The sequence below is a fragment of the Amycolatopsis ponsaeliensis genome, assembly GCF_030182635.1.
GTDB lineage: Bacteria > Actinomycetota > Actinomycetes > Mycobacteriales > Pseudonocardiaceae > Amycolatopsis > Amycolatopsis ponsaeliensis.
This window is the reverse complement of record NZ_JAPZLD010000034.1, coordinates 1-56,328: the sequence shown is the minus strand read 5'-3', so window position 1 is coordinate 56,328 and position 56,328 is coordinate 1. Positions and strand designations below refer to the sequence as shown.

General features: G+C 71.3%; 56 protein-coding genes and 2 pseudogenes (1 of these 58 only partly in view). 34 read left to right on the top strand and 24 right to left on the bottom strand.

The features are described from left to right. The 5 genes from QQ657_RS38190 to mptB all read right to left on the bottom strand — a co-directional run. Positions 1–353, bottom strand: partial view of a COX15/CtaA family protein gene (locus QQ657_RS38190; RefSeq protein WP_284747208.1) — the start only. The gene continues 607 nt to the left of window position 1, outside the view; the window shows 353 of its 960 coding nt (coding positions 1–353); the start codon lies at positions 351–353; its stop codon lies beyond the left edge, outside the window. 83 nt (positions 354–436) lie between these two features. Then, positions 437–631 (bottom strand): hypothetical protein, encoded by a 195-nt coding sequence (locus tag QQ657_RS38185; RefSeq protein WP_284747207.1) that lies wholly within the window; start codon positions 629–631, stop codon positions 437–439. Between the two features lie 95 nt (positions 632–726). Beyond that, the gene (locus QQ657_RS38180; protein ID WP_284747206.1) at positions 727–1,509 is read right to left on the bottom strand and encodes an ABC transporter permease; all 783 of its coding nucleotides are present in this window, start codon (positions 1,507–1,509) and stop codon (positions 727–729) included. Continuing rightward, entirely contained in the window at positions 1,506–2,432 is a 927-nt protein-coding gene (locus QQ657_RS38175) for an ABC transporter ATP-binding protein (protein WP_284747205.1), read from the bottom strand. The genes QQ657_RS38180 and QQ657_RS38175 overlap by 4 nt, the downstream gene beginning before the upstream one ends. 6 nt (positions 2,433–2,438) lie before the next feature. Beyond that, entirely contained in the window at positions 2,439–4,064 is a 1,626-nt protein-coding gene (gene mptB / locus QQ657_RS38170; RefSeq protein ID WP_434056823.1) for a polyprenol phosphomannose-dependent alpha 1,6 mannosyltransferase MptB, read from the bottom strand. A gap of 127 nt (positions 4,065–4,191) precedes the next feature. On the opposite strand from mptB, the gene QQ657_RS38165 reads away from it, so the two are divergent. From QQ657_RS38165 to QQ657_RS38135, 7 genes are read left to right on the top strand one after another with little or no spacing between them, the layout of a single operon-like run. Continuing rightward, the gene (locus tag QQ657_RS38165; protein WP_434056822.1) at positions 4,192–5,028 is read left to right on the top strand and encodes a helix-turn-helix transcriptional regulator; all 837 of its coding nucleotides are present in this window, start codon (positions 4,192–4,194) and stop codon (positions 5,026–5,028) included. Continuing rightward, positions 5,025–6,473 (top strand): Fe-S cluster assembly protein SufB, encoded by a 1,449-nt coding sequence (gene sufB, locus QQ657_RS38160; RefSeq protein WP_284747204.1) that lies wholly within the window; start codon positions 5,025–5,027, stop codon positions 6,471–6,473. Before QQ657_RS38165 ends, sufB begins: the two co-directional genes overlap by 4 nt. 2 nt (positions 6,474–6,475) lie before the next feature. Then, positions 6,476–7,648, top strand: a complete 1,173-nt coding sequence (gene sufD, locus QQ657_RS38155; RefSeq protein WP_284747203.1) for a Fe-S cluster assembly protein SufD — start codon at positions 6,476–6,478, stop codon at positions 7,646–7,648. Between the two features lie 33 nt (positions 7,649–7,681). Further along, on the top strand, positions 7,682–8,452 hold the full coding sequence (gene sufC / locus QQ657_RS38150) for a Fe-S cluster assembly ATPase SufC (RefSeq protein ID WP_284747202.1): 771 nt from the start codon (positions 7,682–7,684) through the stop codon (positions 8,450–8,452). A gap of 48 nt (positions 8,453–8,500) precedes the next feature. Next, a complete protein-coding gene (locus QQ657_RS38145; protein WP_284747201.1) occupies positions 8,501–9,790 on the top strand; it encodes a cysteine desulfurase in 1,290 nt (429 codons plus the stop codon). After that, positions 9,787–10,236 (top strand): Fe-S cluster assembly sulfur transfer protein SufU, encoded by a 450-nt coding sequence (gene sufU / locus QQ657_RS38140; protein ID WP_284747200.1) that lies wholly within the window; start codon positions 9,787–9,789, stop codon positions 10,234–10,236. The genes QQ657_RS38145 and sufU overlap by 4 nt, the downstream gene beginning before the upstream one ends. After that, complete coding sequence (locus tag QQ657_RS38135) at positions 10,233–10,634, top strand: metal-sulfur cluster assembly factor (RefSeq protein ID WP_284747199.1); 402 nt, start codon at positions 10,233–10,235, stop codon at positions 10,632–10,634. Before sufU ends, QQ657_RS38135 begins: the two co-directional genes overlap by 4 nt. 57 nt (positions 10,635–10,691) lie before the next feature. Here QQ657_RS38135 and QQ657_RS38130 read toward each other — a convergent pair whose 3' ends face one another. Continuing rightward, the gene (locus QQ657_RS38130) at positions 10,692–11,441 is read right to left on the bottom strand and encodes a DUF4184 family protein (protein ID WP_284747198.1); all 750 of its coding nucleotides are present in this window, start codon (positions 11,439–11,441) and stop codon (positions 10,692–10,694) included. Positions 11,442–11,458: 17 nt separating this feature from the next. Between QQ657_RS38130 and QQ657_RS38125 the strand changes: the two genes are divergently transcribed. Beyond that, positions 11,459–11,791, top strand: a complete 333-nt coding sequence (locus QQ657_RS38125; RefSeq protein WP_284747197.1) for a YnfA family protein — start codon at positions 11,459–11,461, stop codon at positions 11,789–11,791. A 38-nt stretch (positions 11,792–11,829) separates the two neighbouring features. Continuing rightward, positions 11,830–12,585: a signal peptidase I gene (lepB, locus tag QQ657_RS38120; RefSeq protein ID WP_284747196.1), complete on the top strand. Its 756-nt coding sequence runs from the start codon at positions 11,830–11,832 to the stop codon at positions 12,583–12,585. Here the strand turns inward: lepB and QQ657_RS38115 are convergent. Next, positions 12,509–14,443 (bottom strand): ABC1 kinase family protein, encoded by a 1,935-nt coding sequence (locus tag QQ657_RS38115; RefSeq protein ID WP_284747195.1) that lies wholly within the window; start codon positions 14,441–14,443, stop codon positions 12,509–12,511. The genes lepB and QQ657_RS38115 overlap by 77 nt on opposite strands. 173 nt (positions 14,444–14,616) lie before the next feature. Between QQ657_RS38115 and QQ657_RS38110 the strand changes: the two genes are divergently transcribed. Further along, complete coding sequence (locus tag QQ657_RS38110; RefSeq protein WP_284747194.1) at positions 14,617–15,153, top strand: snapalysin family zinc-dependent metalloprotease; 537 nt, start codon at positions 14,617–14,619, stop codon at positions 15,151–15,153. A 69-nt stretch (positions 15,154–15,222) separates the two neighbouring features. On the opposite strand, the gene QQ657_RS38105 is transcribed toward QQ657_RS38110, so the two are convergent. Next, on the bottom strand, positions 15,223–15,774 hold the full coding sequence (locus tag QQ657_RS38105; protein WP_284747193.1) for a TetR/AcrR family transcriptional regulator: 552 nt from the start codon (positions 15,772–15,774) through the stop codon (positions 15,223–15,225). A gap of 106 nt (positions 15,775–15,880) precedes the next feature. Here QQ657_RS38105 and QQ657_RS38100 point away from each other — a divergent pair, with 106 nt between their 5' ends. The 4 genes and pseudogenes from QQ657_RS38100 to QQ657_RS38085 all read left to right on the top strand — a co-directional run bounded on the left by QQ657_RS38100 (position 15,881) and on the right by QQ657_RS38085 (position 19,153). Continuing rightward, positions 15,881–16,813: an NADP-dependent oxidoreductase gene (locus tag QQ657_RS38100; RefSeq protein ID WP_284747192.1), complete on the top strand. Its 933-nt coding sequence runs from the start codon at positions 15,881–15,883 to the stop codon at positions 16,811–16,813. Positions 16,814–16,879: 66 nt separating this feature from the next. Beyond that, positions 16,880–18,106 (top strand): sensor histidine kinase, encoded by a 1,227-nt coding sequence (locus QQ657_RS38095; protein WP_284747191.1) that lies wholly within the window; start codon positions 16,880–16,882, stop codon positions 18,104–18,106. Next, positions 18,103–18,750 carry a response regulator gene (locus QQ657_RS38090; RefSeq protein ID WP_284747190.1) on the top strand — a complete coding sequence of 216 codons (648 nt, stop codon included), beginning with the start codon at positions 18,103–18,105 and terminating at the stop codon, positions 18,748–18,750. Before QQ657_RS38095 ends, QQ657_RS38090 begins: the two co-directional genes overlap by 4 nt. Before the next feature lie 10 nt (positions 18,751–18,760). Beyond that, positions 18,761–19,153 (top strand): annotated as a pseudogene (locus QQ657_RS38085) (methyltransferase domain-containing protein). A gap of 6 nt (positions 19,154–19,159) precedes the next feature. Here QQ657_RS38085 and QQ657_RS38080 read toward each other — a convergent pair. The 3 genes from QQ657_RS38080 to cysD all read right to left on the bottom strand — a co-directional run bounded on the left by QQ657_RS38080 (position 19,160) and on the right by cysD (position 22,504). Then, positions 19,160–19,666: a hypothetical protein gene (locus QQ657_RS38080; RefSeq protein WP_284747189.1), complete on the bottom strand. Its 507-nt coding sequence runs from the start codon at positions 19,664–19,666 to the stop codon at positions 19,160–19,162. An 85-nt stretch (positions 19,667–19,751) separates the two neighbouring features. After that, a complete protein-coding gene (gene cysC / locus QQ657_RS38075) occupies positions 19,752–21,572 on the bottom strand; it encodes an adenylyl-sulfate kinase (RefSeq protein ID WP_284747188.1) in 1,821 nt (606 codons plus the stop codon). Beyond that, the gene (gene cysD / locus QQ657_RS38070; RefSeq protein ID WP_284747274.1) at positions 21,572–22,504 is read right to left on the bottom strand and encodes a sulfate adenylyltransferase subunit CysD; all 933 of its coding nucleotides are present in this window, start codon (positions 22,502–22,504) and stop codon (positions 21,572–21,574) included. Before cysD ends, cysC begins: the two co-directional genes overlap by 1 nt. 39 nt (positions 22,505–22,543) lie before the next feature. On the opposite strand from cysD, the gene QQ657_RS38065 reads away from it, so the two are divergent. Genes QQ657_RS38065 through QQ657_RS38050 form a run of 4 tightly spaced genes read left to right on the top strand, consistent with a single transcriptional unit; the run spans position 22,544 to position 26,161 of the window. Beyond that, positions 22,544–23,023 (top strand): nuclear transport factor 2 family protein, encoded by a 480-nt coding sequence (locus tag QQ657_RS38065; RefSeq protein ID WP_284747187.1) that lies wholly within the window; start codon positions 22,544–22,546, stop codon positions 23,021–23,023. Continuing rightward, positions 23,020–24,210: a hypothetical protein gene (locus tag QQ657_RS38060; RefSeq protein WP_284747186.1), complete on the top strand. Its 1,191-nt coding sequence runs from the start codon at positions 23,020–23,022 to the stop codon at positions 24,208–24,210. The genes QQ657_RS38065 and QQ657_RS38060 overlap by 4 nt, the downstream gene beginning before the upstream one ends. Continuing rightward, positions 24,207–24,995 carry an SDR family oxidoreductase gene (locus QQ657_RS38055; RefSeq protein WP_284747185.1) on the top strand — a complete coding sequence of 263 codons (789 nt, stop codon included), beginning with the start codon at positions 24,207–24,209 and terminating at the stop codon, positions 24,993–24,995. The genes QQ657_RS38060 and QQ657_RS38055 overlap by 4 nt, the downstream gene beginning before the upstream one ends. An 8-nt stretch (positions 24,996–25,003) precedes the next feature. Then, on the top strand, positions 25,004–26,161 hold the full coding sequence (locus tag QQ657_RS38050) for a sulfotransferase family protein (protein WP_284747184.1): 1,158 nt from the start codon (positions 25,004–25,006) through the stop codon (positions 26,159–26,161). On the opposite strand, the gene QQ657_RS38045 is transcribed toward QQ657_RS38050, so the two are convergent. Beyond that, the gene (locus tag QQ657_RS38045) at positions 26,155–26,541 is read right to left on the bottom strand and encodes a nuclear transport factor 2 family protein (RefSeq protein ID WP_284747183.1); all 387 of its coding nucleotides are present in this window, start codon (positions 26,539–26,541) and stop codon (positions 26,155–26,157) included. The genes QQ657_RS38050 and QQ657_RS38045 overlap by 7 nt on opposite strands. A 9-nt stretch (positions 26,542–26,550) precedes the next feature. Further along, positions 26,551–27,753 carry a glycosyltransferase gene (locus QQ657_RS38040; RefSeq protein ID WP_284747182.1) on the bottom strand — a complete coding sequence of 401 codons (1,203 nt, stop codon included), beginning with the start codon at positions 27,751–27,753 and terminating at the stop codon, positions 26,551–26,553. A 41-nt stretch (positions 27,754–27,794) separates the two neighbouring features. On the opposite strand from QQ657_RS38040, the gene QQ657_RS38035 reads away from it, so the two are divergent. Continuing rightward, positions 27,795–28,421, top strand: coding sequence for a TetR/AcrR family transcriptional regulator (locus tag QQ657_RS38035; RefSeq protein WP_284747181.1), 627 nt, complete (start codon positions 27,795–27,797; stop codon positions 28,419–28,421). Between the two features lie 13 nt (positions 28,422–28,434). Here QQ657_RS38035 and QQ657_RS38030 read toward each other — a convergent pair whose 3' ends face one another. Next, positions 28,435–28,866, bottom strand: a complete 432-nt coding sequence (locus QQ657_RS38030; RefSeq protein ID WP_284747180.1) for a GNAT family N-acetyltransferase — start codon at positions 28,864–28,866, stop codon at positions 28,435–28,437. 9 nt (positions 28,867–28,875) lie between these two features. Next, positions 28,876–30,540, bottom strand: coding sequence for a GGDEF domain-containing protein (locus QQ657_RS38025; protein WP_284747179.1), 1,665 nt, complete (start codon positions 30,538–30,540; stop codon positions 28,876–28,878). Positions 30,541–30,686: 146 nt separating this feature from the next. On the opposite strand from QQ657_RS38025, the gene QQ657_RS38020 reads away from it, so the two are divergent. Continuing rightward, entirely contained in the window at positions 30,687–31,037 is a 351-nt protein-coding gene (locus tag QQ657_RS38020) for an ArsR/SmtB family transcription factor (RefSeq protein ID WP_284747178.1), read from the top strand. Beyond that, positions 31,034–31,669 (top strand): SRPBCC family protein, encoded by a 636-nt coding sequence (locus tag QQ657_RS38015; protein WP_284747177.1) that lies wholly within the window; start codon positions 31,034–31,036, stop codon positions 31,667–31,669. Before QQ657_RS38020 ends, QQ657_RS38015 begins: the two co-directional genes overlap by 4 nt. A 151-nt stretch (positions 31,670–31,820) precedes the next feature. Here QQ657_RS38015 and QQ657_RS38010 read toward each other — a convergent pair whose 3' ends face one another. Continuing rightward, positions 31,821–32,201 carry a PASTA domain-containing protein gene (locus QQ657_RS38010; protein ID WP_284747176.1) on the bottom strand — a complete coding sequence of 127 codons (381 nt, stop codon included), beginning with the start codon at positions 32,199–32,201 and terminating at the stop codon, positions 31,821–31,823. 101 nt (positions 32,202–32,302) lie between these two features. Between QQ657_RS38010 and QQ657_RS38005 the strand changes: the two genes are divergently transcribed. The 5 genes from QQ657_RS38005 (at position 32,303) to QQ657_RS37985 (ending at position 39,965) form a co-directional block, all read left to right on the top strand. Continuing rightward, positions 32,303–33,874, top strand: a complete 1,572-nt coding sequence (locus QQ657_RS38005) for a deoxyguanosinetriphosphate triphosphohydrolase family protein (RefSeq protein ID WP_284747175.1) — start codon at positions 32,303–32,305, stop codon at positions 33,872–33,874. A gap of 308 nt (positions 33,875–34,182) precedes the next feature. After that, a complete protein-coding gene (locus tag QQ657_RS38000) occupies positions 34,183–37,059 on the top strand; it encodes a S8 family serine peptidase (RefSeq protein ID WP_284747174.1) in 2,877 nt (958 codons plus the stop codon). 72 nt (positions 37,060–37,131) lie between these two features. Next, on the top strand, positions 37,132–37,803 hold the full coding sequence (locus QQ657_RS37995; RefSeq protein WP_284747173.1) for an acVLRF1 family peptidyl-tRNA hydrolase: 672 nt from the start codon (positions 37,132–37,134) through the stop codon (positions 37,801–37,803). Between the two features lie 145 nt (positions 37,804–37,948). Next, on the top strand, positions 37,949–39,577 hold the full coding sequence (locus tag QQ657_RS37990; protein WP_284747172.1) for an ABC-F family ATP-binding cassette domain-containing protein: 1,629 nt from the start codon (positions 37,949–37,951) through the stop codon (positions 39,575–39,577). Positions 39,578–39,755: 178 nt separating this feature from the next. Next, a complete protein-coding gene (locus QQ657_RS37985) occupies positions 39,756–39,965 on the top strand; it encodes a helix-turn-helix domain-containing protein (protein ID WP_003071237.1) in 210 nt (69 codons plus the stop codon). Here the strand turns inward: QQ657_RS37985 and QQ657_RS37980 are convergent, their stop codons facing one another. Further along, on the bottom strand, positions 39,966–41,201 hold the full coding sequence (locus QQ657_RS37980; protein WP_284747273.1) for a glycosyltransferase 87 family protein: 1,236 nt from the start codon (positions 41,199–41,201) through the stop codon (positions 39,966–39,968). Positions 41,202–41,479: 278 nt separating this feature from the next. Beyond that, positions 41,480–42,331: an LLM class flavin-dependent oxidoreductase gene (locus QQ657_RS37975; RefSeq protein WP_284747171.1), complete on the bottom strand. Its 852-nt coding sequence runs from the start codon at positions 42,329–42,331 to the stop codon at positions 41,480–41,482. Positions 42,332–42,403: 72 nt separating this feature from the next. Between QQ657_RS37975 and QQ657_RS37970 the strand changes: the two genes are divergently transcribed. Continuing rightward, entirely contained in the window at positions 42,404–42,832 is a 429-nt protein-coding gene (locus QQ657_RS37970; protein ID WP_284747170.1) for a MarR family winged helix-turn-helix transcriptional regulator, read from the top strand. A gap of 97 nt (positions 42,833–42,929) precedes the next feature. Continuing rightward, positions 42,930–44,807, top strand: coding sequence for an ABC transporter ATP-binding protein (locus tag QQ657_RS37965; RefSeq protein ID WP_284747169.1), 1,878 nt, complete (start codon positions 42,930–42,932; stop codon positions 44,805–44,807). A 236-nt stretch (positions 44,808–45,043) separates the two neighbouring features. Here QQ657_RS37965 and QQ657_RS37960 read toward each other — a convergent pair whose 3' ends face one another. Next, a complete protein-coding gene (locus QQ657_RS37960; protein ID WP_284747168.1) occupies positions 45,044–46,204 on the bottom strand; it encodes a serine hydrolase domain-containing protein in 1,161 nt (386 codons plus the stop codon). Positions 46,205–46,332: 128 nt separating this feature from the next. Further along, entirely contained in the window at positions 46,333–47,061 is a 729-nt protein-coding gene (locus QQ657_RS37955; RefSeq protein WP_284747167.1) for an SIS domain-containing protein, read from the bottom strand. 118 nt (positions 47,062–47,179) lie between these two features. Between QQ657_RS37955 and QQ657_RS37950 the strand changes: the two genes are divergently transcribed. From QQ657_RS37950 to QQ657_RS37925, 6 genes are all read left to right on the top strand, one after another. Continuing rightward, complete coding sequence (locus QQ657_RS37950) at positions 47,180–47,872, top strand: alpha/beta hydrolase (protein WP_284747166.1); 693 nt, start codon at positions 47,180–47,182, stop codon at positions 47,870–47,872. A 94-nt stretch (positions 47,873–47,966) separates the two neighbouring features. Beyond that, the gene (locus tag QQ657_RS37945) at positions 47,967–49,214 is read left to right on the top strand and encodes an SAM-dependent methyltransferase (RefSeq protein ID WP_284747165.1); all 1,248 of its coding nucleotides are present in this window, start codon (positions 47,967–47,969) and stop codon (positions 49,212–49,214) included. Between the two features lie 97 nt (positions 49,215–49,311). After that, positions 49,312–50,517: an LCP family protein gene (locus QQ657_RS37940; protein ID WP_284747164.1), complete on the top strand. Its 1,206-nt coding sequence runs from the start codon at positions 49,312–49,314 to the stop codon at positions 50,515–50,517. Positions 50,518–50,559: 42 nt separating this feature from the next. Then, complete coding sequence (locus QQ657_RS37935) at positions 50,560–51,093, top strand: GNAT family N-acetyltransferase (RefSeq protein ID WP_284747163.1); 534 nt, start codon at positions 50,560–50,562, stop codon at positions 51,091–51,093. Beyond that, positions 51,090–51,611 (top strand): GNAT family N-acetyltransferase, encoded by a 522-nt coding sequence (locus QQ657_RS37930; protein ID WP_284747162.1) that lies wholly within the window; start codon positions 51,090–51,092, stop codon positions 51,609–51,611. The genes QQ657_RS37935 and QQ657_RS37930 overlap by 4 nt, the downstream gene beginning before the upstream one ends. After that, complete coding sequence (locus tag QQ657_RS37925; protein WP_284747161.1) at positions 51,611–51,838, top strand: hypothetical protein; 228 nt, start codon at positions 51,611–51,613, stop codon at positions 51,836–51,838. Before QQ657_RS37930 ends, QQ657_RS37925 begins: the two co-directional genes overlap by 1 nt. A gap of 20 nt (positions 51,839–51,858) precedes the next feature. On the opposite strand, the gene QQ657_RS37920 is transcribed toward QQ657_RS37925, so the two are convergent. The 4 genes and pseudogenes from QQ657_RS37920 to QQ657_RS37905 all read right to left on the bottom strand — a co-directional run. Then, positions 51,859–52,320 (bottom strand): peroxiredoxin, encoded by a 462-nt coding sequence (locus tag QQ657_RS37920; protein WP_284747160.1) that lies wholly within the window; start codon positions 52,318–52,320, stop codon positions 51,859–51,861. A gap of 89 nt (positions 52,321–52,409) precedes the next feature. Further along, positions 52,410–54,227, bottom strand: coding sequence for a putative bifunctional diguanylate cyclase/phosphodiesterase (locus QQ657_RS37915; RefSeq protein WP_284747272.1), 1,818 nt, complete (start codon positions 54,225–54,227; stop codon positions 52,410–52,412). Between the two features lie 248 nt (positions 54,228–54,475). Continuing rightward, entirely contained in the window at positions 54,476–55,936 is a 1,461-nt protein-coding gene (locus QQ657_RS37910; protein ID WP_284747159.1) for a cytochrome P450, read from the bottom strand. An 88-nt stretch (positions 55,937–56,024) separates the two neighbouring features. Continuing rightward, a pseudogene (locus QQ657_RS37905) lies at positions 56,025–56,213 on the bottom strand (helix-turn-helix domain-containing protein); the annotation flags it as partial. Positions 56,214–56,328: the final 115 nt, after the last annotated feature.

Sequence of the window (56,328 nt, the reverse complement as noted above, 5' to 3'; positions counted from 1 at the left end):
CCGGGCATCGTCCAGGCCAGCTTGACCAGGCGGGTGCGGCCCGGGTGGTCGATCTGCACGCGCCACGCCGTGAGGACGGCGATCGCGGCGACGGCGATGACGACGCCGGTGAGCATCCGGTTGCTGAACTCGATCCACTGGTTGAGCGCGTGGATGCCCGGGTGGTTCACCGGCACCAGGCTGCCGGCGACGCACTGCGGCCAGGTCGGGCAGCCGAGGCCCGAGCCGGTGACGCGCACGATGGAGCCGGTGACGCCGATCAGCGCCTGCGCGAGGACCGCGGCGATCCCGACGGCCCGCTGCACGGTGGCGGAGGGATACGGCAGGCGGGCGACGAGGCTGGTGAACGGCACCCATCGATGGTAGAGCGCCGGGAAACGCGGCTTTCGGCAGGTCCCGGCGCCCAGAACGACGTGCCGGGCGCAAGGGACCTAGGTCACTCGGTTTTCTTGCCCTTCTTCTGGAAGAGGCCGGACGACTGGGCGAAGACGGCACCGAATCCCACCACGGCGATAGGGACGGTCCTGATCCAGAAGGCCCCCGCGTCGAGCGACACGAGCAGGGCCACCAGTCCGATCGCGACGACGAGCAGGAGCAGCATGATCAGGGCGACGCGCGTCTTCGAAACCATGGAACTACCCCTCGGGAGATCGAGCCCGGACCGGGAGACCATCTCAGGGGCGGCGCGGTTCGGTGAGGTGAGTTCTACCCCGTCCCGCAGGGCATTCAGGTGAGCTTCGTCGTGCGGGAAGCGAGAGCGCCCGCGAGGACCGCCCACACCGCCAGCACCGCTAGCGGCCCGGGAGCGAACGCGCCGTCGACCAGAGCGGACCGCATTCCCTCGGCCAGCGCTCCCGACGGCAGCAGTTCCACCACGCGGGCCAGCCCCGACGGCAACGACGACGGCGCCAGCAGGATGCCGCCCGCCAGGAGCAGCACGAACCAGACGATGTTCGCCAGCGCCAGCACGGCTTCCGCGCGCAGCGCCCCACCCAGCAGCACGCCCAGCGCGCCGAAGGCCAACGTGCCCAGCACCAGCAGCAACACGGCCGAAGCCAGGCCCGAGAACGAAGGTGACCACCCCAGGAACGCCGCCACCACGCCGATGATCACCGACTGCAGGACGACCACCACCAGCGCCGCGATGAGCCGCCCGGCCACCAGCAGCCACCGCGGCAACGCCGTCGCCGAAAGGCGCTTCAGCACCCCGTAACGCCGGTCGAAGCCCAGCGCGATCGCCTGGCCCGTGAACGCCGACGACATCACCGCCAGCGCCAGGATGCGGGGCGTGATCCAGTCCACTTTGGACGTCGAACCCAGCTGGGACGCGGGCAGGATGTCCAGCAGCGACAACCCGATCAGCAGCGCCAAGGGAATGAGCAGCGTCAGCAGCACCTGCTCGCCGTGGCGCAGGGTCAAGCTCGCCTCGACCCGCGCGTGCGTCCGCAGCATGCGGCCCAGGGATCCGCGCCCCGGGGCCGGGGTGAACGTGCCAGGAGCGAAAGTCATGCCCGCAGCTCCCGTCCGGTCAGCTCCAGGAAGACCTCTTCGAGCGTGCGCTTGCCGACCTGCAGCTCCTCCGGCAGCACGCCCTGCTGCGCGCACCACGCCGTGACCGTCGACACGACCTGCGGGTCGACCGAGCCCACCACGACGTACGTGCCAGGCGCCGCCTCGCGCACCGTGTAACCCTCCGGCAGCGCCGCGGTCAACAGCTCCGTGTCCAGCCGCGTTCGTGCCTTGAACCGTAGGCCCGCGGTGCCGGTCTCGTCGACCGTCAACGACTGCGGTGCTCCGGAGACGACGACCTTGCCGTGGTCCATGATCACCACGGTGTCGGCCAGCGCTTCGGCCTCCTCCATCAGATGCGTGGTCAGCAGCACCGAGACGCCGTCGCGGCGCAGCGCGCCCAGCAGGTCCCACACCAGCCGCCGGGCCTGCGGGTCCATGCCCGCGGTCGGCTCGTCGAGGAACACCAGCTCCGGCCGCCCGATCAGCGCGCACGCCAGCGAAAGCCGTTGCTGCTGCCCGCCGGAAAGGCGCTTGAACGGCGTCCGCCGCACCGACGCCAGCCCGAGGATGTCCAGCAGCCAGGCCGGATCCAGCGGGGAGGCCGCGCAGGACGCCACCAGCCCGAGCATCTCGTCGGCGCGGACGCCGGGGTAGGCACCGCCGCCCTGGGGCATGATCCCGACGCGGGGGCGCAGCGCGGCCGACTCGCGCACGGGGTCGAGGCCGAGCACGCGCACCGTGCCCGCGTCAGGCTTCAGGAAGCCTTCGCAGATCTCGACGGTGGTAGTCTTGCCGGCCCCGTTCGGGCCGAGCAGGGCGAGCAGGCTGCCGCGCTCCATCCGCAGGTCGAGACCGTCGACCGCGCGGGTGGAGCCGTAGCTTTTCACCAGCCCGGTGATCTCGACGGCGGGGGCACTCACATCGGGTCACGATACGGCGTCGGCCCGCGCGGGCACCCGCGGGGACGGCCTGGAGAGCAGGACGGGGGCGAGCCGCCGCACGATCAGCATCCCGCCGCCGCACACGACGATCGCCGCGACGTAGGCGAACGGGAGCACGTACGGGCGGCCGTCGAAGGTGCTGCCGGTGGGCGGCAGGAGGAACGGCAGGGCGGCGGACAGCACCGCCGCGGCCACCCGGAACCGGGACGTCCCGGCCGCGGCGGCCAGCGGGATCACCGCCCACAGCACGTACCAGGGCTGCAGGTTGATCTGCAGGATCATCACCGCGCCGAGGGAGACGCCGAGGCCGATGATCGGCCGGTAGCGCCACTTGAAGCTGTCCCACAGGAACTTGACCGTGATGGCGACGGCGACGAGGTAGCCGAGCGCGCCGAGGATGGGCACCAGGCCGTTGGTGTGGTTGCCGAGCCCGAGCGCGATGCCCAGGACGCCGGAGAGGTTGGCGAGCTCGGCGGTGGGGGAGATCCAGGAGCGGACCAGGCCCGGGGTGTCGAACGTCGCGCCGACCCAGCCGAAGCCGAGGCCGGTGCCGAAGCAGACGGCGACCAGCACCAGCCCGAACCACAGCGCCATCGGGGCCCCGGCGACGAAGAGGTCCTTGAGCCGGCCGTGCCAGCGCCGCGCGACCATCACGGCGAAGAACGGCAAGGCGAACAGGGCGGGCAGCTTCACCGCGACGCCCAAGGTGATGATCGCCACCCCGAGCCCGATGTAGAGCAGCTCGCCGCGCGCCAGTGGTGGTGGCGTGTCGCCCTTCACCCGGATCGGCAGCCGCCGGATGCCGACCTCCAGCCCGGCGAGCATCAGGCCGATGGCGAGCGCGTCGTTGTGGGCGCCGGCGATGAAGTGGAAGATCAGCAGCGGGTTGAGGGCGCCGAGCCACAGCGCGGTCGCGGGCTGGACGCCGAAGCGGCGGGCGAGCCGGGGCAGCGCCCAGACGATGAGGACCACGCCGGCCAGGGCGAGCACGCGCTGCAGGAGCACGCCGACGGCGATGCTGTTGCCGGACAGCGGCGCGAGCCAGCCGCCGAGGCGCAGCACCAGGGGCCCGTACGGCGCCGGCGTCTCGCGCCACATGTTCGACACGCCCATGGTGAACGGGTCGGCGACGCCGAGGGCCTGCGCCGGGCCGAGGACGTAGGGGTCCATGCCGCGGTGCACGATCTCGCTCTGCGCGAGGTAGCTGTAGACGTCGCGGGAGAACAGCGGCGGGATGACCAGCAGCGGCAGCACCCACAGCGCGATCGTGCGCGCGAGCTGGCCCTGCGACGCGAGCCGGGCGCGGTCGGGCCGGGCGAACTTCCCGAGCATCAGCCAGCTGAGCACGAGGATGCCCATCCCGGAGATCGCGATGGCCAGCGACACCGTCGGGATCCGGGTGAACAGCCGCAGCACCGGGATCTCCTGCACCGGGTTGATCACCGGGGCGGCGCCGGCGCCGAGGGAGCCGAGGGCGAGGAAGAGCGACCCGATCGTGCCGAAGCGGCGGACGACGTTCAGCCCGCGTTGCTCGTCGGCTTCGAGGGGGAGGGGCTCGTGGGGCCGGACGGGCGAAAGCGTCACGGGATGGGCGTGCTCGGTCTCGAGCACGGTCCCTTGCTGGTCCTGTTCACCCTCTGCCACGGGTGCAGGGTATCGCCGCCCCCACGGAGTGAGTCGGGTCACTGCCGAAGACCCCGCCTTTGCCGACCGGCGGGAAATAAGACACACTTGTGTTGTGAAAAAGACGGAGGCGGGTGACCAGGCAGGCGGCGACATGTCCCGCGCCGGGGTCAACGCTGTCCCGTCGCAGGTCAGCGCCGAGGGCAAGACCCGCAGCGAGGTCGCCCGGCTGCTCCTGGAACAGGGTCCCATGACCGCCGTCGTGGTCGCCGAGCAGCTCGGGATCAGCCCGGCGGCCGTCCGCCGGCACCTGGACGCGCTTCTCGCGGATGGCGAAGCCGAGACGCGGGACGCGCCGCGCCGCGGACCCCGGGGCCGGGGCCGTCCGGCCAAGCTCTTCCTGCTGACCGAGGCGGGCCGCGCCCGGTTCGGGCACGCCTACGACGACCTGGCCGTCTCCGCCATCCGCTTCCTGGCCGAGCACGCCGGTGAAGACGCCGTGCGCGCGTTCGCCGAGCAGCGCATCGAGAAGCTCGTCGGGCCGCACCGCTCCGCGATCACCGGATCGAGTGATCCGGCGACGCGCGCGGAGGCCCTGGCGACCGCCCTGACCAGGGAGGGCTACGCTGCGTCGACCCGTCAGGTCGGTGCACTGAACTCTCAAAAAGAAGCACCCGGCCTTGGGCAGAACGTCGGCGCTCAGCTCTGCCAGCACCATTGTCCGGTCGCCCACGTGGCCGCGGAGTTCCCGCAGCTGTGCGAGGCCGAGACGGAGGCGTTCGCCGAGCTGCTGGGCACCCACGTCCAGCGGCTGGCGACCATCGCGCGCGGTGACTCCGCGTGCACCACCCACGTACCCGCCACGGCGGGTCCGCCGGCCCATCCCGAGCCGGTCAGAACGGTGCCCTCAGGGCGCACAGCACGGATCCCGAATGGAGGGAAACCCGCATGACTGCCGCTGCCGAGCAGCGCACTCCCACCACCGCGCCACTGAGCCAGGAAGAGACCATCGAGTCCCTTGGCAAGTACGCGTTCGGCTGGGCCGACTCCGACGAAGCGGGCGCCAGCGCCCGTCGCGGGCTGAACGAGGATGTCGTCACCGATATCTCCGGGAAGAAGTCCGAACCGGAGTGGATGCGCGAAGCGCGACTGAAGGCGCTCAAGCTCTTCGAGAAGAAGCCGATGCCCAACTGGGGCGCCGACCTCTCCGGGATCGACTTCGAGAACATCAAGTACTTCGTGCGCTCCAGCGAGAAGCAGGCCACGAGCTGGGAAGAGCTGCCCGAGGACATCAAGAACACGTACGACAGGCTCGGCATCCCCGAGGCGGAGAAGCAGCGCCTCGTCGCCGGTGTCGCGGCCCAGTACGAGTCCGAGGTCGTCTACCACTCGATCCGCGAGGACCTCGAGAAGCAGGGCGTCCTGTTCCTGGACACGGACACCGCGCTCAAGACGCACCCGGAGCTGTTCGAGGAGTACTTCGGCTCGGTCATCCCGGCCGGCGACAACAAGTTCTCCGCGCTGAACACGGCGGTGTGGTCCGGCGGCTCGTTCATCTACGTGCCCAAGGGCGTCAAGGTGGACATCCCGCTGCAGGCCTACTTCCGGATCAACACCGAGAACATGGGCCAGTTCGAGCGCACCCTGATCATCGTCGACGAAGACGCCTACGTGCACTACGTCGAGGGTTGCACGGCGCCGATCTACCAGTCCGACTCGCTGCACTCGGCGGTCGTGGAGATCATCGTCAAGAAGGGCGCCCGCTGCCGCTACACGACCATCCAGAACTGGTCGAACAACGTCTACAACCTGGTCACCAAGCGCGCCAAGTGCGAAGAAGGCGCGACCATGGAATGGATCGACGGCAACATCGGTTCCAAGGTGACCATGAAGTACCCGTCGGTCTTCCTCATGGGCGAGCACGCCAAGGGTGAGGTCCTCTCGGTCGCGTTCGCGGGCGAAGGCCAGCACCAGGACGCGGGCGCCAAGATGGAGCACCTCGCGCCGTACACCTCCTCGACGATCGTGTCGAAGTCGGTGGCGCGCGGCGGCGGCCGCACCTCGTACCGCGGCCTGGTCCGCGTGGCGAAGCGGGCGCACCACTCGCGCTCCAGCGTCGTCTGTGACGCCCTGCTGGTCGACACGATCTCGCGCTCGGACACCTACCCGTACGTGGACATCCGCAACGACGAGGTGTCCATGGGCCACGAGGCCACGGTGTCCAAGGTCAGCGAAGAGCAGCTGTTCTACCTGATGTCGCGCGGTCTCGACGAGGCCGAAGCGATGGCGATGATCGTGCGCGGGTTCGTCGAGCCCATCGCGCGTGAGCTGCCGATGGAGTACGCGCTCGAGCTGAACCGCCTGATCGAGCTCCAGATGGAAGGGTCCGTCGGCTAGTCATGTCGGTTACCGAGAACAACGTTTCCGAAGCTCTTCGCGAGGGGGCCGTCATTCCGGCGGCCTCCCGCGCGGAGCGCTTCACCTCCTACGACGTCGAGGCCTTCGAGGTCCCGGGCGGCCGTGAGGAGAACTGGCGCTTCACGCCGATGAAGCGGCTGCGCGGCCTGCACGACGGCAGCGCGCCCGCCACCGGCGAGATCACGCTGGAAGCCGACGCCGCCCCCGAACTCACCATCGAGACCGTCGGCCGCGACGACTCGCGCCTCGGCCAGGCCGGCGTGCCGAGCGACCGCATCGCCGCGCAGGCCTACTCCTCGTTCACCAAGGCCACCGTCGTGACGGTGCCCAAGGAGACGAAGGCGTCCAAGCCGTCCGTGCTGCGCATCCACGGCCCGGGTGTGGACAAGGTCGCCTACGGGCACCTGCAGGTCCGCGCCGAGGCGTTCGCCGAGGCCGTCGTCGTGCTCGACCACGTCGGCTCCGGCACCTACGCCGACAACGTCGAGTTCGTCATCGGCGACGGCGCCAAGGTCACCGTGGTCAGCGTCCAGGACTGGGCCGACGACGCGGTGCACGTCTCCGAGCAGCACCTGAAGCTGGGCCGCGACGCCGCGCTGCGGCACACCGTGATCACCCTCGGCGGTGACCTGGTCCGCGTCTCGCCGACGGCGACCTTCGCCGACAAGGGCGGCGACGTCGACATGCTCGGCGTCTACTTCGCCGACGGCGGGCAGCACCAGGAGCACCGCCTCTTCGTCGACCACGCGGTGCCCAACTGCAAGTCGCGGGTGGGCTACAAGGGCGCGCTGCAGGGCGAGGGCGCGCACACGGTCTGGATCGGCGACGTGCTGATCCGCGCCGCGGCCGAGGCCACCGACACCTACGAGTTCAACCGCAACCTGGTGCTCACGCCGGGCGCCCGCGCGGACTCCGTGCCGAACCTGGAGATCGAGACCGGCGAGATCGAAGGCGCCGGCCACGCGAGCGCGACGGGAAGGTTCGACGACGAGCAGTTGTTCTACCTCCAGTCGCGCGGGATCGCCGAAGAAGCCGCTCGACGCTTGGTCGTGCGCGGGTTCTTCCACGAGATCCTGGTGAAGATCGACGTCCCCGAGGTGCGGGAGCGCCTCGAAGCCGCGATCGAGGCCGAGCTCGAAGCCGTTGGCGCCTGACGCCGTCCACCGCAGACTCTTAGGAAACGAAGAATGGCTACCCTGGAAATCAAGGACCTGCACGCCTCGGTCAACACCGACGAAGGCGCCAAGGAGATCCTCAAGGGCGTCAACCTGACGATCAAGTCGGGCGAGACGCACGCGATCATGGGCCCCAACGGCTCCGGCAAGTCCACCCTGTCCTACGCGATCGCCGGTCACCCGAAGTACCAGGTGACCTCCGGCGAGGTGCTGCTCGACGGCGAGAACGTGCTCGAGATGAGCGTCGACGAGCGCGCCCGCGCCGGCCTGTTCCTGGCCATGCAGTACCCGGTCGAGGTCCCCGGCGTGTCCATGTCCAACTTCCTCCGCACCGCGGCCACCGCGGTCCGCGGCGAGGCTCCCAAGCTTCGCCTGTGGGTCAAGGAGGTCAAGGAGGAGATGGGCAAGCTCGAGATCTCGCAGGAGTTCGCCGACCGCTCGGTCAACGAGGGCTTCTCCGGCGGCGAGAAGAAGCGCCACGAGATTCTGCAGCTGGCGCTGCTCAAGCCGAAGTTCGCCATCCTCGACGAGACCGACTCCGGTCTCGACGTCGACGCCCTGCGCGTCGTGTCCGAGGGTGTCAACGCCTACAAGGCTTCGAGCGAGGTCGGCGTCATGCTGATCACGCACTACACCCGGATCCTGCGGCACATCACGCCGGACTTCGTGCACGTCTTCGCCGGCGGCAAGATCGTCGAGTCGGGCGGCAAGGAGCTGGCGGACGAGCTGGAGGAGAACGGCTACGTCAAGTACGTCGGCAAGCCCGAGCCGGCCGCGCTCTGACGTTCCCCACCCCAGGACTACACCGAGAGAAAGAGAGGAGCCGGCCCGATGACCACCACCTCGGCTAGCTCTGTTCCCTTGGACGTCGCCGCGCTGCGGGCCGACTTCCCGATCCTGTCGCGCACCGTCCGCGACGGGAAACCCTTGGTGTACCTGGACTCCGGGGCGACGTCGCAACGCCCGACGTCGGTGTTCGACGCCGAACGCGACTACGTCTTCACGTCGAACGCCGCCGTCCACCGCGGTGCGCACCAGCTGTCCGAAGAGGCCACCGACGCCTACGAGTCCGCGCGCGCGAAGATCGCGGAGTTCGTCGGCGCCGACCCCGAGGAGCTGGTGTTCACCAAGAACGCGACCGAGGGCATCAACCTCGTCGCGTACTCGATGAGCAATGCCGCGACGGCCGGTCCGGAAGCCGAGCGCTTCCGGGTCGGCCCGGGCGACGAGATCGTCATCACCGAGATGGAGCACCACGCGAACCTCGTGCCGTGGCAGCAGTTGTGCCAGCGCACTGGGGCCACGCTGAAGTGGTTCAAGGTGACCGCGGACGGCAGGCTCGACCTGTCCGATGTGGACGAACTGATCACGGCTCGCACGAAGGTGGTCGCGTTCGCGCACCAGTCGAACGTGCTGGGCACGGTCAACCCCGTCTCGCTGCTCGTCGAGAAGGCGAAGGCAGTCGGCGCGCTCACCGTGCTCGACGCCTGCCAGTCGGTGCCGCACTTCCCGGTCGACTTCCACGCGCTGGGCGTCGACTTCGCGGTGTTCTCCGGCCACAAGATGCTCGGCCCGTCCGGCATCGGCGTGCTCTACGGGCGCACCGAGCTGCTCTCGGCCATGCCGCCGTTCCTCACCGGCGGGTCGATGATCGAGATGGTCAAGATGGAGGCCACCACCTTCGCGCCGCCGCCGCAGCGGTTCGAGGCCGGCGTGCCGATGACGTCGCAGGCCATCGGCCTCGGCGCGGCCGTCGACTACCTCTCGGCGATCGGCATGGACCGCATCGCGGCGCACGAGCACGAGCTCGCCGCGGCCGCCCTCGAAGGCGTCGGCGCGATCCCGGGTGTCCGGATCATCGGGCCGACGGACCTCAAGGACCGCGGCGCCACGGTGTCGTTCGTGATCGACGGCGTGCACCCGCACGACGCCGGCCAGGTGCTCGACAGCCTCGGCATCGCCGTCCGCGTCGGCCACCACTGCGCGTGGCCGCTGCACCGGGCCTGCGGTGCCCAGGCGACCGTGCGCGCGTCGTTCTACCTCTACAACACGCTGTCCGAAGTGGACGCCCTGGTAGCGGGTGTTCGCGAGGCCCAGAAGTTCTTCGGGGTGGCTCAGTGAACCTGGAAAGCATGTACCAGGAGATCATCCTGGACCACTACAAGAACCCGCACGGGCGCGGCCTGCGCGACCCGTTCGACGCCGAGTCGTTCCAGGTCAACCCGACCTGCGGCGACGAGGTGACGCTGCGGGTCAAGGTCGACAACGGGAAGGTCGCCGACGTCTCCTACGACGGCCAGGGCTGCTCGATCAGCCAGGCTTCGACGTCGGTCTTGACGGATCTCGTCGTCGGCCACACCCTTGAGGAGGCGTTCACCACCATGGACGCCTTCGTGGAACTGATGCAGGGCAAGGGAAAGATCGAGCCGGACGAAGACGTGCTGGAGGACGGGATCGCCTTCGCGGGCGTTGCCAAGTACCCCGCCCGCGTCAAGTGCGCCCTCCTCGGCTGGATGGCTTTCAAGGACGCCGTCGCCCGGACCACCAGTGGAGCTGAGAAAGCATGACCGAAGACACCGCCACCGAGGCTCGCGAGGGCCGGACCGCCGCCGACCTCGACGCCGAGACCACCGCCACGCAGGACCTCGACCTCGCCAAGCTCGAGGACGTCGAGGAAGCCATGCGCGACGTCGTCGACCCGGAGCTCGGCATCAACGTCGTCGACCTGGGCCTGGTCTACGACATCCGCGTCGAGCAGGACAACACCGCGACCATCGACATGACGCTGACCTCGGCGGCCTGCCCGCTGACCGACGTCATCGAGGACCAGACGTCGGCCGCGCTGACGTCGGGCGGCCTCGTCAAGGACTTCCGGATCAACTGGGTCTGGATGCCGCCGTGGGGCCCGGAGAAGATCACCGAGGACGGCCGCGAGCAGCTGCGCGCCCTCGGCTTCACCGTCTAGAACAGGTTTCGTGCCGTTAAGGCCACCTTACGGGCGTCAGACGCCCGTAAGGTGGCCTTAACGGCATCTGTATAACGGCCTATACTGCGCGTGCCAGGCCAGCGCGTACAGGATGAGCGCGGCGAGGAAACCGCTGCCGGCGCCGGTGACCGCGAGGTAGGTCGCGTTGCCGACGACGCCGGCGTGGGTCATCGGGTCGTGGTGGGCGAGGAACGGCAGCACCTGCGCCAGGACGCCTGCCAGCGCGCCGATCAGGAGGAACGCCACCACCGGCTTGCGGTGGCGGGTGGACGGCGGCGCGGGTTCGGTGGGCGCGGTGCGGTACCAGCGCAACAGCCACCAGGCGAGGATCCCGGCCCCGGCGATCGTGCTGACGAGCTGGATCAGCCGTCCGACGTCGACGCCGGTGACGAGCGGGATTCGCAGGAACGCGAACCCGTCGTTCTCGTGCGTGAACGCGTCCCAGCCGACGTGCGTGGCGGCGCCGATGACCAGCGACAGGGCGATCCACCCCGGCCGCCTCCAGCTGAAGTCGCGGGGAAGCCGTTCGGCCAGGGGCTTCGGGGCCAGGGCGAGCAGCGGTCGTTTCAGGAGGAGCTGGAAGAGCGCGAGGATCGCCAGCGCGAGGATCGGGTCGAGCCAGAGGACTGACATCAGTTCGTGGGTCTTGGTCAGGCCGATGCCGGGCAGCCGCGGCACGAACCAGAAGATGTCCGGCGCGACCGATCCGGCGACGAGCGCGGCCGGCACCAGCGGTCCTCTCGCCAGGGGAAGCACGGCGGCGGGATGACTCAGCGTGAACGGCACGGAGCTAGTATCCCGGCGTGGTCCTGCGCTCGATCCTCCTGTTCCTGGCGGCGGCGATCTGCGAGATCGGCGGTGCGTGGCTGGTGTGGCAGGGCGTCCGCGAACACCGTGGCTGGCTGTGGATCGGCGGCGGCCTGCTGGCCCTCGGCGTGTACGGCTTCGTGGCGACACTCCAGCCGGACGCCCACTTCGGCCGCATCCTCGCGGCGTACGGCGGCGTGTTCGTGGCGGGCTCGCTGGCCTGGGGGATGGTGGCGGACGGTTACCGCCCGGACCGCTACGACGTGCTCGGCGCTCTGTTGTGCCTGGCGGGCGTCGCGGTGATCATGTACGTCCCCCGGACGGGGTAACGATGGCGGTCGTGGCCCGATAGATCATCGTGACCGAGATGTCCTTTCCGCCCGCTCCGCCGGGCCCGCCGCCGCGCCGCCGGATGTCGCGTGCTGCCGTGCTGTGGATCGTCGTGATGGTGCTCGGCGTCGGCGCCGGTGCGTACGGCTTCGGCCGGCTGATGCTGGGCTACGAGGCTTATGTGACGCAGAGCGGGAACATGCTCCCGACCCTGGCGCCCGGAGACCGGCTCGTCGTGCGCCAGGCCGACGACGGCGAGGTGCACCGCGGGGACGTCGTCGCCATCGACATGAGTGCGTACGCCGATTCGAGCCGGGACGGAGTCAGTGTCGTCCGCGTGGTCGGGGTCGCCGGGGACACGGTCGCCTGCTGCACCGACGACCACCTCTCGGTCAACGGCAAGCCGCTCACCGAGCCCTACATCACTCCCGGCTACGAAGGTCTCTTCCAGTTCTCCGCCGTGGTGCCCGAGGGCGCGATCTTCGTCGAGGGTGACAACCGGGGCAACTCCGACGACTCGCGGTTCAGCGGCCCGGTGCGGCTGTCCGGTGTCGTCGGGGTCGTGGTCGCCACCGGCACGGTCGTCACCCCGAAGCCGCTGACGCCGGTCACCGCGTTCACCGACGCGGGCCTGCCCGGAACGCCTTACTCCGACGGAACCCTGGGCACGCTGCGGTGGTGGATCCTCGGCGGGTTCGTGCTGTTCGTCGCCGGGTTCATCGGGCTGATCGTGTCCGTCGTCCGGAACGCCGGAAGACGACGAAGAGCAGCCGCAGCCCCACCAACGCACTGATCATCAGCAGGTTGTAGCCGAACACCTGGTGCAGCGTCAGGTCCGTCGCGATGCGCGGCCCGCCGTCGCCGCCGAGCAGGAGCACGGCCATCAGGCCGGTCGCTGCTCCGACGAAGGCCAGCAGGATCTCGTGCACCAGGCTCGTGACGACGTCGCGGTCGCGCTCGTCGGAGAAGAGCCGGACGTTCACCGACAGCCGGCCCTCCTCCAGGGCCGCACCGATGCGGTCGACGCGGCGGGGGATGCGGCGCAGCACCGGCAGCAGCGCCATGACCTCGGTGAGCGCGGTGTGGCGCAGCGAGTCCGGCCGCAGCCGGGCGCCGACCTGCTCGACGGCGAACGCGCGCGACTCGGCCACGACGTCGAACGCGGGATCCAGCGCGGCCAGGGTGCCCTCCACCGTGGCCAGCGCCCGGAACACCGCGGCGACCGGCGGCGGCACGCTCAGCCGGAAGTCCGCGACCACCCGGAACAGCCCGGTGAACAGGTCGAGCCCGGCGGCGCGGCCGGGCCCGAAGTGGCGGGCGACCAGGGCGCCGAGGGCGCGTTCGAGGCGCTGCTCGTCGATGTCGCCGGTGCGGTCGACGATCTCCAGCAGCCCGTCGCGCAGGGCCGCGGGGTCGCCGCGGTCCAGTGCCAGGACGAGGTTCTGCAGGCCGCCACGCAGCCCGGCGTCGAGGCGGCCGACCGAGCCGAAGTCGAGCAGCCCCAGGCGGCCGTCGGGCAGGACCATGAGGTTGCCCGGGTGCGGGTCGGCGTGGAAGACGCCGCCGATCATCACCTGGTCGAGCAGGCACCGCAGGAGTGAGCGGGCGAGCCGTTTGCGGTCGGCCGCGGGCGCCGTCTCGAGCGGCTTGCCCGCCAACCGGGACATGACGAGGACGCGCTCGGTGGACAGTGCTTTGTGGACGGTCGGCAGGACGACGTCCGGGCACGAAGTCGTGGCCACGGCGGTGATGTTGCGGGCCTCGATGGTGAAGTCGAGCTCCTCGGCGAGCGCTTCGGCGAACCCGTCGGCGAGCTCGGCGACCCCGAGCGAACGTGCCCAGTCCGCGCGCTCCTCCAGCGCCGCGGCGACGCGCCGGACGATGTCGATGTCGCGTTCGGCCTGCTCCCGCACGCCCGGGCGCTGGACCTTGACCACGACGTCCTCGCCGCTGCGCAGCTTCGCCCGGTAGACCTGCGCGACCGACGCGGCGGCCAGCGGTTCCGGGTCGAACTCGGCGAAGACGTCGTCGGGCGAGCCGCCCAGCTCCTCGGTCAGCACCGCCCACACGGCGTCGGCCTTCGCGGGTGCGACCTGGTCCTGCAGCTTGCCGAGCTCGTCGACGAACACCGGGGGCAGCAGGTCCGCGCGCGTCGAAAGCAGCTGGCCGAGCTTCACGAACGTGACGCCGCCTTCTTCCAGCGCGCGGCGCAGGGAGCGGGCGAGCTTGGCGTGCCGGCCGGGCGCGAGATCGGGGTCACGGCGGCCGGCGAGGTAGCGTCCGAGGCCGTGCTTGACGGCGATCCGGCTGATCTGCGAGTACCGGCGGGCGCGCGTGATCTTGGCGCCGACGGCGCGCAGCCGGAAGCCGCCCGGCAGGGCCATCTCGGCGACGAGCAGGAAGATCAGCGTCGCGAGGAAAGCGCTGCCCGCCAAGGGGATCAGCAGGCCGATGGCCGCACCGCCGTTGTGCAGCAGGGAAACCGGGAACGCCTGGCCGATGCCGCCCGCGACGAGCCAGCCGAACGCGGCGCCGCACAGCGCGCGGACGGCGCCGATCCGGACCCCGAGTACCCGCCGCGACGCGACCACCAGCGGCCACAGCACGAGTGCGTAGAGGGGGAGGGTCAGCAGGCCCAGCAAGACGTCCATGCCGCAGAGCAGATCACGCGGGCCGGGCCGGACGGCTCCTGCGGCGGCGGGACCGGCCTCCCTCGCGGGAGGGAGGGAGCTACTTTCGGCCGTGGCCCGGATCGCTCGTGGACTTCTAACCTGATCGCGCGAACCACGGTTGGGTGTTCTCTAAACGGACATAAGGAGACACGATGAACGGACGCGTGATCGGCCGGATCGTGGCGCTGGCCACGGCGGTCGCGGCTCCGCTGGGCATGGGGCTCGCGGTCGCCCCCGGCGCTTCGGCGGCCGCCGTCACGACGCTGTACTACAGCTCCTCGGGCGCGCCGGACTACTTGACCCAGATCGACCAGGGCGCGGCCAATTGGAACGCCGCGGTCACCGACGTGAAGCTGGTCAAGCGGGCCTCGGGGGCGACGATCACGTTCCACGAGATCCACAGCGGCGGTTCGTACACGAACACGAACGGCCACGGCCGCGGCGACATCTACCTGGACACGAGCCAGGTGGCGGAGGGCTTCGACCCGACGCGCATCGCGGCGCACGAGCTGGGCCACAACCTCGGGCTGCCGGACCACTACACGGGTCCGTGCACGGAGCTGATGTCCGGCCACGGCCCGGGAACGGCGTGCAAGAACGCGAAGCCTTCGGCGGCCGAGGCGTCGAAGGTGCAGTCGTTGTGGGTGAACGGTTTCGCGGCTTCGGAGCTGCGCAAGGTCGCTTACTAGCGGCTCGGCGCCTGGTTGTCCCCCGAGTGGTGGACAGCCAGGCGCCTGCTGCCGGCGGTGCGAGGCGGCTCAGCCCGGCGGCGGGCGGAGGCCGTCCATCAGGAGGTTCAGCAGGCGGCCGGCCTTGGCTTCGTGCTCGGGCCGGGGGGCCACGGTGAAGATGCCGATGAGGGCGGCGGCGATGTCTTCGGCGGTGACGTCGGAGCGGAGGTCGCCCGCTGCCCGGCCGGCGTCGAGGATCGTGGTGATGGCCGCCAGTAGCTCGGTCCGGGTCTGCGCGTGGGCGATCTCGCCCGACTCGATCATCGCGAGCAGCGTGTCGAGCATGCCGTTCTTGGTCGCGATCCAGTCCCCGAACAGGTCCATCCAGCGCCGCATCGCCACGGCCGGGGGCAGTCGGCCGGTCAGCTCGCGGGCACCGGCCGTCAGGCGCACGACCTGGTCCCGGTAGACCGCGTCGACCAGCGATTCGCGGGACGGGAAGTGCCGGTAGAGCGTGGCGATGCCGACGCCGGCCTCGCGCGCGATCGCCCGCATCGACGGCTCGGCGTCCGCCGACACGAACACGCGGGTCGCCACCGCGAGCAGCTGGTCGCGGTTGCGGGTCGCGTCCGCCCGCATCTCACCTTCGGCCAAAACGGATCACGCTCCGGTTGTGCTACGGTCGTCCAGGTAAACGGAGCATAGTCCGTTTCGTGCTTCCTCGGTCCGAAGGAGACAGGCGTACATGCAGCACCAGAGCAGGGCGGTCCGGCTCGACGCGTTCGGCGGGCCCGAAGTCCTGGACGTCCGTGAGGTTCCCGCTCCGCAGGCCGGCCCGGGACAGCTCCGCGTGCGGGTCACGGCCGCCGGCCTGAACCCGATGGACTGGATCATGACCGCCGACGCGGACACGGCCGCCCGGTTCGGCTTGAGCCTTCCGGCCGGGTTCGGGACCGACTACGCGGGCGTGGTCGACCAGGTCGGCGAGGGGGTGACCGGCTTCGCGCCCGGCGACCGGGTGTTCGGGGGCGCGTTGTCCCGCGCGGTCGCCGACTTCGTGGTGATCGACCCGGCCGGGGCGATCGCGGCGAACGAGGCCCACCACACCCCCGACGGCGTCGACGACCGCACCGCGGCCACCCTCGCGATCGCCGGCCGCACGGCATCCGCCGCCCTCGCCGTGGTCGGTCCCGGCCCGGACGACACCGTGCTGATCGGCGGCGCGGCGGGCGGGGTCGGGGTGTTCGCGGTCCAGCTGGCCCGGATCGCGGGAGCGCGCGTGATCGGGACGGGATCGGCGACCTCGTCGGAGTTCCTGCGCGATCTCGGCGCCGAGCCGGTCGCCTACGGTGACGGCCTGGCCGACCGGGTCCGGGCCCTCGCTCCCGGCGGTGTCACCGCCGCCATCGACCTGCACGGGACGGAGACAGCGCACACCGCAAGGGAACTCGGCGTCCCGGACGGTCGCATCTGCACCATCGCCACGCAAGTCGACGGCGTGCCGGCGGCCAACGGCGCGAACGCCCCTGTCGGCGCACTGGAAGAGATCGCGCGTCTGGTCGCGGCCGGGCGGCTCCGGGTGCCGGTCGCGGCGAGCTTCCCGATCGAGCGGATCCGCCAAGCGGCCGAGCTCCAGGCCGGCCGGCACGTGCACGGAAAGGTCGTCATCGACCTCTAGATCGAGGTCGGGGTGCTCCATCGCGAGAGGGAGGCGCCTGCAGGCGCTGCCTGCGAAGATCGACCCGTGCGCGTACTCCGCCCCCTGACGAGCAAGGCGACCTACCGCCGGTGGGTGTACCTCGTCCTCGGCGGGGCCATCAGCGTCCCCTACCTGCTGTTCTCCGCCGTCGCCGTGCCATCGCTGCTGCCCTTCGTCACCACCCTCGGACGCGCCACCCTCGTCGGCGGCCTGCTCACCCTGGTCGTCCTCGTCGCCACCGCCTTCCTGCCCGCCGTGCACGTCCTCGAGTCCACCGCCGTCCGCGAACTGCTCGACGATCCCGTGCCCGGCGCCCCCGCGAAACCGCGGACCCGGCCGGGCCGGCGGCGGGCCGCGGGGATGTTCGTGCTGCACGTCGTCGCCGGGTTCGTCGCCAGCTTCTTCAGCCTCGCCGCGCCCGTGGCCGTCGGGCTCTCGGTCAGTGCCGTGTTCACCGGGCACTTCCTCCAGACCTCCGGGGGCGACGAGGTCACCGTGCCGACGGGCTGGCCGTCGGCGTGGCTGCCCGTCGTGTTCCTCGCCGCCGTGGTGCTGCTGATCTACGCCGTCGGGGCGATCGGCGCCGGGTTGCGGCGGTCCGCGGTCCGGCTGCTCGGGATGACCGCCGCCGACCGGATCGCGCAGCTGGAACGGCGGACCGGGCAGCTCGCCGAACGCAACCGCCTCGCCCGGGAGCTGCACGACTCGGTCGGGCACGCGCTGAGCGTCGTCACGGTCCAGGCCGGCGCCGCCCGGCGGACGCTGCGCACCGATCCGGAGTTCACCGAACGCGCGCTCGGTGCGATCGAGGAGTCCGCCCGCACGGCGCTCGACGACCTCGACCACGTGCTCGGGCTGCTGCGCGACGAGGCGGCGGGCCGGACGCCGCAGCCGGGGCTGACCGACCTGGAGACCCTGCTGGAAACGACCCGGCTCGCCGGCACCGACGTCACGGCCGAGCTCGGCGGCGACCTGGCCGCGGTGCCCGCGGTGGTGTCGCGCGAGGTGTACCGGATCCTGCAGGAATGCCTGACCAACGCGGTGCGGCACGCCGGTAGGGTCCCGGTGACGGTGGTCGTCGACGTAGCGGCGCACGGCCTGGTCGCGCGGGTCGCCAACCCGCTGGGGGCCGGTTCGGGCCGCACCGGCGGCGGCCGCGGCCTGCGCGGGATGACCGAGCGGGTCGAGGTGCTCGGCGGCGCACTGTCGGCCGGGCGGGTGGACGAGCGGTGGGAGGTCGTGGTGCGGGTGCCGTGGGGGAGCGGGCGATGAGCACGGGGGTGCTGCTGGTCGACGACGAGCCGCTGATCCGCGCCGGGCTGCGCGCGATCATCGACAGCGAGGACGACCTGAACGTGCTCGGCGAGGCCGCCGACGGCGCCGAGGTGCCCGGGCTGGTGGCCCGGCTGCGCCCGGACGTCGTGCTGATGGACGTGCGGATGCCCGCGGTGGACGGGATCCGGGCCACCACGCACCTGATGTCCACGGTGGACAGTCCGCCGAAGGTGATCGTGGTGACCACCTTCGAGAACGACGACTACGTCTACGACGCGCTGGTCGCCGGAGCCAGCGGGTTCCTGCTCAAGCGGGCGCGGCCGGAGGAGATCGTCGCGGCGATCCGGACGGTGGTGACGGGCGAGTCCCTGCTCTTCCCGGCGGCGATCCGCCGTCTCGCGGCCCAGCACGCACCTTCCGGCGACGGCTTGGTGAGCGTCGGCCTGACCGACCGGGAGCGCGAGGTGCTGCGGCTGATGGCGGGCGGACTGTCCAATGTGGAGATCGCGGGGGAGCTGTACCTGGGGATCCAGACGGTGAAGACGCACGTGGGCAACGTGCTGGCGAAACTGGGCGCGCGCGACCGGACCCAGGCGGTGATCCGGGCCTACGACTCGGGGTTCGTGACCCCGGCGGGCTGATTCGGGGCACATGACCCGGGTTCCCGCGTACGACAGCTTCGCCGAGGCGTACACCGCCGAGAACGACGCCAGTCTCATGAACGCCTACTACGAACGGCCCGCGACCCTCGCGCTCGCCGGTGATGTGGCCGGCCGGCGATCCTCGACGCGGGCTGTGGCTCCGGCCCGCTGTTCGCCGAGCTGCGTGACCGGGGCGCGGTGGTGACCGGCATCGACCAGAGCGCGGGGATGCTGGAACCGGCCGCTGCACGCGATGACCGACGCCTTCACCGCCTTCGGCTTCCGGCTCGCCGTGATCAGCGAACCCCACCCCACTCCGGAAGCGAGTGAGCTGTTCCCCGGCGACTTCGAGATCCTCGACACCTTCCCGAGCTTCCTGTTCTTCGTCCTTGAAGCCGGCTAGGAGCCGCTACTGCTGGTACGGCCCGCGCGGCTGCTGGTACCCCGGCGGCGGGGGCTGCCGGTACCCCTGCGGCGGAGGAAATCCCGGCTGTTGCTGGGCGAATCCCTGCTGCTGCTGGAATCCTTGCGGTGCGTATCCCGGCGGCGGAGCGAAGCCGGGCTGCTGCGCGGGCACGGCCTGGACGACCGGGCCGGATCCCTGGCCGGCGCGGCGCCGGATCGCGACGGTCAGCCGCCACCCGCACAAGGCTCCGATTCCCGCGCCGATCCCGAACGTGACCCACCGGCCGCCGTTCTTGAAGGTGTTCGCGGTGTCGATCGAATCCTGGCGCTTCTCTTCGTAGGTCTCGCTGGTCGTCTGGCCGTACTGGGTCCGGTCGCAGGTCTGCCCCGGCCGCATCTCTTCGCTGCCGCACAGCACCTTGGCGCTGGGCTCCCCGGAGCCGAACAGGCCGAGCGCCACCAGCCCCAGCCCGAACAGCAGGCCGATCGACCACCAAACCACGCTTTTCACTGGTCCCCCTCGAGATCACCGTTAGTGCACACGCAAAATAACCCGTGATCGGCGAGGGTGGGATGAATCGGCCGGATTGGCCGCTTCAGGACACGTTCCGGTCGAGGTCGTCGAGGACGGCCTGGATCGCCGCGGCCATCGCCGCCGGGTCGCCGTCGGCCGGGCGCAGCACCAGATCGGGTGACGACGGACGCTCGTACGGCGCGTCGATCCCGGTGAAGCCCTGGATCTCGCCCGCCCGCGCCTTCGCGTACATCCCCTTCGGGTCGCGCGCCTCGCACACTTCCAGGGGCGTGTCCACGAAGACCTCCACGAACGGCAGGTCCCCGGTGATCGCCCGCGCCGACGCGCGATCCGCCTCATACGGGCTGATCAGCGACGCGATCGCCACCACGCCCGCGTCCGCGAACAGGCGGGCCACCTCGGCCACCCGCCGGACGTTTTCCGCGCGGTCGGCCGGGCTGAACCCGAGGCCCTTGTTCAAGCCGTGGCGCAGGTTGTCGCCGTCCAGGAGGTACGCCGGACGGCCCGCCGCCACCAGCCGGCGCTCCAGTTCCACCGCCACCGACGACTTGCCCGACGCCGACAGCCCGGTCAGCCACACCGTCGCGCCGCGGGTCGGCCGGTCTTCGCGCCGGACCGCCGCCGTGTGCCAGACGACCGGGGACGCGACCGCGCCGGTGATCATGCCCGCCGCGACCGTGTCGCCCGTGTGCTCGTCCACCAGCAGGAACCCGCCCGTGGCGCGGTTGCGGCGGTACGGGTCGAACAGCAGCGGCGCGCGCGTGCGCAGCCGGATGCGGCCGATGTCGTTCAAGGACAACGATTCCGCGGAGTCGCGGTGCAGGGTCGTCACGTCGAGGCGGTACTCCAGCCGCTCCACCGACCCGCGTGTCTCGGTGGTCGTGTGCCGGACGACGTACGAAGAACCCGGCGTCAAGGACGCTCGCTCGGAGAACCAGCACACCAGCGCGTCCACCTCGCGGGCGGACTCCGCGCGGTTGCCGGGCCGGCACAGCATCGCCCCGCGGCCGAGATCGAGGTCGTCGGCCAGCTCGACCGCCACCGCCTGTCCGGTGAACGCCTCGGAAAGCCGCGTCCCGCCCGGGCCCCACACCGCGCGCACCTTCGAGGTGAACCCCGACGGCAGCGCCACGACCTCGTCGCCCGGCTTGAACACCCCGCCGGCGATGGTGCCCGCGTAGCCGCGGAAGTCCGACCGGCGGATCACGTACTGCACCGGGAACCGCGCGTCGATCAGGTTGCGGTCGGACGCGACGTGCACCTCCTCCAGCTGGTGCAGCAGCGAAGTCCCTTCGTACCAGGGCATGCTCGCACTGCGGTGGACGACGTTGTCGCCGTGCAGCGCCGAAACCGGCACGAACGTCAGGTCGGCGATGTCCAGCTTCATCGCGAACCGGCGGAAGTCCTCGCGGATCTCGTCGAACCGTTCCCGCGACCACTCGACGAGGTCCATCTTGTTCACGCACACCACGAGGTGGCCGATCCCGAGCAGCGACGCGAGGAACGCGTGCCGCCGCGACTGCTCCAGCACGCCTTTGCGCGCGTCGACCAGCACCAGTGCCAGGTCGGCTGTCGACGCGCCGGTCACCATGTTCCGCGTGTACTGCAGGTGCCCGGGCGTGTCCGCGATGATGAACTTCCGCTTGGGCGTGGCGAAGTAGCGGTGCGCGACGTCGATCGTGATGCCCTGCTCGCGTTCGGCGCGCAGGCCGTCGGTGAGCAGCGCGAGGTCCGGGTAGTCCTCGCCGCGCTCCCGGCTGGCGCGTTCGACGGCGGCGAGCTGGTCGGTGAAGATCGCCTTCGAGTCGAACAGCAGCCGGCCGATCAACGTGGACTTGCCGTCGTCCACGCTGCCCGCCGTGGCGATCCGCAGCAGCTGCATCAGAAGTAGCCTTCCCGCTTGCGGTCTTCCATGCCTGCTTCGGAAATCCGGTCGTCGGCCCGGGTCGCGCCGCGTTCGGTGACGCGCGTCGCGGCCACCTCGGCGACCACTTCGGACGGTGTCGCCGCCGACGACTCGACGCACCCGGTGCACGTGGCGTCGCCGACGGTCCGGAACCGGACGGTCGCCTCGTACGGCGTCTCGCCGTCCACAAGGGACAGGAACCGGGTGGCCGCCAGCAGCATGCCGTCGCGCTGGACCACCGGGCGCCGATGCGCGTAGTACAGCGGCGGCAGGGCGATCCGCTCGTCGCGGATGTACTGCCAGATGTCCAGCTCGGTCCAGTTCGACAGCGGGAAGACGCGGATGTGCTCGCCGCGCCGGTGCCGCCCGTTGTAGAGGTTCCACAGCTCCGGGCGCTGCGCCCGCGGGTCCCACTGGCCGTGCTCGTCGCGGAAGCTGAAGACGCGCTCCTTCGCGCGGGCCTTCTCCTCGTCGCGGCGGGCGCCGCCGAACACGGCGTCGAAGCCGCCTTCGCGGATCGCCCGCAGCAGCGTGACCGTCTGCAGCCGGTTGCGGCTGGCTCCCGGGCCGGTCTCCTCGACGACGCGGCCGGCGTCGAGGTCGTCCTGCACGCTCGCGACGTGCAGCCGCAGGCCCAGGGCCTCGACCGTCTCGTCGCGGAAGCGCAGCACCTCGTCGAAGTTGTGGCCGGTGTCGACGTGCAGCACCGGGAAGGGGAGCGGCGCGGGCCAGAACGCCTTCGCGGCGGCGTGCAGCATCACCACGGAGTCCTTGCCGCCGGAAAACAGCAGCACCGGGCGTTCGAAGGTCGCCGCGACCTCACGGAAGACGTGCACGGCCTCCGCTTCGAGCGCGGCCAGGTGCGAGAGCTCGTACGAGGTCACGGACACCGGAAAAAAGTAGAACATGTTCTTGTCATCGGTCAAGTGGTGCGAGACCCTGGGGGCATGGACCTGGTCGTACTCGAAGAGATCCGCCGGCTGAAGTACCGCTACCTCCGCGCGGTCGACCTGAAGCAGTGGGACGAGGTGGCCGACACCTTCACCGCCGACGCCACGGCCGACTACGGGACGCGGGCCACGGGAAGTGACGGGAAGCATTTCACCGGCCGCGACGCCATCGTCGAATTCCTCACCCAGAGCCTCGGCAACGGCATCATCACCGTCCATCACGCTGGTCAGCCCGAGATTGACGTCGACGGCGACACCGCGACGGGGCGGTGGTCGTTCACCGACAAGGTCATCGTGCCCGAGCACAAGGTGATCATCGAGGGTGCCGCGTTCTACGAGGACACCTATCGCCGCGAGGCCGACGGCGCCTGGCGGATGACGCACATCGGGTACGTCCGCACCTACGAGTCGATGACGTCCTTCGACAGCCTCCCGGGCTTCCGGCTGCTCGCGAACCGTTGGGCCGTGCCGGCATGATCGAGAACGAGTTCTCGTTGACCGGATCGCTCGCCGACGCCATCGCCGAGGCCGAGAAGCTGATCGCCGCGGCCCCGCCGGCGCAGACCGAGCTGGGCCTCCTGGAGGGGTACGACTACCTCGCCGGGAGCATCCGCGCGTCGCTGCAGATGGCCTGGGCCTACCAGCGCGACTTCCCGTACTTCACCGCGTCCACCGGGCCGTACACGAAGATGGGCCTGGACAACCCGGACACCCTCTACTTCAACGCGAACATCCGCGCCGACCGCGAGTACCTCGTCACCGGCGTCCGCGGGACCACCGCCGACCTGAGCTTCCAGATCCTCAACGGCGACTACTCGCCGGTCGTGGTGCCCGACAGTCTCGCCGCGTTCGACGACCGCGCGATCGAAATCGGCGAAGACGGCCGGTTCGAGCTGCGCTTCGGCCCGGCTCGCGAAGACCCGGGGCCGAACTACTTCGTCCTGGGCGAGGGCTCGTCGATGCTCGTCGTCCGGGAGGTCCACAGCGACTGGGCGACCGAGAAGCGCGGCGAGATCCGCATCCAGTGCGTCGACACGGCGGGCCAGGCGCCGCCGGTGCCGGACCGCTCCGCGCTCGCGAAGCGCTACGGCGTCACCGGCAAGATCCTGCTGAGCCGGCTCAAGACGTTCCTGGCCTTCCCGAAGTGGTTCTACGACAACCTGCCGGTGAACACGATGACCGAGCCGCGCTCGACGCCCGGCGGGCTGACCACGCAGTTCTCCTCGGCCGGGCACTACGAGCTCGGCGACGAAGAGGCGATGGTCGTCACGGTGCCTCGCTGTGCCGACGCGCCGTACCAGGGCATCCAGCTCGGCAGCCTCTGGTACGTCTCGCTCGACTACATCAACCACCAGACGAGCCTCACCGCCGACCAGGCGCGCGTCGACCCGGACGGCAAGATCCGGTTCGTCATCAGCGAGCGCGACCCCGGCGTGGCGAACTGGCTGGAGCGCACCGGGCACGACCGCGGGTACGTCCAGATCCGCTGGCAGCGGCTGGCACGCGACCTCGGGCCGGCCGACGGCCCGGTCGTCGAGATCGTCAAGGTGGACGAGCTGCCCGACCGGCTGCCCTATTACGAGGATGCACGCGTGACGCCGGCCGAGTGGACGGCGCGGATCGCGGCCCGGCAGGACGCCGTCGCCGCCCGGATGCTGGGGTGAGCGTGGAGAACCTGTTGCAGGGCAAGGTGGTCGTGGTCTCCGGGATCGGCCCGGGACTCGGCCGGTCGATCGCCGTGCGCAGCGCGCTGGCCGGCGCGGACGTGGTGCTCGCCGCGCGCACCGAGTCGCGGCTGACCGAGGTCGCGAAGGAGGTCACCGACCTCGGGCGGCGCGCCGTCGCGGTCCGGACCGACATCGACGACGAAGACTCGGCCGCTCACTTGGTGAGCGAGGCCGTCGAGGCGTTCGGCCGGGTGGACGCGGTGGTGCACAACGCCTTCGCCGTCCCGCCGCTGACCGATCTGGCCACTGTGGACCTCGACGCCGTCCGCAAGGGCTTCGAGACCGCGGGGATCTCCGTGCTCCGGCTGACGCGGCTGTTCCTGCCCGCGCTCAAGGAGAGCAAGGGTTCGCTGGTGATGATCAACTCGGCGGTGCTGCGGCATTCGCGGCGCACGTTCGGCGCGTACAAGATGGCGAAGTCGGCGCTGCTGTCGCTCTCGCAGAGCCTCGCCAGTGAACTCGGGCCGGACGGCATCCGGGTCAACACCGTCGCGCCCGGGTACATCTGGGCGCCGAACCTCAAGTGGTATTTCAACTACCTGGCCAAGGAACGCGGCATCACGCCCGAAGAAGTCTACGCCGAGACCGCGTCCACAATAGACCTGCGGAAGCTGCCGGAGCCCGACGAGATCGCCGACGCCGTGGTGTTCCTCGCCTCGCCGATGGCGCGCGCGATCACCGGGCAGTGCCTCGACGTCAACGGCGGCGAGTACCACCACTAGGAGGATCCATGCTCCCCGGCCGCGAAGACGTCGGCACCGTCGAGGACCTGCACGCGTCGGCCACCAAGCTCACCGGGCTCGACGACTTCGGCGGCGACGAGTACGTCGAAGGCCTGCGCGTGCTGCTGGAGGCGTACGAGGCCGACGAGGAGCTCACGCCGTTCGGCAACAAGGTGCACCGCGCGATGCTGCGCGGCGCGCTCGTCGCCCGGCTGCTCAGCGAGGCGGGCTGGAAGCAGCACCCGGCGTCGGCTTCTGCGGCGATCGACCGGCCGATCTTCGTCACCGGCCTGCCGCGCACCGGCACGACGGCGCTGCACCGGCTGCTCGCCGAGGACCCGGGGCACCAGGGCCTCGAAGTCTGGCTCGCCGAGGTGCCGCAGCCGCGGCCGCCGCGGGAGACCTGGGCGGACAACCCGGTGTACCAGGGGATCCAGGCCGGCTACGAACGTCACCACGTCGAGCACCCGGAGTTCATGGGTGTCCACCACATGTCCGCGGACCAGGTGGAGGAGTGCTGGCAGCTGCTGCGTCAGTCGATGCGCTCGCTGTCGTTCGAATGCCTCGCGCATGTCCCGCGTTACTCGCGCTGGCTCGCGAAGCAGGACTGGACGGACGCCTACGCCCGGCACCGGCGCAACCTGCAGCTGATCGGGCTGCCGGACGCGGGCAAGCGGTGGGTGCTCAAGAACCCGAGCCACCTCTTCGCCCTGGACGCGCTGATGGCGGCGTACCCGGACGCGCTCGTCATCCAGACGCACCGGGCGCCGCGGACGATCATGGGTTCGATGTGCAGTCTCGCGGAGAAGGCTGCCGACGGCTGGTCGACCAAGTTCCGCGGCGAGGTGATCGGCCACTCGCAGCTCGACCTGTGGGCCCGCGGCGCCGACGAGTTCCACGCGGCTCGCGCCCGGTACGACGCGGCCCAGTTCTGCGATGTGCGGTACGAGGACTTCGTCGCCGACCCGATCAGCACGGTGTCCACTGTGTACGACCACTTCGGACTGACGTTGACCGACGACGCGCGGGCGGCCATGACCGCGCTGCACACCGAAAGCCGTTCGGGGGAGCGAAAACCAGTGCACCGCTACAGCCTGGAGGACTTCGGCCTGACGTCCGAGGAGGTCGACGAGCGTTTCGCGGGCTACCTGCGCGCGTACTACTGATCGGCCGGGATCGGCTCCGCCAGCGTCGCTCGTGAGGGAGCAGCCGGGAACGGATCGGCGAAGTACTGCGTTTCGTGCGTGACGAGATCGCCGGAGAACTCCATGATGCTCACCGTGCGGGTCGGCGCGCCGTCGTAGGTGATCACGCACTCGCTGATCCAGAGGTCACCACTGCCCTGGATGCGGCGGATCTCGAAGTGGCGCTCGGCCGGGTGGCCGCCGCGTTGCGCCTGGATCTTCGCACGGCCACGGAAGCGCTCGCCGGACTGCGGGTAGTCCAGGATCGCTTCGTCGGCGTAGATCGCGTGCTCGCGTTCCACGTCGCCTTGTTCCGAAGCGGTCCAGTGCTCGACGATCGCTGCGTGGATCTCGGCGTCCATGCCGGAACCCTACGCCGTGATCAGGTCGACCACCTCGGCCATCGACGGCCCGGCGGCCATCTCGGCGGCCAGTTCCTTCGCCCGGTCGCGGTAGCGCGGCTCGTCCAGGACGGCGCGGACGTCCCGCCTGATCATCCGCGGCGAGGCCGAAGCGCGGGCGCGGCCGATCCCGGCGCCGGACCAGGTGACCCGGGCGGCGACGTCGCGCTTGTCCTCGCTGGCCCCGACGACGACCAGCGGCACCCCGTAGCGGAGGGCGTGGTTGACGCCGCCGTACCCGCCGTTGCCGACCATCGCGGCGCAGCGGGGGAGCAGCTCGTCGTAGGGCAGGAAGTCGGCGACGCGGACGTTGGCCGGCAGCGGGCCCGGGCTCAGCCGCCCGCCGCACGTCGTCGCGACGACGAGCACGTCCTCCTCGGCGAGGGCGGCGATCGTGGGTTCGACGAGCCGGCCGAGGTCGTCGTTCGCCACCGTCCCCTGGGTCACGTGCACCACCGGGCGGGAGCCGTCGAGGTCGCCCCACCACGGTGGCAGCGGGTGCTCGCTCGCCGCGCTGACCGTGGTCGGCCCGATGAAGTGCAACGGGGCTCGCGCACGCGGGTATTCGAAGCCGGGGCAGGTCATCTGCAGGACGCCGTCGCTGTGCAGCGGCCAGTCCGCGAACAGCATGCCGGGGTCTTCGCCCAGCGATTCCCGGGCTTGCCGCTGCGCCGGCCCGAGCACCCACGGTGCGAGCGCTTTGAGGACCGCGGCGCCCAGGCGGTCGGCGGGTGACGCCGGCGGCGGGCCGCTCGGCACCGGGGGCATGAACGGGAGGAAGCCCAGCACCAGCACGCGTGGCCGGTGCTCGCGGCGCACCAAGGCCAGGCCCGCCATGAAGAGCGGGTCGCAGAGCACGACGTCGACGTCGAGGTCCAGCACGCTCAGCTGGGCGGGCATCGCGCGGACGAAGGTGGCCAGCTCGAACCGGGCGAGCCGCAGTCCTTTCCGGCCGGCGCGGCCGGGGATCGAGCCTTCGAGGTCGGTTTCGTCGAAGTCGGCCTCCGGCGGCAGGACTCGCACGGTGGCGCCGAGCTTCTCGAAGGCCGCTCGGTAGCGCGCTCCGGTGACGACACTGACCTCGTGCCCGGCGGCGAGCAGGGCTTCGACGATCGGCTTGGTCGGGCCGACGTGGCCGCGAGCGGGCTGGACGCAGACGAGTACGCGGGTCATGGCTCCCCCTTGATTGGCCGATACGCTGTACTATCCAATTGATGACGATACCGGAATCCGGCGGCGAGCGGCGCCGCTACGAGTCACCGGTGCGCGAGGCCCGCGCCCGGCGCACCCGCGAGCACGTGGTGGCGACGGCGGGGCGGCTGTTCGCCGAGCGGGGTTACGCGGGCACGAGCGTGCGGCAGATCGCCGCGGCGGCCGAGGTGAGCCTCGAGACCGTGACGCAGGCCGGGCGCAAGGCGGACCTGCTGCTCGCCGCGTTCCAGGACGTGTTCGCGGGAGACCCGGACGCGGTGAACCTGGACGCGCTGGTGGGGCCGGCCGGACCGGCGGACCTGCCGGCGGTGGTGGCGCTGCTGGCCGAGGGGCTGCGCCGGTCGTTGCCGATCTGGAGCGCGTTCACCACCGCGGCGGCGGCCGACCCGGCGGTGGCGGCGGTCCGCGCGGAGCTGGCGGTGGCCCGCCGCGCGGAGATCGTGGCCCGCCTGGAGGCGGCGGGGCTGGCTCCGGAGGGGGACTGCGGCCGCCTGGCGGACGCGATCGGGCTGCTGACGTCCCACGAGGCGTACGACCACCTGGCGAACGTGTGCGGCTGGCCGCACGAGGACTACGTCGCTTGGGCCGCCGCCGCGATCGGAGCCCAGCTCACCCTTGACTGGCAGTGAGCTTTTCCGGCCGTCAGCGCCGGTAGGCGTAGTGGATGAGTCCTTTGTGGAACTTGCCCACCTTGTCGTAGAGCGCCCGGGCTGGGGCGTCTTCGAGTGTGTTCCAGTAGAGGCTCGGGTAACCGTGCTCGTCGGCGTCCCGCGCGACCCATTCGATCACGGCCGTCGCGACACCTCGGCGCCGGACTTCGGGGTCCACGAACAAGTCCGCCAGATAGCACTTCCCGGAGTACCAGACGCTCGCGTGGAAGAGGTAGTGCGCGATGCCGACCATCCGGCCGTCCAGCAGGGCGGCGATGCCGCGGATCCGGTCGTCGTCGAGCAGGCGTCGCCAGGTCCGGTCGTAGGCGTCATCGGCGCGTTCGACGGCGAAGTACGTGTCTTTGGCCCGGGCCAGCAGTTCCCAGGAGGCACGGTCGGACTCGGTCAGGAATCGGATCTCCACGACCCCACCCTAACCGGCCGCTGCCTGCAACCCGCGCGTTCCGATGCCGCGCAACACTTCCACCCGGTCCGAGCCCGGCCGGCCGAGTACCCAGCTCGATCCCGGTACCGCCTTGGCCCTCTTCTTCAACGGTGCCAGCAGCCGCGAAACCTCCTGGTACGACCGGATCGAGCCGCTCGCGCAGACCAGTGTCGCCAGGGACACCGTCACCGGCGTGCCGTCCGCCGACCAGTGGCGGTCCAGCAGGGCGCCCGCCACCGTCGCGATCTCGTCCACGTCGCAGACCACCAGGAAGTCGTCGCCGCCGACGTGGCTCACCCGCATGCGGCGCAGGCCGCCGCCCAATGCCGTCAGGGCCGCGCCCAGCTCGCGGATCAGGTCGTCGCCCGCGGCGAACCCGGCCGTGTCGTTGACCGCCTTGAACGCGTCGATGTCCAGCCACGCCGCCACGAACGGCTCGCCGATCGTGATCCGGCGGGCGACGTCGCGGGCGACCGTGTCGCTGCCCGGCAGCCGGGTCAGCGGGTTCAGCGCCGCCGCGGCCTCGACCTTCGCCTCCGCCACGCCGCGCACCACCTCGGTCACCAGCACGACGCCCAGGCAGCGGCCGACCTCGTCGACCACGACGACGTCGTCGCCGGTGCGGCCCCAGTCGGCGTCGGTGACCAGCTCGAGGAACTCCATCGCGCCCGCGCGGGCCTCGATCGTGTGCGGGGTGTCCGCGAGCCGCGCCGCCGGGCGCTTCGCGTGCAGCGCGTGGCCGTACGGGCCGGTGACCGCGACCAGGAACCGCGTCCGATCGACCGACCAGCGTGGCCGGTTGAGCTCGTCGACCCCGATGACGCCGCTGGGCGCGTCCGCCGCCGCCAGCACCTCCCGGACCTCGTCGCAGGTCGCGGTTTCCGGCAGCGTCGTGGCCGGGCGGAGGAAGTCGCCGACGCACTGCGCCGGACCCGGCGCCCGCGGGGTCGCCTGCGGTCGCGTGAGCAGCGCCGGGGCGGGGCCGGCGGCGGTGGGCGGGGCGAGCAGGTTGCCCTGCGCGATCCGGATGCCGAGGCCGCGGACGGCGTCGAGCTGGCCGTCGGTCTCCACGCCGGTCGCGACGAGCCGGATGTCGGTCCGGTTCGTGTAGTGCAGCAGCGCCTCGACGATCGCGGCCGACGCCGGGTCGTCCGGCAGCCCGCGCAGCACCGTGCGGTCGAGCTTGACCAGGTCGACCGGCGCCTCGACGAGCAGGCCGAGTGGCAGGTCGCCGCGGCCGAGGCCGTCGAGCGCGAGCCGGAAGCCGAGCTCGGTGAGCGTCCGCATCCCGGCGAGCGCGCGGTCGGCGGGCAGCGGCGCGAACGGCGGGCCGATTTCGAGGACGACGTCGCGGGTGCGGCGCCCGGCGTCGCCGAGCTCTTCGAGGAGGTCGTCGTACATCGCCTGCGGCGCGGCGAGGGTGCGGGCGGAGAGGTTGAGGTGCAGCGGGAGCGACGACTCGTCCTGCCGGACGGCGGCGATGGCGAGTCCGAGGTCGACCTGGGCGAGGCGCCCGTCGCGGCGGGCCTGGGTGAGCAGCTCGGGGACGGTGCCCTGGCCCGGCCTGGCCAGCGCTTCGTGAGCCACGACGCCTCCCGTGTGGAGGCTGTACAGCGGCTGGAAAGCGAAGCGGACCGCGCGGGGCGACGTCACGTCCCCGATCGTCGCGGGTCGGGCCGCGAAACGAAACCGATGTCGACTGATGTTCACCGCCGATACCCGAATCGGAGTAACGCAGGGTGACGCCGGCCACTTGTTCAGAGTTGACTTATATAAGTCGGTACTTGTAGTTTGGCCGGGTGCACGCGTTCGACGTCCTCGGTGATCCGGTCCGCCGCCGGATCCTCGAGCTGCTGGCCGACGGCGAGCGGGCGGCAGGCTCGGTGACCGAGGTCATCCGGGCCGAGTTCGGCATCTCGCAGCCCGCGGTGTCCCAGCACCTGAAAGTGCTGCGCGAGAACGGCTTCGCGGTCGTCCGGCAGGACGGGACCCGGCGGCTGTACGCGGTCGGGCACGCACCGCTGCGCGACGTCGACGCCTGGCTCGACCGGTTCCGCCGGTTCTGGACCCCGCCGCTGGACGCACTGGCCACCGAAATCGCCCGCGGCAAGCGCGCGCGGCGCCGTATCGAAGAAGGAGACTCCCCGTGATCGACGTCAGCCACCAGATCAGCGCCGTCCGCCGCACGCTCGGCGACCGGGTGCTCGAAGGGAAGGAAGCCCGCGTCCTGACCATCGGCCAGGTCTACGACACCGACGTCGACGACCTGTGGGACGCCTGCACGAACCCCGAGCGCATCCCGCGCTGGTTCCTGCCGGTCAGCGGCGAGCTGAAGCTCGGCGGGAAGTACCAGTTCGAGGGCAACGCGGGCGGCACGGTCGAGCGTTGCGACCCGCCGAAGAGCTTCGCCGCGACGTGGGAGTTCGGCGGCAACGTCAGCTGGGTCGAGGTCCGCTTGACGCCCGAGGGCGAGGGCACCCGGTTCGAGCTGGAGCACGTCGCGCACGTCGACGAGCGCTGGGAGGAGTTCGGCCCGGGCGCGGTCGGCATCGGCTGGGACGGGGCCCTGGTCGGCCTGGTCCTGCACCTGTCCGCGCCGGGCACGGCCGTCGACCCGGAAGCGGCGATGGCCTGGATGATGTCGCCGGAAGGCATCCGGTTCATGACGGCGTCGAACGAGGCCTGGTACGAGGCCGACGTCGCCGCGGGCGCGGACCCGGCGAAGGCCCGGGCGGCGGCCGACCGCACGCTGAAGGCCTACACGACCCCGCCGGAGGCCTGACGCCCGTGTCGACCCTCCAGTCACGCGAGTCGACCCTCTGATCACACGTGATGCCCCTTCAATCACGGGTGTGACCCTTCGGCGCACGGAGGCCGGATGGCATCTCGCGTGATTTAGCGGGCATCACGTGTGATCGGAGGGACGACACGGCTCAGCGGTCGGTCTTCTTGACCGCCGTCAGGGTGATCACCGCGTCGGCGGGGACCTCGGTGCCGGGTGCCGGGTCCTGGCCCGTCTGTACCCAGTTGCGGTCGAGGACCAGCATCCGGCCCTGGCCGGTGCCGTCGACCTCGCGCAGGTTGTAGAGGCCTGCGCGCTGCATCGCGTTCTGGGCGTCCTGGTGGTCCATGCCGGAGACGTCTGGGACCTTGATCAGTGCGGCGGAAGTCGTGGCCGGCGGCGCGGCCGTGGTTTCGGCGCCGGTCGGGGCCGAGGTGCCGGTCGACGCTGGACTGCCGGCCGGCCCGGCGCCACAGGCGGCGAGCCCGGTACCGAGCACCAGGGCGGCGGCGAGGCGGATTGGGCGGTTCATGGCGGCTCCTCCGTCGATGGATACCCCTTCAATCGATCCGTGAACTCGTGATGTTGCCCATCGATCGGGTGAACCGGAGCCCGCCGGATAAGGTCGGGCGCATGGATCAGGGCAGCGAGCAGACCGACCCGAGGGTGGTGCGGCGGGACCCCGTCACTAACGCCGGCGGGTTCACCGACCTGGCGACCAGCCCGTTCCGGATCGACCGCGACCGCATCGCCGCGTCCCCGTTCTTCGCCCGGCTCGGCGGGGTGACGCAGGTGGTCAGCGCCGGCGGGGCCGGGCTGCTGCACAACCGCCTCACCCACAGCCTGAAGGTCGCGCAGGTCGCCCGCGCCATCGCCGAGCGGATCACCACCGGGGACGACGCCGGCCTCGTCGACAAGCTGGGCGGCTGTGACCTCGACGTCGCCGAGGCCGCCGCGCTCGCCCACGACCTCGGGCACCCGCCGTTCGGGCACCTCGGCGAGCAGACGCTCGACCGCATCGCGCGCCACCGCTTCGGCCTGGCCGACGGCTTCGAGGGCAACGCCCAGACCTTCCGCATCATCACCACGACCGACGTGCGCGGGCCGTCGGCGATCGGGCTCGACCTGACCACGGCGGTGCGCGCGGCCGTCCTGAAGTACCCGTGGCTGCGGCTGCACCACCCGGCGCCGCACCCGTCCGAGATGGCCGTGCCGCCGCGCGGTGCCGGCGAGCCGGACGAGGCGCCCGGCACCGGCGCGGCCAAGTTCTCCGCCTACGCCACCGAACTCGACGACTTCGAGCAGGCGCGCGCGGCGTTCGCGGGACGCGTCGAAGGCTGGCAGCAGACCGTCGAAGCGTCCGTGATGGACACCGCCGACGACATCGCCTACGCCATCCACGACCTGCAGGACTTCCACCGCATCGGCGTCCTGCAGCACGCGCCGGTGGCGGCGGAGCTGGGGGAGTGGCTCGAGCACGCGGGCGAGCTGGCCGCCCTCGACGACGAGACGCTGCACGCGGAACTGCGCCGCCCGGGCCGGTCGCTCGAGCGCGTCCGCCGCCGGATGCACGTCAAGGACGCGTGGATCGTCGACGACGACGCGTTCGCCGCCGCGGTGGCCCGGGTCCGCGCGGAGCTGGTCGACGGCCTGCTGGCCGCGGAGTTCGACGGCTCGATCGAGGCGGAGCAGGCCACGGCGGCGTTCTCGGCCAACTGGACGGCACGCCTGGTCGATGGTGTGTTCGTGCTGGCGTCGCCGTCCACCCGCACCGGCCACGTCTCGCTGCGCCCCGCCCAGTGGCACGAGGTCCAGGTGCTGAAGTTCGTGCACCGCCGGTTCGTGCTGCTGCGCCCGGACCTGGCGTTGCACCAGCGCGGGCAGGCCGGGGTGGTGTCGAGCCTGGTCGACGCGCTCGACGCGTGGCTGTCCGACCGCGACGAGGTTTCCCGGCTGCCGCGGCGGCTGCACGACCTGGTGGAGCTGGCGCACGCGGAGTACACCGGGCTGGCGCGGTCGGCGCCGGAGCTGCTCGTCGGGGCGACGGGGGAGCCGGTGTCCGGCCCGGACGCCGTGCGCGGCCTGGCCCGGGGCCGGGCGGTGGTCGACTTCGTGGCTTCGCTGACGGACAAGCAGGCGGTGACGCTCTTGGACGCGCTGTCCGGGCGGGCCGCCCAGCCGTGGTCGGACTCGTTCGTGCTGTGATCGACGACTGTCCGGTTCTTGTCCGATCCGGCGATCCCGTGCAGTGATATCGCTTGACGCGGCTGGTCCGTTTCGTTCGTCCTGTAACGGTTGCGTGGTTCCGCTGAACGGCCTACGACTTACGGTCCATTCAGGAAATTCCCCATCCGATGTCACTCGAACGGCCGCTGCTTACAAGGAACTCACAGTACTTAGCTTGATCCTGCCGGTGATCACCGGCGATCGGTCAGCGTGAGTCGGGGCACGCGCCTGGAGATAATCGGAGGGCGCACGTGCGTCGTACCCGTTCCACGAGATCGAGATCCACTGTGCTCACAGCCGGGGCCGCGGCGCTGCTCGCCGCCCTCGGCCTCGTGTCGCCGCCCGCCGCGGGCGCCGCCACCGCATCCACACCGGACACCTTCAGCGAAGTCGCACAGCAGCAGATCGCCGCCCTGCAGGCGGTGAAGGCGGGCCGCACCGCCGCCGAGTCCAAAGTGGACAGCAATCTGCTCGCCGCCCAGAAGGGCGTGACCAAGCAGCTCAACGCGCTGCAGTCGGGGGCCCAAGTCTCTGCGGCCGGGACCGTCCTGGTCGACATCCGCGCGAGCAAGGTCTCGCCGGACCTCATCAGCTCGCTCACCAAGGCCGGGGCGGGCATCCGCGCGGTGTCCGACCGGTACGCCAGCGTCCGCGCCGAGGTGCCGCTGAACCAGCTCGCCGCGATCGCGGCCCGCGGCGACGTCAAGCGCGTCGAGCAGGCCGACCAGGCCATGACGGCCCGCGAGCTGGCCACCCCGGCGACGACGCCGGCCAAGACCGAAACCAAGCAGCAGAAGGCTGACCGCATCGCCGGCGAGCTGCAGAAAGCGGTTGCGAGCAAGTCGCAGCGCAGCGCTGCCGCCGCCGCGACCCTGACCAGTGAGGGCGACCGCGCCCACAACGCCGACATCGCCCGCCAGCAGTTCGGCGTCACCGGCGTCGGCGTCAAGGCGTGTGCGCTGTCGGACGGCGTCGACTCCCTGGCCGCGTCGCAGGCCAAGGGCGAGCTCCCGCCGAACGTCGACGTCATCGCCGGGCAGGAGGGCGACGGCGACGAGGGCACCGCGATGCTCGAGATCATCCACGACCTCGCGCCCAACGCCGCGCTCGGCTTCGCGTCGGCGTTCAACTCCGACGCCAGCTTCGCGGACAACATCCGCAAGCTGCGCTTCGAGTCGCACTGCGACGTCATCGTCGACGACGTCATCTACTTCAAGGAATCCCCGTTCCAGGACTGGATCATCGCCCAGGCCGTGAACGACGTGACCGCGGACGGCGCGCTGTACTTCTCGTCGGCGGGCAACGAGGGCAACGTCGCCGACGGCACCGCCGGGCACTGGGAAGGCGACTTCGTCGACTCCGGCAAGTCGGTCGGGAAGTTCGCCGGCACCGCGCACAACTTCGCCGGCACCGCGGGCAACCAGATCTACGAGCCCGTCTCCGACGCCTCTTCGGCCGGTGTCCCGGTGACGCTGCACTGGTCCGACCCGCTCGGGCACTCGGCCAACGACTACGACCTCTACCTGCTCAACTCCGCGGGTGCCGTGGTCAGCTTCAGCCAGAACGTCCAGGACGGCACCCAGGATCCGTTCGAGATCCTGCAGACGCCGGCCTTCGGCGGCACCGGGCTGCGCTTGGCCGTCGTGAAGTTCTCCGGTCAGGCCCGCTACCTCTCGCTGTCCGCGCTGCGCGGCCGGTTCAAGGACTCGGCGGACGGCCTCAAGGCCTACAACACCCCGGGTGTCACGGTCGGCCACTCGGCCGCGCGGGACGCCTTCAGCGTGGCGGCCACCCCGGCTGCCGCGGCGTTCGGACGGCCCTTGGAGCCGGGCGACCCGGCCAACCCGGCCGGCCCGTTCCCGGGTGCGTTCAGCGGCGCGTCCAAGGCCGAGCGGTTCACTTCGGACGGCCCGCGGCGCGTGTTCTACGAAGCCGACGGGACCCCGATCACCCCGGGCAACGTGTCTTCGACCGGTGGTGAGGTCCGGAACAAGCCGGAGATCACCGCGGCCGACGGCGTGAAGACCAGCGTGCCCGGCTTCAGCCCGTTCTTCGGCACCTCGGCCGCCGCGCCGCACGCCGGAGCCATCGCGGCGCTGGTCCTCTCGGGCAACCCCGGCCTGCCGCCGTCGGAGGTCCGCGAGGCACTGATCAACACCGCCGTCGACATCGAAACCCCGGGTCGCGACAACTTCACCGGGTCCGGCGTCATCCTCGCGGACAAGGTGCTCGCCTACACCGGTGCCAGCCCGCAGCCGCTCGTGGTGGCGAAGCAGCCGACGGTCACCCCGGCCGACGGCGGTTCCGCGCTCGACCCGGGCGACACGGCCAAGGTGACGCTGCCGGTGACCAACGACGGTGACGGCACCGCCGTGTCCACCAGCGTCGTGCTCACCAGCCCGACCCCGGGCGTCACGGTGGCGCCGCGGTCCAAGTCCTACGGCACCATCAGCCCGGGACAGACCGGCGTCAACGACTTCACCATCACCGTCCCGGCGACGCAGCAGCTCGGCGCGCCGGTCGTCCTGAACGCCCGCGTCAGCTTCGCCGGTGCGCACTCGCCGACGACGTCGACGTTCTCGCTGCCGGTCGGCACCCCGTCGCCGGTCGCGCAGGACTTCGCCTACACCGGTGCCCCGGTGGCGATCCCGGACAACAGCCCGGTCGGCGCGTCGGTGACCATCCCGGTCACCGGGGTCGGCCGCGCGTCCAAGGTCGGGTTCTCCGTGGACGGCACCAGCTGCAGCACCGGTACCGCCTCGACCACCGTGGGGCTGGACCACACCTACGTCGGTGACCTGGTCGGCTCGCTCACCGCGCCGTCCGGGGCCAAGGCCACGGTGTTCCAGCGCAACGGCGGCTCGGGCAAGAACCTGTGCCAGGTCGTCTTCGCCGACAACGCGGCGACCGCGTTCAGCACGGTGACCTCGGCCAACGCGCCGTTCAGCGGCACGTGGCGGCCGACGCAGTCGCTGACCGCGGGCCTGACGGGCGCGGCGGTCGACGGCACGTGGACGTTCGCCGTGGTGGACGTCGCCGGCGGCGACGTCGGCTCGATCCGCTCGGTCGCCCTGCACATCAACGGGTTCGTGCAGCCCCCGGCGGCCGGAGCGCCGTCGAACGTGCGGGGATACACGAACAACGGGCCGGTGCACCCGCTGTAACCGGCACGAAGTGAACTGAACCACCCGTACGGGGCCGTCGCGGCGACGCGGCGGCCCCGTACCGTTCCTCCCATGGCGAAGCCCCGGCAGGTCGCGGGCGGCGGCCGCGCGGTGGAGGTGCCGCCCGACCGGCTGGCCGGCTGGTTCGACCGCTTCTGCGCCCGCCACGAAGGGGCCGAGACGACCGAGGTCGCGGAGCGCGCGGTGCGCGTGGTCGCCGTCGACGGGGCCACCGCGACCGCGACCGTCTCTTTCGGACCGCTCGAAGCGCCGCCCGGGACGTTCGACGGCCTGGTCGTCGACGCGCTCCTGGCCCACGCGCTGGTGCCGCGGCGGATCGCGCTGGTGCTGGTGCGGCTGGGCGGGCACAGCATCGGCATCGCGCGCGGGGGCCGGGTCGAGCTGTCGCGCACCGACCGGCACCTCGTGCAGGGCCGTTCCGCCGCGGGCGGCTGGTCGCAGCAGCGCTTCGCCCGGCGTCGCGTGGGCCAGGCGCGCCACGCGCTCGAGGACGCGGCGAAGGACGTCTTCGAAGTGCTCCTGCCCCGGTTGTCCGAAGTGGACGCCGTGGTGCTCGGCGGGGACCGGCGGGCCCTGGCCGCCCTGGCCCAGAACCGCCGGCTGGCCCCGCTGTTCGCCCGGGCCGAGCCGCGCGTGCTGGAGGTCGGCGAGCCGAGCCGGGCCGTTCTGGAAGAAGCCGCCGTGCGGGCGCTGTCGGTGCAGGTCACGCTGCACGACGGGTGAGACCGCACACGTCCGGAAAATCCGGTGGACCGCGGCCCGTACACTGGTCTCCGTGGATATCCAGCTGGAGTGACGCCGGCGCCGGTCACCACCGACCGGCCGCTTGACGCTGTCCTCCATTCACCCCCTTCCACGGGAGTTTCCCTTGATCACGGCCACCGGCCTTGAGCTGCGCGCGGGTTCGCGCATCCTGCTCGACGGCGCGACCATCCGCATCCAGTCCGGCGACCGCATCGGCCTCGTCGGCCGCAACGGCGCGGGCAAGACCACCTCGCTGAAGGTCCTCGCGGGCGAGGGCGAGCCGCACGCGGGCGACGTCCGCCGCACCGGCGAACTCGGCTACCTGCCGCAGGACCCGCGCGAAGGTGATCTTTCGGTCACCGCGAAGGACCGCGTGCTTTCCGCGCGCGGCCTCGACAAGCTGATGCGCGACATGGAGAAGGCGCAGGCCTCCATGGCCGAGCTCGTCGACGACGCCGCGCGCGACAAGGCCATCAACCGCTACGCGCGGCTCGAGGAGCGCTTCTCGTCGCTCGGCGGGTACGCCGCGGAGAGCGAAGCCGCGCGGATCTGCTCGAACCTCGGCCTGGCCGACCGGATCCTGGCGCAGACGCTGCAGACGCTGTCCGGCGGGCAACGCCGGCGCGTCGAGCTGGCGCGGATCCTGTTCGCCGCGGCCGAAGCCGGTGCCGGCGGCAAGTCCGAGACGATCCTGCTGCTCGACGAGCCGACCAACCACCTCGACGCCGACTCCATCAACTGGCTGCGCGGGTTCCTCAAGCAGCACGACGGCGGCCTGGTCGTGATCAGCCACGACGTCGAGCTGCTGGCCGACGTGGTCAACAAGGTCTGGTTCCTCGACGCCACCCGCGGCGAGCTCGACCTGTACAACATGGGCTGGCAGCGCTACCTCGACGCGCGCGCGACCGACGAGAAGCGCCGCCGCCGTGAGCGCGCCAACGCCGAGAAGAAGGCGTCGGCGCTGCAGCAGCAGGCCGCGAAGCTCGGCGCGAAGGCGACGAAGGCCGTGGCGGCCAAGAACATGGCCCGCCGCGCCGAGCAGATGCTCTCGGCGCTCGACGAGACCCGGGTGGCCGACAAGGTCGCCCGGATCAAGTTCCCGGAGCCCGCGCCGTGCGGCCGGACCCCGCTCACCGCCGAAGGCCTCTCGAAGTCGTACGGCTCACTGGAAATCTTCACCGGGGTCGATCTCGCGATCGACCGCGGTTCGAAGGTTGTCGTACTCGGGCTGAACGGTGCGGGAAAGACCACTTTGCTCCGGCTCCTCGGCGGAATGGAAACTCCGGACACCGGGGGGATCGTGCCGGGTCACGGAATGCGTTTGGGCTATTACGCACAGGAACACGAAACTCTTGATCATGATGCGTCGGTGTGGGAAAACATCCGACATCTCTCACCGGACACCGGTGCTCAGGAGTTGCGGAACCTGCTCGGCTCGTTCCTCTTCACCGGCGAACAACTCGACCAGCCCGCCGGCACCCTTTCCGGCGGCGAGAAGACCCGGCTCGCGCTTGCCGGCCTGGTCTCCAGTGCTGCCAACGTCTTGCTCCTCGACGAGCCGACGAACAACCTGGACCCGGCCAGCCGTGCCCAGGTCCTGGACGCTTTGCGGAGCTTCGCCGGTGCCGTCGTCCTGGTCACGCACGACCCCGGTGCCGTGGAGGCGCTGGAGCCCGAGCGGGTCATCCTGCTGCCCGACGGGACCGAGGACCACTGGTCGGCGGACTATCTGGAACTTGTCCAGCTTGCGTGACTCTGTGCGTCCATTCGGGTGCAAGATCGTTGCGACCGGGCACTGGAATGGCCCAATGTGATCGCAGTTTCGGTCGTTTTACGTCTGTCGTCTGGCATTCCGGCGCTCAGTGTTCGATCATTGCCCCGGCAGGGGTCAATATGTGGCCCAGAACACTCTCGGCGGGAAGGCGATCGACGTGGCTGATCTCAAGAAAGGCGCGCGGATCACCGGCAACACGCGCGACAAGCTGGCCGCTGACCTGAAGAAGAAATACGAGAAGGGCTCGAGCATCCGGGCGCTCGCGGAGTCGACGGGGCGTTCCTACGGGTTCGTCCACCGCGTGCTGTCGGAGTCCGGGGTCCAGTTGCGGGGGCGCGGCGGGGCCACGCGAGTCAAGAAGAAGTAGTCACGAACTGCTGCGCGGGGGGCGCGCAGTGGAAGCTTCGGCCACACGGAACGCCAGGTGGGCCCCGAGCAGGACCAGCGGGTACACCAGGTAGCCATAGCGGGTGGCCGGGGTGAGCAGGATCAACGCGCCGAGTCCGACGGCGATGCGCAGCAGTGCGCCGGAGCCGTTCGCGGGGGGCCGGCGCACCAGCCAGACGATCATCGCCACGGCCGCGGCGCCGACGAGTGCGAACGCCGCCACCTGGCCCACCGGGCCGGTTTCGGCGATCAGGTGGCCCGGCAGCGGGCTCGCCGCGGGCGATCGCACGGCGCCCATCCCGAGGGGAAAGCGGAAGACGTGCTCCACGAACGCCGCCGGGTCCACGAGGTACACGGGCAGGTGCAGCGCGGCCGTGGTGGCCACCAGCGCTGACCCGAAGCGGCCCACGGCCGGCCAGTCGAGCCCGGTCTTGTGGCGAACCAAGTCCGGGCGCACCAGCACGAACACGGCCAGCACAGCGGCCGCGGGCGCGACGATGAGCTTCGCGCTGACGACCAGCGCGAGCACCAGGCCCGCCCAGGCGGCCCGCCCGGTGGCGGCGAGCGCGCAGGCGAGCACCAGCAGCCCGACGATCGCCAGGTCCGGCCCGGCGACGGCCCAGGTGAGCGCGGTGAGCGGGCAGGCCAGCGCGAGCTGGGCGGCGCCGACCGGGACCTTGGGCCACTTCAGCAGCCTCAGCGTGCCCAGCACGCAGGCGCAGGCGGCCAGGGCGAACATCCAGCGGGCATCGGTGAGGGCGTCGCCCAGCGGAGTGCCGCCGAAGAGTGCGCGTGGCAGCCCGAAGACGGCCATGACCGGGCCGTAAGGGGTGTAGTCGTTGACTTCCGGCGCCCGGCCGAGCGCGGTGACGTCGACGTACGGGGTTCCGTGGTGCAGCAGCAGATCCGCGGACCGCTCGATCACCCAGACCTCGGGCTGTGCGGCCCATGAGAACGGCGTGATCAGCCAGTCCACTCCGGTCAGTCGGCGGATCACCAGAAGCAGCAACGGAAGGATCATTGCCAACAGGGCGACGGCGGCGATCCCGCACCAGCGCGAGCCGAGTGCGCCGCGCGGCGTACGCCCGGTTCGTGCGCACAGCAGCAGCCAGCCGCTGTGGAGCGCGCCGAGGGCGTAGGCGACGGTCGCGAAGTTGCCCCAGACGCGGTAGCCGTAGAACTCGGACTTGAGCGCGGTCGGCAGGGCGAAGGCCAGGCAGGCGAGGTAGAAGCCGAGGTCCCACCGGAGCGGTGCCCGGTCGAGAGTGGCCGCGGGGGCCGTGAAGAGCCGTGCCGCGCGCCGCCATGCGGGCGCCCGGCCCACCTCCGTTCCCACTCGGTCAGGCTACCGAGGGCGCCGGAATCGTCGCGGGCCGCCCGGTTCAGCCGGGTTCCGGCAGGCGGGGGAGCGGGTTCGCGGGGTCTTGAATGAGTCATTCAGGACCTCCCAAGACCTGAATGACTCATTCAAGACGCTGCCGCCGGCCGGGTCGGTCAGCCGAGTTCTCGCAAGCGGGGGAGCAGCTTCGCGGCCGCTTCCGAAGCCGTGACAACGTCGTCACGGCCGGTCGGCATGAGGACCAGCTCGGTGAACCCCGCCTCGACATGACTCCCCGCGAGCCGCACGGCACTGTCCGCATCGGACGGCAGCCGGAACTGCGCCGCACGGCGGATCGTCGCCGGGTCGCGGCCCACCGCCGCGCAGTGCTCGTCCAGTACCCGTGAAAGCCGTTGCAGCTCCGTGATTTCCGTGCCCGGCAGCGCCGCGTTGAGCCACACGTCGGCGTGCTGGGCGACGACGCGCAGGCCGAGCTTCTCGCCGCTGCTGCCCAGCCACAGCGGCGGCTTCGGCTGCCGTGGTTTCGGGTCGCTGCGCGCGCCGGTCAACGTGTAGTGGCGCCCCGGGTAGTCGGTGACCGGCCGGGTCCACAGGAGACTGAGGATTTCGCAGGTCTCGGCCAGTCTTTCGACGCGTTCGACCGGCGATGGCGTCAGCGTGCCCATCATCGCGTCGGTGAACGCGTCGCCGCCGGCGCCGAGGCCGACGTCGAGCCGGCCGCCGGAGAGGTGGTCGACCGTCGCCGCGATCTTCGCGAACGTGCCCGGGTGGCGGTTGGTGGCGCCCGACACCAGACAGCCGATGCGCACGCGCTTCGTCGCCTCGGCCATCGCCGCGAGGAGCGTCCAGCCGTCGAAGACGTCGCCGGTGCGGTCCGGGCCCATCGGGGCCAGGTGGTCGAAGACCCAGCAGCCGTCGAAGCCGGCGTCGTCGGCGATGGCCCAGATCTCGCGCAGCGCCGCGATGCCGAGGTGCTGCTGGGGTGGCTTGAGGCCGATCGTGACCATGATGCTCTCCTGATTATCAGTGTGACAAATCATCAGCAAGACTGACGATCAGCCTAAGTGTAGAGTTCTCCCATGTCCAGCGACCTCGCTGTCACCCGCCGGCTCGGGTACCTGCTCAAGCACGCCCAGCTGCGGCTCGCCGAGCTGGCCGAGCCGCTGTACGCGCCGCTCGGGGTCACCGGCCGGCAACTCGCGCTGCTCACGCTGTTCGGCGACGGCCCGGCGCTGTCGCAGCAGGAGGGCGCCGCGCGTCTCGGCATCGACCGGACGACGATGGTCGCGCTGGTCGACGAGCTGGAGGACAAGGACCTGGTCCGGCGGGAGGTCGCGCCCGGCGACCGCCGCAAGCGCCTCGTGACCCTGACCGGCGAAGGCGAACGGGTTCGCGCGGCGGGCGAGGACGCCACACGGCAGGCCGAGGCGCGGCTGCTGGAGCACCTCGGCGAGGATGACGCGCAACAGCTGCGCGCCGCACTGCACCGCGTTGTTCGCGGGGAGTGAACGGCGGCGGGAAGCAAACGGACGGCGGTGGCGTTGTCCAGGTCATATCCGGAGAAAACCTCAGCTATGGTAGAGGTTTTGACACTGGGGGTTTCCCATGGACAACACCTGGGCGCTGCTGAGCTCGGCGATGCGCGCCAACGACGTCCCGAAAGGGCTGAGCCGCGGCACGCTGAAACGCGTCGCGCGGTTCGCCCGCCCGCACTGGCGGCGGCTGGTCGCCTTCCTCGTGCTGACCGTCATCTCGGCGGTACTGGCCGTGTCGACGCCGGTGCTGGCGGGCAAGGTGGTCGACGCGATCGTCGGCGGCCGTGACCTGAAGCTGGTCATCTGGGTCGCGATCGTCATCGCCCTGCTCGCGGTCGCCGACGCCGGGTTCGGCCTGATCGAGCGCTGGCAGTCCGCGCGCATCGGCGAAGGCATCATCTACGACCTGCGGCGCGCGGTGTTCGAGCACGTGCAGCGGATGCCGATCGCGTTCTTCACGCGCACCCGCACCGGAGCGCTGGTCTCCCGCCTGAACAACGACGTCATCGGCGCCCAGCGGACGTTCACCGCGACGCTGTCCGGCCTGGTCACCAACACGATCCAGCTGGCGCTCTCGCTGGCCGTCATGCTGACGCTGTCGTGGCAGGTCACGCTGCTCGCGCTGGTGCTGCTGCCGATCTTCGTGCTGCCCGCGCGCCGGCTCGGCCGCCGGATGGCCGGGCTGCAGCGCGAAGCCGCGAACCTCAACGCCGGCATGACCACGCAGATGACCGAGCGGTTCTCCGCACCGGGCGCGACCCTGGTGAAGCTCTTCGGCCGTCCAGTCCAGGAAGCGGACGACTTCGGGCTGCGTGCGGGGCGCGTGCGCGACATCGGGGTGCGGACGGCGATGCTGACCCGCTGGTTCATGACGAGCCTGACCCTGGTTTCGGCGCTGGCGCAGGCGCTCGTCTACGGCCTCGGCGGGTACCTCGCGCTGACCGGCAAGCTCGCGCCGGGCACCGTCGTCGCGCTCGCGCTGCTGCTGACCCGGCTCTACGCGCCGCTGACCGCGCTGGCCAACGTCCGCGTCGACGTCATGACGGCGCTGGTGTCCTTCGAGCGGGTCTTCGAGGTCCTCGACCTGAAGCCGATGATCGAGGAGAAGCCGTCCGCGCGTGCGCTGCCCGCTTCTTCTTCCGGTGGTGTCGCCGTCGAGTTCTCGGACGTCCGCTTCGGTTACCCCGCGGCGGATCGGTACTCGCTGGCGTCGCTGGAGGACGTCGCGACGCTCGACCACCGCGGCGGGGACGAGGTGCTGCACGGGATCTCGTTCCGCGCCGAGCCGGGGCAGATGGTCGCCCTGGTCGGGTCTTCGGGTGCGGGGAAGTCGACGATCGCGTCCCTGCTGCCGCGGCTGTACGACGTCGACTCCGGGGCGGTGCGGCTGTCCGATGTGGACGTCCGGGACCTGAGTTTCGCTTCGCTGCGGGAGACCGTCGGCGTCGTGACCCAGGACGGGCACCTCTTCCACGAGACGATCCGCGCGAACCTGGCCTACGCGCGGCCGGGCGTCACGGACGACGAGATCTGGGAGGCGCTGGAGCGCGCGCGGCTCGGTGAGCTGGCGCATTCGCTGCCGGACGGTCTCGACACGACGGTCGGGGAGCGCGGCTACCGCCTCTCCGGCGGCGAGCGTCAGCGGTTGACGATCGCGCGGTTGCTGCTGGCGCAGCCCAAGGTCGTCATCCTGGACGAGGCGACCGCGCACCTGGACTCCGAGTCCGAAGCGGCGGTCGGCGAAGCCCTGACCCACGCGCTGGCCGGCCGCACGGCTTTGGTCATCGCGCACCGCCTCTCGACGGTCCGCGCGGCCGACCAGATCCTGGTCCTGGAGCACGGCGAAATCGTCGAGCGCGGCACGCACGAGGAACTCCTGGCCGCCAACGGCCGCTACGCAACCCTCCACGCAACCCAGTTCGCGGAAGAAGAACCCGCCGTAGCGTGATCAGCCACGTGACTCGCGTGATTGGGCCCGTGACTCGCGTGGGTTTTGGGGGGGCGCGGCGCGGGGGGGGGCGCGCACAACCCGGGACACCCGGCTGGAAGAGGGGGGGTGTGTGGGGGGGGGGGGGGGTTGGCGCGGGTGGGGGGCGCGGGGGGGGGGGGCGCCCGGCGTCGCGCCCGCCCCCCCCCCCCCCCCCCCCCCCCCCCCCCCCCCCCCCACGGCTCTGATCACGTGGGTTACGTGTTCGGGAGGGACTTGTAGAGGGCTTGGACCAGGGCCATTTTGCGGGGGTCGTCGCGGATCAGGGGGCCCAGCTGGTTGAGGGTGTAGCCGAAGGCGATGCCGTTCTCCGGGTCGGCGGCGCCGGTGGAGCCGCCGAGGCCGTCGTGGCCGAAGGCCGTGGGGTTGGGGCCGAAGCCGCGGGCGTCGCTGCCGAGGTAGAAGCCCAGGCCCCACTCGTTCGGCAGGCCGAGCACCGCGTCGACCTCCTTGCCCTGGCTCTCCCGGGCCCGGGCCAGCCCGGCGGGGGACAGCAGCGTCCCGTCGACCAGCCCGCCGTAGATCGTCGCGATCGCGCGGGCCGTGCCGTGGCCGTTCAACGCCGGCATGACGGCGTGGCGGAAGGCCGGTTCGTTCGCGTGGTGGCCCGCCAGCTGAGGATTGGTCAGCGCCGCCTGCGCGACGGGACCGGCCGCGGCGAACGCCGTGGCCAGCGCGTTCGCCATCTCTTCCGTCATGACCGGATCGACCAGGGTCGCGCAGCGGTCCAGGTCGGCGTCCGGGCCCAGCCCGATGGAGAAGTCCGCGCCGAGCGGCCCCGCGACCTGCTCGGCGAAGAACTCGCGGATGCCCTGCCCGGCGATCCGCCGGACGACCTCGCCGACGAGCCAGCCGTACGCCAGCGCGTGGTACCCGCCCGCGGAACCGGGCTCGTACAACGGTTCCTGGGCCGCGTACAGCGACGTCATCAGGTCCCAGTCGTACAGCTCCTCGACCGCCACCGGCCGGTCGATGCCGATCCCGGGCACGCCGGAGCGGTGCGAGAGCAGCCACCGGACCGGGACCTCGCCCTTGCCCGCGGCGGCGAACTCGGGCCAGTACTTCGCGACCGGCGCGTCGACGTCCAGCTCGCCGGCGTCGGCGAGCCGGTGCGCGCAGATCGCGGTCATGCCCTTGGTCGTCGACCAGACGTTGGCGAGGGTGTCCGCCTGCCACGGACGCGCGTGGTCCGGGTCGGCCCAGCCGCCCCACAGGTCCACCACGACTTCGCCGTGGCGGAGGGCCGTGAACGCCGCGCCCAGCTCGCCGCGCTCGCGGAAGTTCGCTTCGAAGGCTTCGCGCACCGGCTCGAACCCGGGAGCGCACTCGCCGTGCACCGTCGCCGTGGCACCGTCCATGGGATCTCCTCAGCTCGTCGTTGAGCACACCGACCAGTCGGTATGGCGACGCTAAAGGGGCCGGGCACGCCCGTCAAGGCGTGCCCGGCCGGTGCTTTTTCACGAAACCGGCACAGTCACGGAAAGAGCTACTTGAGCCGCGGCACGATCGCGCTGTACTTCTCCAGCAGCGCCGCGTTCGCCTCGTCGCCGCCTTCCACATTGGAGCTGCGCCACAGCGGGACGTCGAGACCTTCGGCCGTCCCGCGGTCGTAGACCTGCGCGAGCACGAGATTCCACAGGAACGCGTTGACCACAGTGGACAGCGGCGCGGTGCGCGGCGCGTCCGGCGGGTAGCTCGCGTCGCCGGGGATGACCAGCGAGTCCAGCACGACCGTGCCCTGCTCGACCAGCGTGCTCGACGACCGCCGCGGCGCCGCCGCCACGCACGCCCGCGACGTGATCGCGATGACCGCCGCCCCGCGCTCGCGCGCCTCGATGCACAGCTCGACCGGGTACGGGTTCGACCCGGACGTCGAGAACACCACCAGCACGTCGTCCGGCCCCGGCGCGCGCTCGGCCAGCACCTCGGCGGCCAGTCCGGTGCGCCGCTCGGTCTTCGTGCTGCTCACCGCGCCGTGCAGCGGGAGCAGGTCCGGGTGGTACAGCGGATACACACAGGCCAGGCCGCCGGCCCGGTAGAACGTCTCGGCGACGGCCGCCAGCGAATGCCCGGCGCCTGCGGTATAGACCAGTGCGTCGGCCCGGATCACCCCCAGCACCAGATCCGCCGCTTCGCGCACTGCCTCGGCGTTGGCCTGCTCGACGTCCGCCAGTTGCTTCGCGACGCTGCCCGAGATGTCCGTGGCGCTCACCACACCCACCCTTCCGTAGGGGACCGGGCGCCGAATCTACCGCGAAGATGGTGGTAGGCGGTGGAATAGCCCGGTGGGCGGGCGCGGTTGACCCGGATGCGGGGCCGACAGGAGGACACGGGTGAGCGAAGCGGAACCGGCGGTGTCCGTGTGGCGGGCACGGGGGCGGACCGAAGCGGTCGTGCTCGTGCTGCACGGCGGCGCCGAGCGCGGCACGGGCAGCGTGCCGCCCTGGAAGCTGGCCTTCCTCAGGATGGTCCCGATCGCGCGCGCCCTGCACCGCGCCGGCCGCCGGGACGGCGTGGAGGTGCGGCTGCTGCGCAACCGCCGCTACGGCTGGAACGCCCCCGCCATGGACCCCCTCGACGACGCCCGCTGGGCCCTCGAGCGCATCCGTGCCGACCACCCCGGCCTGCCGGTGGTGCTCGTCGGGCACTCCATGGGTGCCCGGGTGGCGCTGCGCGTGGCCGACGACCCGGCGGTGCGCGGGGTCTGCGCGCTGGCGCCGTGGACGCCGCGGGGCGAGCCGGTGGACGCCGTCGCCGGGCGTTCGGTGCTCATCGTGCACGGCACCCGCGACCGGATGACCAGCCCGGTGGAGTCGCACGCCTTCGCCGAACGCGCCGAGGGCGTCGCCGCCCGCGTCGCCCGGTTCGAGATCGCCAACGAGGGGCACGCGATGCTCCGCCGGTCGTCCGTGTGGACCCGGCTGACGATTGCTTTCACACTGGAAGTGCTCGCCGGGGACCCCGCCGACGAGTTGCGCGGCGCGTGGGCCGCGCCGGGGCCCGAGCGGCTCCGAATACCGGTGTGAGACCACCCCCGAACAGGGCATACAGCGAAACGCGCCGCGGGGGTGCGGCGACTACGATCGTTCACCGGCGCACCAGGCCGGCGGAGGGAGAACCGTGACCACCTCGAGTGTTGACCGCGCTCAGACCAGCCCCGACGAGTCCCGCTGGCCGGGCTTGGCCAGCCCGCCGCACTCCCCGCTGCGCGCGCGGATCGCCGCCACGCTGTTCCGCCGCGCGGTCCGCCCGCTCGACGTGCGGGTGACGTTCCCCGACGGCACCGTGCTCGGCGCCGGCGGCCCGGAATCACCCGAAATGCGTATTCTGCGTCCGGAGTCCTTCTTCCACCGCCTCGGTGCCGACGCCAAGATCGGCTTCGGCGAGTCCTACATGGCCGGTGACTGGACCGCGTCCGACCTGGCCGAGGTGCTGACGCCGTTCGCGGAGCGGATGGCCACCCTCGTGCCGCCGGTGCTGCAGAAGTTCCGGAAGATCGCCGAGCGCACCCAGCCGCCGTCCGAGGAGAACAGCCTCGAGGGCGCGCGGGCCAACATCCACCGGCACTACGACCTGTCCAACGACCTGTTCGGCGCCTTCCTCGACGAGTCGATGATGTACTCCTCGGCGCTGTTCGGCCCCGGCGAGGACCTCACCGCCGCCCAGCACCGCAAGATCGACAGCGTGCTGGACTACGCCGGCGTCCGCGCGGGCAGCGAGGTGCTCGAAATTGGCACCGGATGGGGTGAACTCGCCATCCGCGCCGCGGCCCGCGGCGCCCAGGTGACGTCGCTGACCATCTCGGAGGAGCAGCGGGCGCTGGCCACCGAGCGGATCGCCGCGGCCGGGTTCTCCGACCGCGTCGAAGTGAAGCTGTGCGACTACCGCGAGTCGAGCGGCCAGTACGACGCCGTGGTCAGCGTCGAGATGATCGAGGCCGTCGGCGCGTCCTACTGGCCGACGTTCTACGCCACGATCGGCGAGCGGCTGCGCCCCGGCGGGCGGTTCGGCCTGCAGGCCATCACCATGGACCACGACCGGATGCTGGCGGCCTCGCGCGCCTACACCTGGATCCACAAGTACATCTTCCCCGGCGGCATCATCCCGTCGGTCCGCTCGATCGAGGACGGCCTGGTCGCGAACACCCGGCTCAAGCTGGCCGGGATGCGCGAGTTCGGCCAGGACTACGCGAGCACGCTACGGTTGTGGCGCGAACGGTTCCTGCACCGCTGGACCGACATCGCCGGGTTCGGGTTCGACGACGTCTTCCGCCGGATGTGGGAGTTCTACCTGGCCTATTCCGAGGCCGGGTTCCGCTCCGGGTACCTCAAGGTCCACCAGTTCGGCTACGAGGCGACCGGCAAGTAACCGCCGGCGGCCAACCCCTACCCGGTGCCGCACGTCCTCCTTTCGAGGACGTGCGGTCTACTGACGACGACACGTTTGTCCGGATCGGGATTGGGTGATGGTGATGACGTACCGTGGCGACGACGGCGGGCGCCGGATGCCGCCGCCCGGCGGGCGCTCCCGCGACCACCAGCGCGCGCAGATGATGCCGCTGCCCGGGCGCGGCCAGAGCCCGTACGACGAGCGCACCCGCCCGATGGGCACCCGCGAGGACGAGCGGCAGTACGCGCCGCCCCCGTCGCGCCAGGACCCGCCCCGGCGGCCGGTGGACGACGACTACCCGCCGTCCCGGCCGCCGCGCCGGCGTCGCTGGAGCTTCGGCAAGATCCTGCTGACGCTGGCGCTGGTGTTCGTCGTCTTCCTCGCCGGCATCTGGGTCTACCTGGAGTTCTCCATCAAGCGCGTCGACGCGCTCACCGACTACTCGGGGCGCCCGGTCGCCGCGTCCGGCACCAACTGGCTGATCGTCGGTTCGGACAGCCGCGAGGGGCTCACCGCCGCGGACGAGGAGCGCCTGGCCACCGGCGACGTCGCGGCGGCCGGCGGCGGGCAGCGCACCGACACGATCATGGTCGCGCACATCCCGGACAACTCCACGAAGCCGACGCTGCTGTCGCTGCCGCGCGACTCGCAGGTGGCGATTCCCGGTCACGGCAAGAACAAGATCAACGCGGCGTTCTCCCTCGGCGGGCCGAAGCTGCTCGCGCAGACCGTCGAAGGTGCCACCGGCCTGCACATCGACCACTACGCGGAGATCGGCTTCGGCGGGTTCGCCAAGATCGTCGACGCGATCGGCGGGGTCGACATGTGCATCGACAAGGACATGAACGACACGGTGACCGGGATCAGCATCAAGGCGGGCTGCCCCCAGACGCTCGACGGCCGGTCGGCACTGGGCTTCGTCCGGATGCGGCACAGCGACGCGACGCCGCGCTCGGACCTCGACCGCATCGCCAACCAGCGCAAGTTCATCGGCGCGCTGGTCAGCCAGATCGCGAGCCCCGGCACGCTGCTCAACCCGTTCCACTTCTTCCCGCTGCTGGGCTCCGGGCCGGACGCGCTGACCCTGGACTCGGGCGACCACGTGCACAACCTGGTGGGCCTGGCGCTGGCGATGCGCGGCATCTCCTCGGGCGGCGTGGTGACGACGACGGTCCCGGTGACCAGCGGGTCGGCGGAGAACTGGGACAAGACCAAGTCGAAGCAGATGTTCGACGCGCTCAAGAACGACACGGAGATCCCGGACAGCGTCATCGTCAATTAATTCGGGAGCGCCGCAGGGCTCGGCCGGGGCACCATGGAACCCATGGAGACCCCGGCCGAGACTTTTGCCCGTGACGAGTTTTCGCTGACCCGCTGGACGTTCGCCGACGCCGGCGCGGTCCGGGCAGCGGTTTCGGGGTCCGGCGCGCACCTGGCCGATTGGGTGCCCTGGGCCGCGGGCGGCTACACGGACGAGGATGCCGCGGCCTTCCTGCGCTTGACGCGGGAAAACTGGGAGACCGGCCGGGCGTACGAGTGGGCGATCCGGGTGGACGGCTCACTCGTGGGTGCCGTCGGCGTGATGACCCGCGACGGCGGCGTCGAGATCGGCTACTGGCTCGCGCGGGCCTTCACCGGCCGCGGCCTGGTCACCCGTGCGGTGACGCTGGCGGTCGACGACGCCTTCCGCCGTGGCGCGGAGTACGTCGAGATCCGGCACGACGAGGCGAACGTCCGAAGTGGAGCCGTTCCGGCGCGGCTCGGGTTTTCGATGGTGCGCAAAGAATCCGAGGACTCCGGCGACCTTCCCCCGATGTGTGCCGGCGTCAAGCAGGTGTGGCGGAAGGAGCGGCCGTGAAGGAGACTTACGCCGAAGACGGCTTCACCCTGACCCGCTGGGCGTTCGCCGACGCTCCGGAGCTCACCGCGACGGTCGCCGGGTCCCTCGACCACATCGGGGCCTGGATGATCTGGGCGGCCGACGGCTACACCGCCGAGGACAGCGCCGAGTTCCTCGAGCGCTCGCGGAAGAACTGGGAGACCGGGGAAACGCACGACTTCGCCATCCGCGTCGGCGGCTCGATCGCGGGTGCCGTCGGCATCATGGCGCGGGACGGCGGGGTCGAGATCGGCTACTGGCTCGCGCGGGAACACACCGGCCACGGCCTGATCACCCGCGCGGTGCGGCTGCTGACGGCGGAGGCGTTCCGGCTCGGTGCCGGCTACGTCGAGATCAAGCACGACGAGCGGAACGTCCGAAGTGGAGCGGTGCCCGCGCGCCTCGGTTTCACGAAGGTGCGCGAGGAACCGGTCGAACAGCCACTCGCCCCGGCCTGCGCCGGGACTAACCACGTGTGGCGGAAGGAGAAGCCGTGATGCAGACGCTGGCTTTCCCGCGCGGAGCCGAGCCGAGCCACCGGTGGTTGTGCGAGCGGCGTGACTTCACGAACCGGGCCGGGAAACGCGGGAACCGCGCGGACGCGCACGAGTACGCGATCCGGTGGCACGGCGGCGGGCGGCGCCGGCGTGACCGCCCGCGAGGGTGGCCGGCGGCCGGCGTGCGCCGGCCGCCGGGTTGGCCGCCCCGCGGGTGGCGCCGCTGACCGCGGCGCCGCCCGGCGGGTCAGGAAACCTTGTTCCGCTCCCGCAGCACCTTGAGCGCCTGGTCGGCGTGGACCGTGAAGTTCAGCTCGCTCTTGATCTTCTCGAGGATCTTCCGGTCCTCGCCGATCACGAACGTCGCGCGCTTGGCGTGCAGCGGCAGCAGCTTCCGCCAGACGCCGAACTGCTTGGCGACCTCACCCTCCACATCGGACAGCAGGGGGTAGTCGAAGCCGTTGGCCTCGGAGAACTGCCGCTGCTTGGTGACGCCGTCCGGGCTGATGCCGATGCGGTGCGCGCCGAGCTCGGCGAACTCGGCGGCCAGGTCGCGGAAGTGGCAGCTCTCGGCCGTGCAGCCGCCGGTCATCGCGGCGGGGTAGAAGAACAGCACCACCGGGCCGGTGGCCAGGAAGTCCGACAGCGTGCGGTCGGCGCCCTGGTCGTCGGGCAGCGTGAAATCGGGGGCGAGGTCTCCGGCGTCCATGGAGGTCCCTTCTCGTCGGCGGCAGAACCCATCCTGCCGGGTCTTCGGAGCCACCGCGGAACCGGCTTGGTCTTTCCCCGCGCGCCCGGTCAGCCCGCGGGGTGGCGGGCGATGAGCTCGTCGACCTCGTCACCGGTGGCCGAGTCCGTCACGAACGGGCCCCGGGCCGCCAGCACGCCCAGCTGACGCAGCCGTGCCGCCTGCTCGTGCGTCCGGACGCCTTCCGCGCCCACCCGGAGCTTCAGCTCCCGGGCCCGGGTGACCAGCTGCGTCAGGTGCCGCAGCGCCGGCTCCGGCGGTGAGTCGGAGTCCAGCGCGTCGATCACCGCGCCCGAGAGGATCACGTGGTGGACCGGCAGCCGGCGCTGGGGGATCAGCTCCAGGTCCGCCGAGCCCGTGATGGTCAGCACCAGCTGCGTCCCCAGGTCGGACAGCACGGCGAACGAGTCCAGGACCTCGCCGCGCGGGTCGAGGACCGAGTCGCGGTCGGTGCACAGGCGCAGCGCGTTGGCTGGCAGCTCGTGCTTGTCCAGCTGCTCCTTGACCAGCATCACCAGGTCCGGGTCGCTCGCCAGCCTCGTCGGCAGCTGGACGCACACGTCCGGCGCCGCCGCCCCGAAGCGCGACCGCCAGCGGGCCGTCGCCGCCAGGGACTCGGCCAGGAGCCAGCGGCCCAGCGGCACCGTCATGCCCGTGGTCTGGGCCAGCGGGTAGAACTCGTCCGAGCCGAGCTCGCCCTTCTCCGGGTGGTTCCAGCGCAGGCCCGCGTTGACCGCGGCGAGGCGGTCGGGGTCGGCGAGCTTCACCGTCGGCTGGTAGACGAGCGAGAACTCGCCGTTCTCCAGCGCCCCGGCGATCACCGCGCCCAGCTGGTAGCGGCCGCGGTCGCGGGCGTCCAGCTCGGGGTCGAACAGCATCCACTGCGCCTTGCCGGCCTCCTTGGCGCGGTGCAGCGCGATCTCCGCCGCCCGCAGCAGCTCCGCCGCGCCACCCTCGACCGCCGCGCGCACCACGATGCCCGCGCTCGCGCTCACGCCGATGCCGTGCCCGCCCAGGTAGATCGGCTCATTGAGGTCCTCCAGCGCGCGTTCGACGAGGTCGACGACCTCGGTGGCGGCGAGCTCGCCCCGCAGCAGCACCGCGAAGCCGTCACCGGACAGCCGGGCGACGAACCCGTCGTGGTGGCCGGTGAACACCGCCGACAGCTTGCCCGCGACCCCGCGCAGCACCTGGTCGCCGACGCCGGCGCCGAGGCCGTCGTTGACCACCTTGAAGCCGTCGACGTCGAGGTAGATCAGCGCGATGTCGTCGCGCGCGCCGGCGCCGAGCGCCGCTTCGAGCTTCGTGGTGAACGACGACGCGTTGGGCAGCCCGGTCAGCGGGTCGTGCACGTTCTGGTGCAGCAGCCGTTCCTGGAGCAGGTGCAGCTCGTTCGCGTCGGACACCATCAGCACCGGGTAGATCGAGCCCGGCCGGTCGCCGGGCAGCCGGGCGAGGGTCACGTCGGTCCAGAGCTGCCCGTCCTCGGTGTGGTCGAGCAGCATCCGCTCCTGGTAGCGCTCACGTCCGCCGCGCACCTGCTCGAGCCCCGCCTTGAGCCGCGAGACGTCGTGGTCGGTCGAGCCGAGGTCGGTGAGGTGGCGGCCGCGCAGCCGGTTCGGCGAGCAGCCGAGCAGCTGGCCGAGCGCGAGGTTGGCCTCCACGATCTCGCCGTCCGGGTCGGCCAGCGCGATCCCCATCGGCGACGCGGCGTAGAGCGCCGTGAACCGGTGCAGGGCGCCACCGTGACCGGAGCCGGCGTGGTCGACCGCGTCGTGCGCGATCTCCAGCAGCAGCGGCTCCAGCTCTTCCAGGGGAAGTGTTACTCCTTTGGTGTCGGCCAACGTCGCCGCCCACCGGCGCGCCACGTCCAGCAGTCCTGGCGCGGCACCGGACTCAGGCACACTCCACCTCTTCACGCGCAAGTCAGGCCAGTTCAGCCGTGGTGCGAGGGATCATGAAGCCACACCGGGTACCCCTCGCCCGCGACCGATGCCACGCCATCACGTGCGTCACGGGGTGTCTACCGGCTGAACGAGTGAACGAATCTCCACAAGCGGTAACTTTTTGTCACACGGTGTATGCAGTGGTGGACAGTGTTGGTCGGCGGCAGGGGTCAGCGAGGGGTGAGACGCACCGGAAGGCCGTCGGCGGGCACCGGCAGGGACACGTAATCCCACTTCGCGGTGTAACTCTCCGGAACCGACCAGCGGTGGGCCCGCAGCATTTCGTGCATCAGCAACTTCACCTCGAGACCGCCGAAGTGGAGTCCGATGCACTTGTGCGCGCCGCCGCCGAAGGGCATCCACGCCATCCGGTGGGACTTGTCCTCGCGGCGCGGCTCGGCGAACCGCTCGGGGTCGAACTCGAAGGGGTTCGTCCAGCACTCCGGCGAGAAGTGGTTCACCGTGGGCGAGACGCCGCACAGCGTCCCCGCGGGGATGTAGTGGCCGAGCACCTCGGTGTCCTTGACGGTCTGCCGGGTCAGCGACGGCACCGGCGCGACGAGCCGCAGCGCCTCCTTCATGACGAGGTCGAGGGTTTCGAGCTTGTCGATGGCGTCGATGTCGAGGATGTCGTCGCCGAGGGCGAGGGACTCCTCGCGGGCGCGTTCCTGCCACTCGGGGTGCTTGGCGAGGTAGTACGCCATGGCGCTGCTGGTGATGGTCGTCGTGTCGTGCGCGGCCATCATCAGGAAGATCATGTGGTTGACGATGTCGGTGTCGGTGAACCGGTCGCCGTCCTCGGTGGTGGCGTGGCAGAGCGCGGTGAACAGGTCGTCGCCGTCCGAAGTCCGCTTCGCGGGCAGGGTTTCGCTGAAGTAGCGCTCGAGGACCTTCCGGCCGTGCAGCCCGGCCGACCAGCGCCCGCCGGGCACCGGGAAGCGCATCAGCGCGGTGCCGGCGCGCACGGAGCTGACGAACGCGCGGTTGATCCGGTGGGCGTCGGCGCCGCTGCGCATGCCCATGAACACGCGCGTCGCGACGTCGAGGGTCAGCTGCTTGAGCGCCCAGTACAGCCGCGGGCGCTCGGTCGATCCCCAGCTCGCGACGCCTTCGCGCAGCGCCGGGCCCATCTCGCCGACGTAGCCGATGAGCCGCTGCCGGGTGAACGCCTCCTGCATGATCCGGCGGTGCAGGTGGTGCTCGCCGAAGTCCATCAGCATCAGGCCGCGCTCGAAGAACTTCTCGATGAAGAACTTCCAGCCTTCCTGCGAGAACGCCTTGTCCTTGTTGACGAGCGCGATCTGCGTCGCCTCCGGCCCGGACAGCGCGACGATCCGCCTGCCGAAGCCGCCGGTCCACGACACGGGGCCGTAGAGCTCGTAGCGGCGCAGGCCGAACGCGGGGCCGAAGCGCATCATCTCGAGCATGTGCCCGACGACCGGCGGGCCCTCGTCGCCGAGGACGGGCTTGAGGCCGCTGCCGGCGGGCGGCGTCGCGAGCTCCTTGACCGGCCAGCGCGACTGCAGCCAGCGTTCGTCGACGCGGTGGGGGAGGCGGAGCGAGGTCAGGGGCGGCACGCGTTCGCGCAGTGCTTCGGCAGCTCGGCTCACGGTGCCCGGCAAAGTGACCATCTCCCCGCTGAGATCGGCGACACCTCCACGATGCACCCTTGTTGACGATGTGACAACAGGTTGGGGTGTCCTCTTTTCGGGTGGCTTCTCAGTGAGCCGCCGCGCGGCGGTGGTCGCTCGGGTTCGCGCCCCGGACCCGCTTGAACGCGGCGCTGAACCCGAAGGCGTCGGAGTACCCGACGGTGCGGGCGACTTCCGCGATGGTCTTGTCTTCTCGCTCGGCCAGCAGGTCGGCCGCGAGCGCCATCCGACGGTGGGTCAGGTAGGTCAGCGGCGGGGGGGGGGGGGGGGGGGGGGGGCGGCGGGGCCCCACGGCGGCCCCGGCGCCCCCGCCGCCGGGCGCCCCCCCCCCCGCCCCCCCGCCCCCCCCCCCCCGCGGCGGGGGGGGCGCC

Bases quoted from the DNA above. Each gene is read 5' to 3' on its own strand.
- QQ657_RS38185 (WP_284747207.1), bottom strand. From the start codon at position 631: ATGGTTTCGAAGACGCGCGTCGCCCTGATCATGCTGCTCCTGCTCGTC.
- QQ657_RS38180 (WP_284747206.1), bottom strand. From the start codon at position 1,509: ATGACTTTCGCTCCTGGCACGTTCACCCCGGCCCCGGGGCGCGGATCC.
- sufB (WP_284747204.1), top strand. From the start codon at position 5,025: ATGACTGCCGCTGCCGAGCAGCGCACTCCCACCACCGCGCCACTGAGC.
- sufD (WP_284747203.1), top strand. From the start codon at position 6,476: ATGTCGGTTACCGAGAACAACGTTTCCGAAGCTCTTCGCGAGGGGGCC.
- sufC (WP_284747202.1), top strand. From the start codon at position 7,682: ATGGCTACCCTGGAAATCAAGGACCTGCACGCCTCGGTCAACACCGAC.
- QQ657_RS38145 (WP_284747201.1), top strand. From the start codon at position 8,501: ATGACCACCACCTCGGCTAGCTCTGTTCCCTTGGACGTCGCCGCGCTG.
- QQ657_RS38135 (WP_284747199.1), top strand. From the start codon at position 10,233: ATGACCGAAGACACCGCCACCGAGGCTCGCGAGGGCCGGACCGCCGCC.
- lepB (WP_284747196.1), top strand. From the start codon at position 11,830: ATGTCCTTTCCGCCCGCTCCGCCGGGCCCGCCGCCGCGCCGCCGGATG.
- QQ657_RS38115 (WP_284747195.1), bottom strand. From the start codon at position 14,443: ATGGACGTCTTGCTGGGCCTGCTGACCCTCCCCCTCTACGCACTCGTG.
- QQ657_RS38110 (WP_284747194.1), top strand. From the start codon at position 14,617: ATGAACGGACGCGTGATCGGCCGGATCGTGGCGCTGGCCACGGCGGTC.
- QQ657_RS38105 (WP_284747193.1), bottom strand. From the start codon at position 15,774: ATGCGGGCGGACGCGACCCGCAACCGCGACCAGCTGCTCGCGGTGGCG.
- QQ657_RS38100 (WP_284747192.1), top strand. From the start codon at position 15,881: ATGCAGCACCAGAGCAGGGCGGTCCGGCTCGACGCGTTCGGCGGGCCC.
- QQ657_RS38090 (WP_284747190.1), top strand. From the start codon at position 18,103: ATGAGCACGGGGGTGCTGCTGGTCGACGACGAGCCGCTGATCCGCGCC.
- cysC (WP_284747188.1), bottom strand. From the start codon at position 21,572: ATGCAGCTGCTGCGGATCGCCACGGCGGGCAGCGTGGACGACGGCAAG.
- cysD (WP_284747274.1), bottom strand. From the start codon at position 22,504: ATGTTCTACTTTTTTCCGGTGTCCGTGACCTCGTACGAGCTCTCGCAC.
- QQ657_RS38065 (WP_284747187.1), top strand. From the start codon at position 22,544: ATGGACCTGGTCGTACTCGAAGAGATCCGCCGGCTGAAGTACCGCTAC.
- QQ657_RS38060 (WP_284747186.1), top strand. From the start codon at position 23,020: ATGATCGAGAACGAGTTCTCGTTGACCGGATCGCTCGCCGACGCCATC.
- QQ657_RS38050 (WP_284747184.1), top strand. From the start codon at position 25,004: ATGCTCCCCGGCCGCGAAGACGTCGGCACCGTCGAGGACCTGCACGCG.
- QQ657_RS38045 (WP_284747183.1), bottom strand. From the start codon at position 26,541: ATGGACGCCGAGATCCACGCAGCGATCGTCGAGCACTGGACCGCTTCG.
- QQ657_RS38040 (WP_284747182.1), bottom strand. From the start codon at position 27,753: ATGACCCGCGTACTCGTCTGCGTCCAGCCCGCTCGCGGCCACGTCGGC.
- QQ657_RS38035 (WP_284747181.1), top strand. From the start codon at position 27,795: ATGACGATACCGGAATCCGGCGGCGAGCGGCGCCGCTACGAGTCACCG.
- QQ657_RS38010 (WP_284747176.1), bottom strand. From the start codon at position 32,201: ATGAACCGCCCAATCCGCCTCGCCGCCGCCCTGGTGCTCGGTACCGGG.
- QQ657_RS38005 (WP_284747175.1), top strand. From the start codon at position 32,303: ATGGATCAGGGCAGCGAGCAGACCGACCCGAGGGTGGTGCGGCGGGAC.
- QQ657_RS37995 (WP_284747173.1), top strand. From the start codon at position 37,132: ATGGCGAAGCCCCGGCAGGTCGCGGGCGGCGGCCGCGCGGTGGAGGTG.
- QQ657_RS37975 (WP_284747171.1), bottom strand. From the start codon at position 42,331: ATGGTCACGATCGGCCTCAAGCCACCCCAGCAGCACCTCGGCATCGCG.
- QQ657_RS37970 (WP_284747170.1), top strand. From the start codon at position 42,404: ATGTCCAGCGACCTCGCTGTCACCCGCCGGCTCGGGTACCTGCTCAAG.
- QQ657_RS37965 (WP_284747169.1), top strand. From the start codon at position 42,930: ATGGACAACACCTGGGCGCTGCTGAGCTCGGCGATGCGCGCCAACGAC.
- QQ657_RS37960 (WP_284747168.1), bottom strand. From the start codon at position 46,204: ATGGACGGTGCCACGGCGACGGTGCACGGCGAGTGCGCTCCCGGGTTC.
- QQ657_RS37940 (WP_284747164.1), top strand. From the start codon at position 49,312: ATGGTGATGACGTACCGTGGCGACGACGGCGGGCGCCGGATGCCGCCG.
- QQ657_RS37935 (WP_284747163.1), top strand. From the start codon at position 50,560: ATGGAGACCCCGGCCGAGACTTTTGCCCGTGACGAGTTTTCGCTGACC.
- QQ657_RS37925 (WP_284747161.1), top strand. From the start codon at position 51,611: ATGCAGACGCTGGCTTTCCCGCGCGGAGCCGAGCCGAGCCACCGGTGG.
- QQ657_RS37920 (WP_284747160.1), bottom strand. From the start codon at position 52,320: ATGGACGCCGGAGACCTCGCCCCCGATTTCACGCTGCCCGACGACCAG.
- QQ657_RS37910 (WP_284747159.1), bottom strand. From the start codon at position 55,936: ATGGTCACTTTGCCGGGCACCGTGAGCCGAGCTGCCGAAGCACTGCGC.